The sequence below is a fragment of the Stutzerimonas azotifigens genome, from assembly GCF_013522725.1.
Classification (GTDB): domain Bacteria; phylum Pseudomonadota; class Gammaproteobacteria; order Pseudomonadales; family Pseudomonadaceae; genus Stutzerimonas; species Stutzerimonas azotifigens_A.
In genome coordinates, this window is record NZ_JAAMRF010000010.1 from 57,672 (window position 1) to 115,342 (window position 57,671).

Sequence of the window (57,671 nt, forward strand, 5' to 3'; positions counted from 1 at the left end):
TGCTCAAGAGCCAGCCCGTCGCGGCGGTCGAACTCCTCGACAGGCGCAGCCTGCGCTCGGTGCAGGACAAGCCAGGACTGCCCGCCTGGGTCGCGGGCCTATCGGAAACCGCCTGCGCGCTGTTGATCGAGTCGCGCGCCGCCTCGCAAACCTTGCTCGACGAACAACTGCAGCAGATCGAGGCGGCCCTTGTGGGCTTCCCGGTGGAGCAGCAAGTTCCGTTCAGCCAGGACCCGGTCGTCTACGGCCAGCTCTGGGCGATTCGCAAGGGCACCTTCCCCGCGGTCGGCGCGGTGCGTCCCACCGGCACCACGGTCATCATCGAAGACGTGACCTTTCCGGTCGAGCGCCTGGCCGAGGGCGTCAACCGCCTGCTGCAGCTGTTCGAAAAGCACCGCTACGACGAGGCAATCATCTTCGGTCATGCGCTGGAGGGGAACCTGCACTTCGTCTTCACCCAGGGTTTCGACGACCCGGCCCAGGTGCTGCGTTACGAGGCCTTCATGCAGGATGTCGCGCAGCTGGTGACCGTCGAATTCGGCGGCTCGCTGAAGGCCGAGCACGGCACCGGGCGCAACATGGCGCCCTTCGTCGAGCTTGAATGGGGCAGCGAAGCCTATCGATTGATGTGGCGGATCAAGCGGCTGCTCGACCCCAACGGCATCCTCAACCCGGACGTGGTGCTCAGCGAGGACCCACAAATCCACCTGAAACACCTCAAACCGATGCCCGCCGCCGACGAGATCGTCGACAAGTGCATCGAGTGCGGCTTCTGCGAGCCGGTCTGCCCATCCAATGGCCTGACCCTCACGCCTCGCCAGCGCATCGTCATGTGGCGCGACATCCAGGCACGCCACCGCCAGGGCCTGGACACCCGCGAACTGGAAGCCGATTACGCCTACCGCGGCCTCGACACCTGCGCGGCCACCGGCCTCTGCGCCCAGCGCTGCCCGGTCGGCATCAACACCGGCGAGCTGGTGCGCAAGCTGCGCAGCCGCGACGCGGACAAGACCGCGACCGCCAACTGGCTCGCCGGCCACTTCGCGACCGCGATGCAAGGCGCCCGCTTCATGCTCCACGTCGCCAACGGCGCCCACCTGATCCTGGGCACCCGGCGCCTGGCCGGCGCCTCGGCAAAACTGAGCCGAGCCAGCAAGGGCCGTGTGCCCCAATGGACGCCTGCGATGCCGCAGCCGCTCCAGCGCCTGCATCTTCCGAAGCCAAGCGCCGACGAACGCCCGCGCGTGGTCTACCTGGCCTCCTGCGTGTCCCGCGCAACCGGCCCGGCCGCGCGCGACCAGGAACAGATGCCCCTGATCGACAAGACCCGCGCGCTGCTGGAGAAAGCCGGGTACCAAGTGGTGTTCCCCGACGCCCTGGACGAGCTGTGCTGCGGACAGCCGTTCGCCTCGAAGGGGTATCTGGAGCAGGCCGAACGCAAGCGCCAGGAGGCCCTGGCCGCGCTGCTCGAAGCCAGCCGCGGCGGGCTAGACCCGATCTATTGCGACACCAGCCCCTGCACGCTGCGCCTGGTTCAGGAGCTGGCCGACGAGCGCCTCGATGTCTATGACCCGGTGCGCTTCATCCGCACACATCTGCTCGACCGGCTGGAGATCGAACCGCAGCAGGCGCCGATCGCAGTGCATGTCACCTGCAGCACCCAGCACCTGGGCGAAGGGCCGTCACTGATCGAGATTGCCCGGCGCTGCGCCACGACGGTGGTCATTCCCGAGGGCATCCACTGCTGTGGCTTTGCCGGCGACAAGGGCTTCACCACGCCGGAACTCAACGCCCATTCGCTGCGCAACCTGAAGGACGCCGTGCAGCACTGCGAAGAAGGCATCTCCACCAGCCGCACCTGCGAAATCGGCCTCAGCCAGCACGGCGGGATCGACTACCACGGGCTCGTCTATCTGGTGGACCGGGTCAGTCGTCCACGCGCCGTCCCCGGCGCGGCGGCACAACCTGAAACGGCCTGATCACAACCGTGCTTGGCGGCGCCGACGCCGCCAAGCCCAACGGCTCGTCCCCTCGATGAAACGCTTTAGCCCCGTCGCAGTCCCACGTTAGAGCCCGGAACACAAGGGCCCTTACCGCTCGGCAGCTCCTGCAAGCCGTATCGCGCCAGCCAGCCGGGATGACCATTATGTCTGGAGGACTCACGATGAAACGCTTCGCTATGCTCGCGACCGCTGCACTGCTCGCCAGCCCCGCCGCCTTCGCTGCGGACAAAGATCTGTGCCAGATCAACATGCAGGAAATCCAGGACAACATGACCACCAGTCAGGCCACGCTCGGCGAGCCGGCCCGCAGCCAGGTCGAGGAATACACCAACCAGGCGCGCCAGGCGCAACAAGCCGGCGACACCGAAAAATGCATCACTCTGACCACCCAGGCACTGCAGCGCCTCAAAGGCCCGGGCAGCTCCGAAAGCGGCACCGCCGGCTCCTCGTCGGGCACCAGCAACTGATGGATGCGGGGCCAGCCCTCTGGCCCCGCAACGATTGAAATCCGCGTAGCCACCCCATCTTGTCGCCTGAGGGTTCGACGCAGCCAACGCATTGGCGTAGACTACGCGTTCGACATCCCGCCGTGGATGTCTCGGGGCCGATTAGGATTCGACGCCGGTAACAAAGCTCTAGGTGCATGCCGAGTTGGTAACAGAACTCGTAAATCCACTGTTGCAAACTTATAGTTGCCAACGACGACAACTACGAAGGGTACGCGCTAGCCGCCTAACCTTCATCTGGTCGCTTCGGCGCCAGCGGTCACTAGGGGATGCCTGTAAACCCGAAATGACCGTCAGATAGAACAGGATCGCCGCCAAGTTCGCTGCAGACGTAACGGCTAAAACTCATGCAGCTCGCTCCAAGCACCCTGCCAATCGGGCGGCGCGGAGTTAACTCAGTAGGTTGGATAAGCATGTAGTACCGACAGTGGAGAGCTGGCGGACGGGGGTTCAAATCCCCCCGGCTCCACCAAATAAACATCTAAGGGCGTCCACGGACGTCCTTTTTTGTGCCTGAAATTCAGTAAATACGGGGCTTCCAGCGCCACCGGCATCCAAGGGTGTCCGTCAGCATCTATGTGTTCATGTATTCCAGGTGGTATTCCAAGCGTTCAGCTGGTAATTTTTGGAATACACAAACAGCATTGGAATATACATGGGCGCCCAAGCCACGCGGCTTTCAGACCTTAAAGTGAAGGCCGCCAAGCCTAAGGAAAAGGACTACACGCTGACTGATGGCAACGGCCTTCAGTTGCGAGTGAGAATCAATGGCTCTCGGCTATGGAATTTCAACTACATCCATCCGGTGACGAAAAAACGGATCAACATGGGGCTTGGCACCTTTCCCGAGGTGAGCCTGGCACAAGCGCGCAAACGAACCGTAGAAGCGAGAGAGCTTGTCGCGCAGGGGTTAGATCCGAAGGAAATGCGCGATGCTGATCGGCTGGCGAAGAAAGCAGCCACAGAACACACATTTAAGAACGTCGCGGCCGCATGGTTCGAGCTCAAAAAAGATTCAGTAACTTCGGCCTATGCCGAAGATATCTGGCGCTCGCTCACGCTTCACGTTTTCCCGGACCTAAGCGCCACTCCCATCTCCGCTATAACCGCACCGAAGGTTATAAACCTGCTCAGGCCGCTTGAGACAAAAGGTAGCCTGGAGACCGTTAAACGCCTGACGCAGCGGCTCAACGAAATCATGACCTACGGGGTCAACTCGGGCCTGATTCACGCGAACCCACTCAGTGGCATTCGCTCGGTTTTCAAGAAACCGAAAAAGAAGAACATGGCGGCACTTGCTCCCGATGAGCTGAAAGAGCTCATGGTGGCAATTGCCAATGCCAGCATAAAAAGAACTACGCGCTGTCTTATCGAATGGCAACTCAACACCATGACTCGCCCGGCAGAAGCTGCTACCACACGCTGGGCCGACATCGACTTCGAAAAGCGTATCTGGACGATCCCTGCTGAGCGCATGAAGAAACGCCGTACGCACATTATCCCGCTTACGGAGCAAGCGTTGGCGCTGCTGGAGGCAATCAAACCCTACAGCGGACACCGTGAATACGTGTTCCCTGCAGACCGGAACCCTCGCACCCACTGCAACAGCCAGACCGCCAACATGGCGCTGAAGCGAATGGGCTTCGAAGGGCGCCTCGTCAGCCACGGCATGCGTTCGATGGCGAGCACCATCCTTAACGAGCATGGCTGGGACCCTGAACTGATCGAAGTGGCACTTGCCCACGTCGACAAAGACGAGGTTCGCAGCGCCTATAACCGAGCAGACTACATAGAACGCAGACGCCCGATGATGACTTGGTGGAGTGAGCACATCCAAGAAGCTGCCACTGGCAACTTCTCAGTGTCAGGTATCAGGGAGAGCCGAGACAAAAAGCTCGTATCGATACGCTGATCAAGGGCTGATACCGGCCGCAAGCGATCTTCCGCCGTTAACCGCTTGCGCTGAGAAGAGGGTAATCGAAAACACTTATGGCATCGGTTAACAGTTTACGGAATCGCTTCAAATTCCCCGTCAGCGAACCAGCCGTTGTCTTTAATTCGCGCTAGCGCTGCTGCAGGGTCGGATGACCAGAGGACAAGGGCAAGCGAGTCCTGAGCACGGCTACAGGTAACGTACAAAAGACGTAACGTACGGTCGATGGTCGTTTCTTTGCCCTTCCCTACGTTATCTATGTCCGTCTTGCTGAGCTCCGTACCACCAAAAATCTTGTCGTAGGAAATCTGGTTGCCGCCAGCTAATTTGTCGTCCATCACAACCATGACATGGTGAAATTCAGAGCCCTTGACGACCTGATGGGTGGCCAGTATTGAATGCCCGGCAAGGTAGGTGCGGTACCTTTGTAACTGATTCCAAGGAGAGTCGAACAGTGCGCACCAGCCACGGCGCATCCGGTCTTGCCTTGACTCCTCTTCGCCTCTACCGGGTACTGGAGGTGGGGGCGTCTTGTCCGCGTATGCCGCCGAGAGACGATGATCAACCTCAAACAGCTTTGCTCTCAAGACCGGTTCAAGCACCTCCCCCACCGTCGAAATCGGATTTGCACAAGCTGCAGCGAAAACCCCAATGGCTAGAAGCATTTCGTCGACGCGTATTGCTCGCTCCGCCGTGCTCTCGGGCATGTCATCGAGACGGCCGTAGCGCCGAAAAACCTCTGTGACCTTGAACTCATCAACAGCGCCATCGGCACCAACGCACGCCTCTAGCTGGGCAAGTTCGTTCAATAGAACCTGTACTGCAGCTGGCCCCTTGTTTTCGCCGCTACCAGTAGGTGCGGCAGCATTCGGGTCGAGCAGGGCCATGGCGCCAAACGCATCGAGAAACGAGCCGCGCGTTGCGACAAGCTTGTGTTCCAATGCGAGCAACTGGTACTCGCCTTGGCTCCAGGCGGCTGACCCGCTCACCTCACGCATCTGATCTGCGCACCAGCGTTCACCGAGAACCTTATTTTCTGGAGAAAGCGACGTGTCGCCGACGTAGAGTCGGACAACCCCGCCCGTCTTCTCGGTTCTTGAATGTTGTTCCACGCCATTCGCAGGTTGAGTCCGACCTGCGAGCTCCGCTCCCCAAATGCTGTTGATGAGTGTGACAATTCGGAGCTGGCTGCGATGGTTCATCTGCAGTTCCGGCGTCGCCCAGCTCGGAGGAACCAGACTTGGAAGATCCGAATGTCCGTCGGTATAGATGCGCTGCCGGTGATCGCCGAGCAGTCCGAGAGTCAGGCCACTCCCTCTTGGCTCCGCAAGGCCCATCAAGGCATCTAACATGCCCTTCATTGTGTCTTGCGACTCGTCGATGAGCACCACAGGGTGGCGGTCTTTGAGGATAGTCTGAAGCGTGGGCCTGTTCTTGAGGAGCCAGGCCGTTACGTCGAGAACATGCTTGTGGGCAAGCGCACCGGGACCATACGTTTCTCGGTCCGGATGGTAAATGAACACATCCGTCCTCCTGAACCCTTCTATGTCCTGTTTGATTTCATCCAAGTCCCGCTGTTTTGCCGCCGTGATTCCTCTGGGCTTTGCTAGCGCTTCCGCCGTTTCCTTTTCGAGCTGAGCCTCCTTGAGTGCGATGAGAGCCGTGCGGATATCATCGTTGAATCCGCTGATGAGCTCCCAGCAAAAAGCGTGGATAGTGGAGACACATACCAAATCGTTGTCGCCGAGGCGCCCGCGAATGACCGCGACAGCGTTCTTCGTATACGTAACCACGCGTATTGAGCGCCCGTACATCCTCAAGTACCCCGCAAGTCGGCGGCCTTTCTCGTGCTCCACGACTCCTGTCATCCGACGTAGCACTTCTACGAGCGTACGTGTTTTACCAGAGCCAGCGCCGGCAAATAGAAAATAGCTGCGCGGAGGATCCTCCATGAGATACCCGCAGACTTCCTCGACAACCCCAGCATCTCGGTTGTTGTCGGCAACGTCAGGGATCTCGCTCATACCATCGAATCCTGATTTGGCTCAAGCTGCGCCTGCAGCCAGGCCAGCGCATCCGCGATGTACTTTGGGCATACGACGGGCTCATCCGACGAAACCATTTCAAAGATGCTCGCGGCGAAGTCCCCTTTATCGAACGAACTGTGCATGAGTGTGTGAAGTGCACCTAACAGCTCGGGAAAGCTTTCAGCCTCAGCCGCCCTTTTTGAGACAGAGCCAAGTGCCCCTGTCGGGGCTTCAATCTCCACGCCATTCTCATCGAACTTCTCATCCATCAGACCCTTGAACCAAGGCACGTTCGTGAGGACGAGCGAGTCTTCAAAACTGCTGGGCCAGCCGCCGTCAGCTTCGGCGACAGGCAACTGCCAGGCGAAACGCACTAGGCAATCTGCGGTCTCATTCCATACCAATTGAGCATCAGTCGGGCTCTTGAAATCATCGAGTTGCTGCAGCTTCGGATGCCAGCTGCGAAGAGTCGGGTTGCCGCAGTAAAGTCCAGCTTGCCCCGTGTTCGCAACCGCGACGAGCTTTTTCGTCGGCTCACCATTTTTCTTAGGCTTACCTTCCTTTTCTTCGGAGGGATCGATGTCGGTAATAATCACCGTTGGAATCCGGAGCTTCTCAACGAGTGGCTTGAGTCGGTGGGCATGGCTCCCCCCGATATCCAGAAATGACACGTAGCGGCTGTTTAGTGTTTTGAAATCGCGTTCAATGAAAAGCGGCACCAACATGCGCTCTGCAACGCCTTCAACGAAAATGGCGGCGTTGGCAAACAGCAAATCTGTGTGCTGAACGCGAAAATAGCGTTCAGCGAACTGACGGGTCTTTTTGTCATCACCAAAGACCTGCCCAAGATTGACCACTTCGGTTGTTGGCATGGGGTTAGCTGCGCTCTTCGCGATGCGGCGAACATATCGAAGCCGGTCAAAGTTCTCCGCATGAGCAAGATGGCTCGAATGGGTACTAATTAGTAGCTGGCTTTTGAGGGCTGACGCGTCTTTGTCAGTCGGGCTGATGAGCTTGTGCGCTTTGCCGGGGAAGATGCGCTGCACCTGAACATGGAGATGCGCCTCAGGCTCCTCAATCATCACTAGGTGAACGGGTGCAGGAGAGCCTGTTTCAGGTTTGAGCCGGGCGGCTTTGAAGGAAACCAGTTGGTAGCTGAGAGACTGAAGATTCTGGTAGCCGAGCCCGATGGAAAATTCGGGAAGGAGCTCTTCGAATGACTCCTTTTGCATGCTGTACTGGACAGCTGTTCCATGGTCGAGTAAATCAGCCGTCTGGATGCGCGTGCGGAAGCGAATTTCTTGTGGGTCATGCAGACCCGGATAGCCGAGTTCCCTCACTTCCTCAACCGAATCGGCGATGGCTTCGTGAATTTTCTTGTCTAAGTCTCTCTGCGCCTCAGCCACGGCCTTTATAAGATCAGCACGTTGACCATGCCCGGTGCTGGCAACATTCAAATGCTGTCGCGCAAATTTGAGAAGTTGGTTTGAAAACATGCCAACCCGATGCGGCCCCGAGGCAGACCGTGAATCAGCCTCTTCGCTTCCGAGCCCACGCTGAGCAGCGACAAAGTCAACGCGAATCAATCTCGACAGGTGCTTACGCTCAATTGGACAGGCATCTGCAGCGAGTGCCTGAGTGGCATACGCCGCGAAACCCGCAATAGGGTTGTTAGTTGCATCTAGCTTGTATGCGCGAACCTGCCCGAGCTTCGATGGCTCACGCAGCCAAAAATCCAGAAGGTCAATGGGCCACGCTAACGAGTCTGCCCCCATATCCTTTACCGGCGAGCGCGCAGAGTGATACGCCCAGGCCAGCTGCTTGAGCTCATCAACGCTGGTGGCTGGCTCCAATCGTAGACGAACCCCGACGGCACCTCCTTTCCAGCTGAACTTGGAAAGGAATGGCGCGACATAGTGATACATTCCGGCCTCTGCATCGAACCAGAGGTCTAACGTCGGCATGGCTGCAAGAAGTGTCTGGAGCTGCTCTTTCCACAGCTCTTCAGGCCCCACTATTGTTAATGGGTCTTCGGTCAGTGCTTCCCATGATTTGCCAAGAGCTCGCAGTTTTGGCCACTGAGATAGGCTGATGTCGAAGGCACCGAATGGGGATCCGTCCGCAACGAAGTGGCGCAGAGCGGCAAGGACCGAGGTCTTTCCACTGTTGTTCGCGCCGACCAGGATGGTCGTTTTCTTGTCGATATCCAACTGAACCTTACCCAGCCGACGAAACTGGCAGAGCTCCAGAAACCGAAGCGTGATGCCTTCGTATACGGGCGAAGCTGGGGCTGCTTCTGGCATTGATGCGATTCTCAACTGAAATGTAGGAATGCGACTTATATAAAAGTCTAGAGCGCCAATCCGATCCTACATGTTGTTGATTGCAATACGCCACATGGCCTTGCCGGGTCAACGACCTTAAACCAGCAACGTTCTTGCTGCTAATCGCTTGTACTGTCGATCGCTTTCGGCCCCACGCGACAAGGCCATTAAGGGTAGAGCCCTCTGCCAGCTGCAGCCCGTTACGACCTGACTAAGTAGCTCTCAGCACCGCCATTCGACTCGAAAAAAACTCGACCACACATTACTGCAATGACATCACCACTAGAAGGTTCATCCCATGTCATTGCAGTGCCCCAGCTGCCTCTCACAAAAAATCGCTTCCTTCCACCATGCTATGAAGATCACCGCTGCGGTAGGCACGGTGGGCGGTGCTGCTCGTGGTGTCAGCGCAGCGCTAGCAGGCGGTCAGGCTGGTGCGGCTATTGGTGCGATTGCCGGCCCTGTTGGCATCACCATCGGTTCAATTTCTGGAGCCATAATCGGCGGATTGATGGGCGGCGTTAGCGGTTGTGCGCTCGGTGCTCAGCTTGGTCACAAACTCGACCGCCACGTCTTGGCTAACAACCTCTGCCTGCTCTGCGGGCATCGATTCAACCTGCCGGCCTGATCGGCGGCCACCTCTCCGTACTCTCTATCCCTTCCGGCCGGTGCTGCGCTCTGCGCAGCGCTTTATGCCGACTTGCATCCAAAGGAAATCGTTCTCATGGCTCATCTCGTCGAACAAATGGCCTATGTCGGCGCTACCCCGTGGCACGGACTAGGCAACAACCTGCCACAGAAACAACCCATCGAAATCTGGCAACGTGAAGCCGGTATGGACTGGCAGATCCTGGAAAGCCCGGTCCATTTCAAATCCGATGCGGTTGGTCACCTCGGCGCTATTCATTCTTACCCCGAGCAGAAAGTGTTGTACCGCTCCGATACGAAGGCTCCCCTATCTGTCGTCTCCAATCGCTACCACACCGTGCAGCCGCGCGAAGTGCTGGAGTTCTACCGGGACCTGACCGAAGTTTCCGGCTACGAGCTGGAAACAGCAGGTGTGCTGAAAGGCGGCCGCAAGTTCTGGGCCTTGGCACGTACCGGGCAAAGCACGGCGATCAAGGGACACGACCAGGTTAACGGCTACCTGCTGCTGGCCACGTCGTGCGACGGCACTCTGGCCACAACTGCTACGCCGACCAGCGTTCGCGTGGTCTGCAATAACACCCTGACCATCGCCCTGAACGGTACAAGCCGAGCCATCAAGGTGCCGCACAAACACTCGCTTCGATTCCAACGCAGTGAAGAAGCAGCTGGGGATCGCCGTCTCGCAATGGGACGACTTCATGTACCGCATGCGCCATCTGGCTGAGCGCAAAGTGCAGTGGCATGAAGCAATGGGCTTCTTAATGAATGTCATGTGCGAAGTCAGCCCAACCGGCCAACTACCCGAACAACTGCCTAACGAGCGCGCCCTGCGCAAAGTCCAGGAGCTGTATGAAGGGCGTGGCCGAGGTAGCCAGCTTGAGTCGGCACGCGGCACCGCCTGGGGGTTGCTCAATGCCGTGACCGAGTATGTCGATCACGAACGTCGTGCACGCAGCACCGAGTATCGACTGGATTCCGCTTGGTTCGGCCAAGGGGCGCAGATCAAACAACGTGCCCTGGATGCAGCACTCCAGCTCGCCGCCTAAGCCTCTCTCCATCAATCGTATCGCCCGGTCAGCGTAGCGCTGATCGGGCTTTTTTACGCCTGCAAGGTGACGCCATGTCAACAACCTCATTGAACCGCAACACCAGCAAACCCCGCTCAGCCCTTCGCCTGATTAGTACCAAGGAGCTGCCCCGCGAGGAGTGGCTGGAAGTACGCAAACGGGGCATTGGTAGCTCGGATGCCGCAGCCGCCGTTGGCCTGAACCCTTACAAGTCGCAGCTGGAACTGTGGCTCGAGAAGACAGGACGTGATACTGGACTGCCGAAAACCGATCCCGACGACGAAGAAAGCGCGATGTACTGGGGCAACGTGCTCGAACCCATTGTGGCCTGGCATTACAGCAAGCGCACCGGCAATAAGGTTCGTCGCATCAACGCCGTACTGCAGCATCCCGACCCTGGCCAGCCTTGGATGCTGGCCAACATCGATCGCGAGATAATCGGTGCCGACGATGTGCAGATTCTCGAATGCAAGACAGCCGGCATAAACGGGGCACGCCTCTGGAAAGAAGGCGTACCCGAGTATGTGCAGTTGCAGGTGATGCACCAGCTCGCCGTGACTGGCAAGCAGGCGGCAGATGTGGCGGTTGTGCTTGGCGGTCAGCATCTAGAGATCCATCGCATCGAACGCGATGAGAAAATGATTGCTCGCCTTATAGAGCTTGAACGCGCGTTCTGGACGTACGTCGAGACGGACACGCCACCGCCCGCCGATGGAACAGCGTCCGCTGAAACTGCGCTGCGCTGCCTGTACCCAGAAGACGACGGTCAGACGGTGGATTTCAGGGACCATGCTGGGCTTTCAGCAGCGTTCGTCGAACTCAAAGCCCTTCGTCATTCCATTGATGAAAAGCATGCGCGCGAGGCAAAGCTCAAACAGATGCTTCAGCAAGCGATGGGCGAGGCCACGCGGGCAGAGTTCGCTAACGGCTACGTCAGCTGGAGAAAGGCCAAGGACAGCATCGGCTTCGATGTAGCCCGACTGCTCAGGGACAGGCCTCATCTGCGCGACAAGTATTCACTCATCAAGCCCGGTGCCCGGCGCTTCCTAATCGGCTGATTACTCCCATCGCTTCCCTCCCCATGGCCAGCCCATGCAGTTAGCGCTGCCTGGCTGGCCTTTTTTCGTTTTCAGGAGAACCGCCATGCTTAAAGGTCTGGCTATCACCCCGCCGTTACTAGGCCGGATTTCGATTGGCAAGGTCATCGAGAAGAACGGCAAGCGCATGCCCGAAAAAGATGATCAATTCACCATCACCTCCCAGGTACAGAGCCGCGATGGATGGCTTGTGCATCCTCTCAACGATGAGCTCCGCCAAAGCAAGGACGACAAGCTACGCAACATCCCGGTGCGGCTGATGTTCAACGAGCCGGAGCTGAATTTCCGTGCTGACTACACGTCGTTCGACCGACAGTCCGGACGCCCTATCTGCGTGGGCAACGGCGAGACCTGCAAACGAGTCACTCAGGACGGTATGCAGTCGCTGCCCTGCCCTTCGCCGGATGCCTGCTCGCTGGCCCATGGCGGAGCCTGCAAGCCTTATGGCGGACTGAACGTGGTGATCGGCGATGAGGATCTGCTGGGCAGCTTCGTGTTTCGCACCACCGGCTTCAACAGCATCCGCACCCTGGCCGCTCGCCTTCACTACTTTAAAGCCATTTCCGGCAATCGCCTGGCCTGCCTGCCACTGGAGCTGCGCCTGCGCGGCAAGTCGACCCGGCAGAGCCACGGCACCCCGATCTTCTACACCGATCTGACGGTGCGTAGCGGCATGGACATGACCGAGGCGCTGCGCTTGGCCAGCGAGCTCGATGAACAGCGACAAGCGGCAGGGTTCGATCAGACCGCTCTGGATGAGGCGGCTCGATGCGGCTTCAGAAACGGTGCGTTCGAGGATTGCGACGAAGACGCTGGCGCCATCGTCGAGGAGTTCTTCCCCGCTGAAAGCCGCGCTGATCAACCGTTCGCTAAATCTGCCCCGCAGCCATCGGGAAAACCCAGCCTGGCTGAAAAGTTGGAAGCACAACATCAATCCCTGAACGCCTGAGCCTGGTCCCAGGCCAAAGGAGCTGAGTATGAGACTGCACAAAATCAAGGCCGGCGAGACCGCTGGCACCTACCTGGTCGAATCACCGGTCACCGAAGCCGATATCCTGCTGATGGCCAAACAGCTGGCCAGCCAACGCCTGCGCCGGGGACAGCAACTGACGGCACCACGGGACGTATTCTGTCATCTGCAGGCGCTACTCGAAGGCTACGAACACGAGGTCTTTGCCCTGCTGATGCTGGATTGTAAGCACCGGGTCATTGCCTTTCACGAGCTGTTCCGGGGCACCTTGGACGGAGCAAGCGTCTACCCCCGGGAGATCGTTAAAGTCGCCCTGAAACACAACGCTGCAGCCGTGATCCTGGTGCACAACCACCCCTCCGGCGATCCCGAACCCAGCCAGGCGGACCGCACGCTGACCGACAAACTAAAGGAGGCGTTGAATCTGGTCGGAGTGCGGACGTTGGATCACATCATCGTGGGGCACGAAGACTGTGTGTCGCTAGCGGAACAGGGTTACCTGTAAGGAGGCGGTATGAAGCCGGTGCTACGCACCTTCGTTGCGGTATTCATGTTTGCCGGCATCTTCGCTGGCTGCCTGGCGATACTGCTGCTGGTGATTCTGATGGTGCGCTTTCCGCCACTGATTCTGATCGTGGTTTTGGCCTGCTGGATTTACCGCAAAATACGCATTCCGGATCATGTATGAGCAGCAAAAAGGGTAGCCGCAGCTACCCTTTTTTGCCTTGTTTGATTATGTTTGCGGGGATAAATCCAGCTCATTGGACAGCTCGTAACGCGTCAAAAGCTCAGTATCAGCCTGACAGGTATAGCTCGCTATCAGCCCTGACAAGGTAGTGTTTTTCGCGACCGCCGTATGCGGCACCAGCAGATAGGTCCAAGGCTTCCCCCCAACCTTCTGACTGTGGCAGACAGTGGCAATGTGCGCCCACAGCGCAGCGAGCTCTGCTTTTTGCAGCACCGATGCCTCCTTCATCTGATCGGCACGTTTTGTCTCAATGATCAAAAGACGATCATTGCTTTCGGCAACAAAGTCCGGCTGATAAGGAAGGCCGTCCGAGCTGTACAGCTTGAATTGATTGGGCCCTGGTTTCATCCACAGCTTAACGCTCGCGTCTCTTTCAAGCAGCTCACTCATCAGCCGCTCTGAGTCCGAGTCAAACTTCGCTAAGTGATAGCAAGATTTTTTGAACCCGCTGAATATATATTTTTTTATTTCATTCAGCTTCTCAGGCGCCTTACGGAAGTCAGAAGCGTACTTAGTACCCACATCCTCAAAATTTTGCGGGCGCAAATCTTGGAAGGCAGCATCAACCGTTACCCGATATTTTGTCTGCCCACGCCACATGTTTTTCTTCATCTCGACAAAAATGGCGGCCGCCATCTGCTTGGAGTGCCCCTGCAAAACACTGCGCAGTTCTTCGGGCTTTTCATATTTCGCGGCAAAATGCTTCACAACCTGCCCCGCCAGGTCATACAACACTTCAGCATGGGCTTCGTAATCGATCTCAGAAAGGTCGATCAGCTTTGAGACGATGAAGTCCTCAGGCCTTACCTGCTGCTCCGCATTGGCATCGCCGATGATGCTCTGCTGTTTCTCCGTTCGTAAAACCTGAATCAACAGCTCCTGCGCCAGGGGCTGATAATTCCAGTGCTTTAGGTCCAGCGTGAAGGACTTGAAGCCAAAGGACACGTCCTCGGTAGGCGTAATGGTCAGCGCGGGTATCGGAATAATTTTCTCGACGAACTGCTCGCAGATGGCCTTAACAATTTCCTGCGCCTTTTCAGTAGAAACAGGGAATAGTGCTTGCTGCGGCGCTTGAACGGCCTGTACTGCCTTTAAGACAAAATCTTGCACTTCTGGCTTTTTCAGGTCCGTCAGGCCGCCCACCTTTTTGGCCGCTTGCTGCACGACAACTTGTATCGCCGCCTCGGCCAGCTCTACCTCTTGCGCATTGTCCAACGTAAAGCTCGCTCGGGCCTCCTTGGCCTGCAATGGGACGCTAGGTGCGCCGCCCTCATACTTATGCTGCGGACTCGGCTCTGAAGATGGTTTAGCCAAACTCTGAACCAAATGCTGCAGAGTATTTTGTGCTGTCACCATCTGCGGCTTGATTGAGGGCACATCACCGCCGTCACCGATAAACACCTGCTTCAGTTTCTTGGTGACACCGTTTTCGGTTTTGGCCAACTCAATGAGTGCGTCGAAGCGGTCGTGAGAGATCACCGTCAACTGATCGACCTCCGCCACGCCAGTACGCTTGCCGTAAGGCAGACGCAAACCACGCCCCAAGGTCTGCTCGGTCAGAATGTCTGAAGCTGAAGCCCGCAACGGCACGATGGTGAAGAGGTTGGTGACGTCCCAACCTTCCTTCAATTTGTTGACGTGGATGACGATGTCCGTATCGCCGCTTTTCTCGATATTAAGCAGGCGCTGGGCATTCTCGTCGGTCTCTTCGCCCGAAGTCTTTGAGTGAATTTCAATCACCCGGCCCCGGTAGCGGCCCGCAAAAAAGTCATCGGACTCGACGAACTGCCTGACCTCAGAGGCATGGGCGGTGTCTTTGGTAACCACCAGCATAAAGGGCCGCACAATCGGTTTGTCGTGGTTTTTAGCGTAGATTTCGAGGGCAACCTTGACGTGCTCATGGTAGTTAATCCCGTCCTCGAGCATGATGTGCTCAAGCGTTTCTGCATCCACCGATTTGGGATTAAAGTTCGCCCGGGTGCCGATAGCAGGCTCTTTGACGTAGCCATCTTCCATCGCATCCGGCAGCTCGTAGCGGTACACCACATTTTTGAACGCTTGGGGCTTGCTGCCAGTGGTTTTCGGCGTCGCCGTCACCTCAAGACCCATAATCGGCTGCAACTCGGCAATGGCTTTGAATCCTGCACTACCGCGATAACGGTGCGCTTCATCCATGAGCAGTACCAGGTCATCAAGCTCAGACAGGTACGAGAAATAGCTGTCGCCAATGTACTCCTGCAGGCGTTTGATACGAGGGGCGGCCCCACCTCGTACCTCGGAATTGATCTTCGAAATGTTGAAGATATTGATGATCACACTTTCGCGGCCAAATAGATCCGCGCCGCGCACACCACGGCCTTCTTCATAGTTTTCAGCGTTAACAATCAAAGGCGCGTTATGAGCGAAAGCCTGTATCCCCTGGAACACATATTTAGGGCTGCGCGGATCAAAATCGAACAGCAACTTCTCATAAATCGTCAGGTTCGGCGCCAGAATGAAGAAGTTTCGGCTTTTTCCGATCATGTGCAGATAGCTGATGAACGCACCCATTAAGCGAGTCTTGCCGACGCCGGTGGCTACGGAGAAGCAAACCGATGGGAAGTCGCGCTCAAAGGCTTCAAAGTCCGCATCGGCAAACTTGCCGAATGCCTTACGCACTTGCTCCCGAGCAACATCAACATCAGTGCCCTTTTTCGGATCAATCAGCCCTACGATGGTGTCGAGACGCCGCAGCGCCTCTGCCTGAGGCTTGCGTAACGAGAGGCGCTGACTAATTTCGGCAACTACACGATCCTTGTTTGGCTCAGTCATCTCAGTTTTCCTCAGAACCATCGAATAGGCTGCTCTGCGCTACCGATGCTTTAATTTTTTTTGGTTGCTTCAGCGTGGTGTCTTCGTCTTCGGGCTCTTCGTCTTGCAGAGGCAAGGCGGCGATTTTTAGGGAGTAATCGTCTCTACCCCACTCGCAACGATCCAGAACCACACGGGGGATTTTCTTGAGGGTTAGGTTCATCAGGTTATCGCCTGCGGCCTCATAGGCCATGCAGCAAACCAGCAGACTGCGCTCTTCCCCCACCTCATCAGAAAGGACCTTGAGTTGATCAAAGGTTAAGCTGTTTGTGGTCACGTAGATAAAGGCGTTTTCAGTGGCCTTGCCGTGCATCCAGTAGAGTTCGGTGGATGGCGCGTAGGTGTAATTGAAATGCTTGCAGATGGCCTCCGCCAGCATCTCCGGCTGATAATCCTTGTTGATGACCAAATTGCCCCATTTATCTTTTTGCAAAAGCGAAGGTGCAAGTTTGAAGAAGCGGTAGCCACCACCACCTTTCCAATTCGCAAACTCGGTCACGCCGCTTTTATCGCTGCCATCGATGACCTTTTGCATGCGCGGCACGATATGGGTTTTAGCGTGGTTACCCAGCTCAACCATAATCCAGCGGCGCCCCATTTTTTGGGCAACAGCGCCTGTTGTGCCAGAGCCTGCAAAGGAGTCAATAATCAGATCCCCAGGCTGTGAAAACCGCTCCAGTATGATGCGTAATAACGCCTCAGGCTTTTTACCGCTTCGAAATTCAACCCCTCCTTCATGGCGACAGTTCCCGAATGCCCCAGCTAAGTCATAGAAGTTTTCGATCGGCATCGTGCTGTCTTTCTGATTTATTTTTGATAACGGAATGCCTTGGTAATACTTACCTTTAGTGGCACTAGCGCGCTTTGGGCCAGAGAAATAGCGATGAGAGAACTTGTCATCTCCGATACCCTCTACTTTATACAGCGCACCAAGACCGTCTTCTGATGCACGACCGGCTAGATAGTCTCGAAAGAATCTACCTGAAGAGTTTCCGTCCAATATGCTTCCAGTAGCCCAGATTTCCTTTAAACCGTCCTCCGAGGGCTCCCCCGACCTAATTCGGTATTCTTCTGGTGTAAAAATAGTGACGCTCTTTCCACCGAGGGCTGTTTGTTTTCCGGGGCCTATTTCATCAATGTAAAAGCAAAATTTTTCATCGCTTGTGGCTGCCCGTTGAAGAAAGGGTTTTGCACCATATGCTTTACGATAGACATGAATCATCTCTATTTGCTTGTGAAAATCCATGTCCTGCTTGAGGGTTTTTTGTGCGTAGCGAACCTGCACATAAATCGTGGTGAGATAATTGCTTCGTCCGAAAATCTCGTCGAGCATCACCTTCAGGTAATGCCCCTCACTGTCGTCAATGTGTACGCATAAGAAACCGTCATTCGCTAATAGATTGTGCAGACAGACAATCCTCTCTCGCATGAGGGACAGCCAGAGAGAGTGCTCAAGGCCATCGTCGTAATGCTCGAATGCATTCCCGGTGTTGTAAGGGGGATCTATGTAAATACACTTAACTTCACCTCGAACACCTGACTCAGTCTCCAGCGCCTTTAGTGCAAGTAGATTGTCCCCATGGATCAGCATATTGTCGAAATGATCCCCCTCACGCCGTGTTTCGGCGTGATAGGAAAACTCCGGTTCTTCAATCAGGATGCGCGGCTCTAAGCGCGGGCGATCGTCTTTGCCAATCCAGGTCAGTTCAAGTTTGGTTTTGCCGGCCATTAGATCAGGCTCCATCGAATCGTAAACAGGTGGTCCACCTGTGGCGTTAGGTTAAGTTGTTCGGCAGTGACGTCGAGCATAGCTTCACGCTCATTATCGATTTCACGCAGGCGTGTATAGAGTTGATGTTGCAGGTCATCCACCTTGCGCTTTAGGGCTTTCGCCTCGTGCTGTAGCTCCAGCTTGGCGGCCAGATTAGTTGTTGCACGGGCGAGCTTATTCTTTTCATTGGCCTGCTTAGTAAGCTCTTTAATTTGCTGGTCATAGGCCACACGGGCGTCATTACGCCACGCATCCAGACGATCTTCTTCTTCATTAAGAAACTCACCCAACCGCTCTTGGGCATGGCCGACAAGGGCTGTTTGCCGCGCCTCAGTAACACCCGCCAATTCAGCCTCAGGGGACTGCCCAATCGGTGCGCCAAGCTCTCGGGCAGGAATGTGTAGCAAGCGTTCGGCGGTACTCGGATCAAGCATGCTGCCGTCATCGTTGAAGGCTGCGCAGATCAGCTCATCCCAGGTACGAGCGGGGGTTTGTAATGTGAGTCGCGAGAGGCGCAGCCAGCCTGATTGCCCACGCAAGCTGGCCACATCCGCCAGGTTGCCCGCATAAGCGTTGTAGTCAAACTCAAGCGCGGCGACGGGAGTTGATCGCGCTTTAGCCTGCGCCACCAGTTGGTCGGCCAATCCTCCATCGCCCAAGCGGAAGAAGCGCCAGCCGTTATCTTCTGCCTCAGGCCATTCGGTAGACCAGGTGCTGTCTTGATAATCAAAGCGTTCGGCATGATCCGCGTGAAAACGGGCCTCGGGCAGTTCGGCGCGGGCAAGGGTCAGCAGAGCCCTACGGAAGTCGCCGAGGGCGGCATGAACGCCTTCCTTACGGCTCATCAGCCGTTCAATCACCTTTTCGTCCATCTCAGCCAAAATTTGGTTGCGTGCAGCCTGTTTGGCCGCATCAATCTCGACACTGAACTCTTCCTGCAGTCTATCGAAGGCCTCATTAATTTCGTCGTTCGAACGGCAGGTCTGGACGATCTCCAGAATGCGCCGTTCGATATCCACACCAGACTCAATGGCACCCAACACTTCATCAGATGAGCCAAACACACCCTCGAAAAGCTTGAACTTCTGCTCTAAGAGCTGGTGAATGCGCTCCTCTGCCTGGTTCTTGCGATTAAGGAAGTTGATAACCGTAACGTCGATCTTTTGCCCATAGCGATGGCAACGGCCAATGCGCTGTTCAACCCGCTGGGGATTCCAGGGCAGGTCATAGTTGATTAGCAGCGAGCAGAACTGCAGGTTGATACCTTCGGCACCGGACTCCGTGGAAATGAGGATGGAGCGGTCATGTTTGAAAGCATCGACAATGGCCGCTTTCATATCGGCAGTTTTAGAGCCGGAGACAACCTCAGTGCCTTTATTTTTGGTAAGCCAGGCTTTGTAGAGGGCTGCGCTGTCTTTATCAGTGTTTGAGCCGTTGAGTACTACCGTTTGACCAGCAAAGCCGTTTTGCTCCAAAAGATCACGCAAATAAGCCTGGGTACGCACGGACTCGGTAAATACCACGGCCTTGCGCTGACCGCCTTTGGTTTCCATCTCAGCCATAACGATGGGCAAGCACTCCAAGAGCGCTCGCCCTTTGGCGTTATCGTTAATTGAGGTGGCGATATCCCGGTAATGCGTCAGTTCGACGATCTCGGCCTGAAGCTTTTTCGGATCAATCTCATCAAGATCATCATCCGAATGGTCTTCGACAGCATCCGCTTCGGTTGCGGCGATAGGACCAGCATCGCGCCAATCCTCAGCGTCTTCAGCAAAGCCATCGAGATCATCTAGGGTGTCGTCATCAACCACTAGCTTGGCTTGCAGGCGGTTGACCATCTTGTCCAAGGTTTTGGCAATGGCAAATGTGGATGAACCCAGAATCTTGCGTAAGGACAAGGTAACCAGGTGACGGCCATTTTTACCCAGGGCGATGGTGCCGGGGTTTTGCAGGTACGCCGACACTGACTCGTACAGATCCAGCTCAAGTTTGCTGGGAGTAAAGTCAAAGGTTTTCGGCAAGCGGTTGGTGTAGTTGATCAATCCAGCCTTTTGGACCTGACGCCGCAAGGTGCGTTTGCAGATGGGCTCCAAACGATGCTGCAGTAAGGTCATAGCAGCAAGGTTACCCTTACCGCCGAACTCGGCCCTGAAGGCCTGCTCCGAACCAAAGTAAGCCTCATCAATGATGGTGACGAGGCCGTACAGCTCCATCAGGTTGTTCTGCAACGGCGTTGCCGTCAGCAAAAGCTTCTGACGACTCTGCAAGGCATCACGCAAGACGGCTGCTCGGGAGTTGTTAGCGGCCTTAAACACGTTACGCAGCTTGTGCGCCTCATCAAACACGACCAGATCCCACGCAACCTTTTGCAGCTGATGGGCAATACGAGCGGCATATTCGTAAGAGACGATGATGATGCCTTCCTTGCGTCCAATGGGATCTGGTTGCCCGCTGGCCGCCAAGTCTTTAAGGCGCTTGGCATCCAGGATGACCGAGGGCAGCGAGAATTTTTCACGCAGCTCCGTGGCCCATTGCTTGCGAAGAGAGGCCGGCACAATCAAGAGAAGGTTTCGGCGCTGCTCCCACCAACGCTGGCTGAGCACCAACGCCGCCTCGATGGTTTTGCCAAGCCCTACCTCATCTGCCAGCAGCACGCCTTTGGATAAGGGCGAACGCAAGGCAAACATAGCCGCATCAACCTGGTGTGGGTTCAGATCCACACGAGCTGAGGACAAGGACTGGGTCAGAGACTCGTCGGCACCGATGCCTTCACGCGTTAAGAAATGAGCAAAATACTTGGCTTGGTAAGGGCTGTAGATCATTGAGAAAACAAATCCTTTTTTTTGAGGCCTTCCTGCAATGGCAGGCTAAGAGAACCTAACGACCTTACCCCGACCATCAGAGGCAACGGAGCCAAGGGTGATTAATCAATGTCTGCGTGGAATTACTTGCTCACCCTGTTCGGTAACCCGGAGCCAACACCGCCGTTTCCACTCCGTAGAGCAGCAGCGGGTCTTTCAGCCAACGGCAGTATCCCGGATCACGCAGCCGATGATCAGGCGAGCAGTCGACACTCCATTTGCGAGCACATAGCCAGCAGTGGCACCGCGCAGGCGTAAACGCAATGTCCCACCGCTCATGCCGCAGTCCATCTCAGTGCATTTTACATACAGGGTGGCAATCATTTGATGATGGTTTTCGGGCTGACTAGCTCCCACCTAAACGTCGAGGTCGCCTTCACCAAGGAGATCATTGAAAAAAGCAGCACCGGATTCCGATAGCACTAAATTCCCCTTCCCATTTCGGTATGCAATGGCACGTGTTTCAAGCTTCTTGATGTGCTCCATCAGCACACCGCTTTTCATCCCACACGCCATCAGCACCTCTGCCTTATCCTCCCCCTTACCGATTTCTTCGATATGGATATTCGACAGACCTGCCGCATCTTTCAGTAGCACGTCCATTGTGAAGCCCAGCTCCAATGTTCCCCGAAACAGCACGAGTAGCAGGCCTTGGATGTTGCGCGCCAGGTCATCCTTGGCATCAGTACCATCGCTGGTGCGGATGAAGGCGAAGCCATCACGCATGACCAGCTCATACCCAATCAGGTCGTAGAGATTGCGGTAATGATCGAAATTATTTAGCACTTCCTCGAAGTACGGATTTGACTTCAAAACCCCGTCAACTGAGGCGGTACGGTTGATCATCTTCCCGTACATGAGCTGCCCATAGAGCTCTACCGACAGCTTTCGATTCATCACTTTTGCATGCGCAACCGGCAGCGAAGTTTCGTGGTCAAGCATGTTCAGTCTCCACTTGCAGCTTGTAGTACCTCAGGCTCTCGCTGTCAGTTGCGAGGTTGCCGATTTGGTAGTGCGGGATGAGGTAAATTCCTTCTCGCTTGCGCAGCCAGCCCACCGACATTAGGAGATCGGTCAACTCGTACCCTTTTAGACGGTCTTTCAAGTGTTCATGCATGGCGACGTGGGCGTCATCAGTGAGCCGTGGCTCCCATTCTTCGACCAGATTACCGATTGCCAACAAGCGAGCATCACGCCGACGCTTGAGCTCGCCCGACTCGTTGGTCTGCCCGCTGAGCTGGTGGATCTTTCCGCTGCTGATCTTGATGTTGGGCAGTGTTGTGCGCAGATGCTCTGCCAGAGTCAGGCGCTGGTTAGCGTCTGACCACTCAACTTTTGCTTCGAACACTCGCATTTTCAGCCCGGAGTAGGTGTTCAGACGGGCGAATACTGGGTGTGTGCTGGGCAGAATATTGTCTTTCAAGCTCCCATCATGCAGCTCACGCACGCCCCCATAGAGACGATTCCAAGCCTGCTCAATCTTGTCATAGGCCCGACGGTGCGCCTCACTCTGCTGGACATAGCGCATTAACGAACCGCTAATGATCGAAATGTCATGCCTGTATGAGCGAATCGACTCGACGGAGTAATAGACTGAGCTGGCCAGCTTATCGTGCCCATAGTGAGCCAGTTGATCACCGATGCAGGTCAGGGCCGTAAGGGCAGGTTTAGTCCCCTTTAGGTCAGTGTGTTCGCCCAGGAACTGCAAGGCTGGCAGGATGTTGCGCAGGTAAATGCTATTGATCTCGCCTAGGGCTTCCTGAGCCTTAGCTACCTCATCGATGACGTCATAACGCATCTGATCGACGATCTCACCGAGTCGCTGGAGCCTGCCCTGTAGCGCATCCACGCACTCCTTCATCTTGGCGGTTGCAGCGCGTATTTCCTTACGCAGCACACTTATCTGCTCCTGAAACCCAATGTCTTCGCGGCTCAGAGATGGCAGAGTGATGAAAACCTCGTAGAGCCGGTTGAACGAGGCCCGGATCAACTCATAATCGGCTCTGTTCAAATGCCGCAGACGTGTGCCATCGAAGTGTCGAAACATCTCGATCACGAACGGGGCAAAAACCATCACTCCACGGGCGCTGTCTACCTGAATCACCAGACCGACACGCTCAAGGTTTTCGATGCAAAGAGCGCTTTCCAGTTTGCGCCGTTCGGCCGGCACCTCGCGCACAACCCGCGTGCTCGGCAGCGGTGCTACAGAATCCAACAGGGCGCGTAACTTCTGCTGGTACATGACAATGCGAACTTCCTCTCCCTCACCGACTTTGTCCATGTGATCAATCAGATCAAGGAAAACCCCCTTGTTCTGGATCATGTTGATCAGCGCAACGTCCGTTTTGACGACCATCAGATCCTCTACGCCTCTACTTCGGCAGCAAGAGCCGGCTCAACTGCCTCACGGCACCAGGGCGATCAAGGACTCACTGACCCCGGTATAGAGAATCGTCCGGTTCGGGCTGTAGGACTGGTCAGTTGCGTTGAAGTAGTCGAGATTCATGTAGTTGCCCAACACTTTGCTGATCCCGGAGGTTAGGCCAGGCGTAGCCCCGAACACACAGAAGCCATCCGCGTCAGCAATGTCGCGGGCCGAACGCAGATTCTTGTCGTCGAGGTTGGACAGCTCATCGATAAACAGTGGCAAGCTGACCTTGGTGTCGGCTTGCAGCAACTCTTTAAGCAGGAAGGCCAGCAGACGGCAGTTAATCATCACTGAGGTGCCGGTTGATTGGGCTTCGACAGTGAACTCATCGCTGCCTTGCAGCTTCACACGGTAATCGACGCTGACGATCAGGCGAGCCATATTCAGGGTTGCATCCCGACGCTGATCAGACTCGACGAACTGAGTACAGAATTTACCAAGGCGGTCGTAGAGGACTTGTGGTGGTAGCTCGCCTCCGGTCAGATTCACAGAGTCTACGGTCTTAAGCAGCTCGTCGAATTGGGGATGTAGCTGGCAGTCGATTGCCACAGCCGTTAGGTTAGAGACCTTGATTGACGACAGGTGATTCTCGATCTCTTTGATAAAAGTACTAATCAGGGTGCGTGCGTGCCTGATCGACTGAATCTGGATCATGGTGTCATCGTTATGCTGAACCACTTGGTTGAAATGGTTGTTCTCTTCCATATCGAGACGACCATAGAGAACCCTGTACTTCTCATGCAAATTGCTAAGCGTTTCCAGGCTTACTGCACTGCGGTGGGCATGCTCGGCATCGTCGTCTAGAGCAACCGCAACTAACAGATCGGACACCAGCGACTTAATCTGGTTGAAGCTACGGCTGATAGCTTGACTGCGGGTTTCGATGGCATCCATCAACTCCTGAGTAACCACGACCTCCTGACGCTCTGCACGTTGGTAGCCGGTTTTCAAATACTCCAGACGCGAATGCAGAATGTCGTTGACCGTCCTGCTCCAGCGGAGCATGGATTGTTCACGTTCCTTAGCGGCTTCCAATGCTGTTCTGGCCTGGTCAACCAGACGGTTGGCTTCGTCGAGTTGCAGGTTGAGCTCAAGGCAGCGGGCCTCAAGAAGTTCGAACCGCTCGGTAGCCTCGCCATGTTCCCGCTCTAATCGCACGAACTCCTGCTCAATGAATTCATGACGTTTCAACAGGGCAATGTTGCGTTCATCCTTCTCGATCTGAGCCTGTTTAGCCGCAATGGTGCTTTCGATCTGCTCAACTGACATCTTCGTCTTATTGGCAAGATCACTGGCGCGGCGCTTTTGCTGAATAAGGCGTTTCTGAACAGACGCTAATTCTTCCTTACGGCTCTGTAGCAGCTTTCCGGCATCGTAATGTTTGACCGGGACTGGAGTTGGACTACTCAGGAACGTGAGCGAACCATCCTGCTCATTAAACAGCGCGGTGAAACGGCTGATCGTCTCGATGTTACCCTCGAGCAATGGCGGACACTCGCCGGTGAAGACCTCCTGGTTCAGCGAGTAGAGGATGTCAGCTGTGCGGGTGGGGATCTGATCCAGATCCAGAAGTGACGGCTTCGCCCCTTCGATGAGGATTTCAAGGTCTTTGACCTTCTGGCTGCCGTTATTGATTTCGCGTGTTAGCTGCTCGAACTCACGACGAAACTCGCCATCGTCCTTGAGGGCGTTTATGTCGGCTCGATCCTCCTCGACCTGCCCCGCCAGTGCGGCAGCAATCTCTTCCGGTGTCATAGAAGCGTAGCCATGCATCGCCGTTGAGAGGTCGATGGAGTCTTTTTTGATCCGGTCGTAGCTCTTCTTGATCTCGCCGATTGCGCCTTTCAGCTCCTTGAGCTGGGTGTTTTTACTAACCGCCTGCTCACGCTGGTTGTCAGCACTTTCTTTGACCGCACTGTAGCTTGCAAAGCACTGCATGCGCGCGTCTAGGTAGGCAGAGCCCTGCTCGTTGATGCTCTGCTCAACGTCACACAACAAGTTCATCAGATCCGAACTTTGGGCGTGGAGATCGGTGAAGTTCTGGGTGAAACGCTCCCAATACGGCTGTCCGTTGCGAATCACCTGGAGTCGGTTCTTTACCAAGCTGAGGGTTTCGTAGCGCGATAGAATTTCGATGAGGCTGACGTTCAGTTCGGCCTCAGTACGATCTTTTCTGCCCTCAATGATCGTAGCGATGGTGTCCGGCAGAGTACGTTTATCTTTGGCTGCAATGTCGAAAGCCAGGTGAATCAGGCGCTTCCAGGCATCAATCTCACGAGCTTGGCTGCCACCGCTCTTGAGCGGTAGCAGACAGAAGCGACCTGCATCTGGGCGTGTCGGCTGGTGCTTGTAGATTCGCTCCTTGATATTAGCCACATCCTTGATCACCACAGCGCCTAGCCTTTTCAGGGTCGGCTCAATCTGTGAAGTCGACAAACCTTCAATCGGTGCCCCCATGCCGCCATTGAGGCTGGACTCATGATTCCAGAACAGGTGCTCGATTTTCGAATATGGCACTGGCACAGCAGTACGCTCATAGCTGTATTGCTTGGTGCCCATGTTAAGAATGATGCAGAACGCCCCGTGCGGATTCTCCGCTTCAAGAACCATGAAGGAGTTTCGCTCGGGGAAATAGAAGCCAAAAGTCGCATCTCGGCCGTAGTGGCCTTTTGTGCTCTTAAAGCTGAACTTTTGCTCACAATTGTGGAGATTTTCTTCGGGCAACAAGAAGAACTTCAACGCATTGAGCATAGAGGTCTTGCCCTTGTTGTTATCGCCGAGCAAGGCCGTATGTTGGTCGATACGAACCTTCGTATAGCAGTAAGCCCCACTATTAATCAGCACGATCTGCTTCATTTTGAAGGCTTCGTGAAACATGGATTCGATGCTCATGGGCGCTCCTCAAGTACTACAGGTACCAAGTAGTTTTCTTGCTCAAGTACTCTGCTGCTATCACGCATAAACTGGATCAATTGATCTGTTTCAGATGACAACCCTTGATATTTAATGACCTCCTGCCGCTGCTGATCGGTCAAAGCGTACTTGGACTGAACCAAACGCTCTTTCACGTCAGGGGGGACAAGGAATACGGGAGGCTTTTCACGCAGTAAGGCTGTCAAAGAAGCGAACATCCGTAGGCCTCCCATGTCCACATCGAACAAGCAATACAGCTCATCGAACTGACTCAGTACGTTGGCATTCAGCCTGTTAGTCACCTGGTTGCCCGAACCGGAGATCAGCTCAATATCACTGGCTGTAACAGCCAAAATCCCAGCAATGAAAGGCAGCGTTTCATCGACTCGAAGGAAATTCTCCAGGTTCTCAACAATAACCCCCACCCTGCCCAGCACCCTCGGCAGCACCCATTCACCAGCCTCAGTTACCGCCACAGTCGGATGCCGATGCCGAGCAGAGCGAAATATCAGTAACGATTCGGATACACCAACACGATGGCTATTGCCGTCTATAGCAGCTCCGACTCGGCCTCCAACATCCGATGGCCTGAACCTCATCAAAAGCTCATCGAAGGCTGCCGTAAGAAGCACTTCGACGTGATAGCTATTTTTTTTAAGCTTCTTGGCCAAAAAAATGCGACTGATGTCTTCTCGCGCAACGCCTGCAGCCACAAGCTTTGCGATCAACGCATCAAAGTTGATGGGCTGCTGTGATTGAACTTTTGCCAGATAGCTATAAATGACAGACGACAAAATCGACTTCCTTGTGAAAATTGTTAGCCCTCAGGCATTTCAATAAATGAATCACCAAATCAGGACCCTCGCGGGGCTCCCTCGAAGAGAGCGATTCAATCGAATGAAAAACCTATGGATCAAGTGCGCCAAGGGAGAACCGCGCAGATCTCTCATTGAGCACAGCGCTCACGATATGTAAGCTTAAGCGACTCATCTAGAGTGTTTACCTGTACAGGTAAAGTTTTCGAGCAGGTGGAGAGCCAATGAAACGAAAACAGTCGATTGAATCCATCCGCTGGGATTTGGCCCTACGCTACCGCCTGATCGAAACAGTAGCATGGTGGGAAGGCCGCTTGACCACGGGCCATCTGATGCAGAGCTTTGGCATCAGCCGCCAGCAGGCGTCGAAAGACATCAACACCTATATCAATGACCACGCGCCGCAGAACCTCGAATATGACAAGCATTTGAAGGGGTATGTGCCGAGCAAGCAGTTCAAACCGTTATTCATCGACGACAGCGCCAGCGCTTATCTGCACCTGGTCAGCCAAAGCCACGACCGCGCCCCGCATGTGGAAGGGTTAGCTCTAGCCTACGCCCACACCGAAGTGCTGCAAGTACCGGATCGCTCGGTGCGCCCTGAAGTGTTGCGCCCTCTATTGAAGGCATGCAGGGCCGGGCTACGTCTGGAGTGTGAGTATGTGTCGTTCAATACGCCTCAGGTGGAAACTCGGCTGATCGCACCGCACACGCTGATCTACACCGGCATGCGCTGGCACCTGCGCGCCTACTGCGAGAAAAACCGCGATTACCGGGACTTTGTGCTGAGCCGCTTTCGCGGCGTACCCGAGCTGATGGATGACGAAACCGAATACACGCGCGAGCTAGATCCTGGCTGGAGCACTAAGGTACAGGTCATTATCGAACCTGACTCACGCTTGAAACCCGAGCAAAAAACCATCATCGAAACCGACTACACCATGCAGGATGGTCGCCTGGTGATCGAGACCCGAGGCGCGCTGGTGCAGTACGTCCTGCAGCGCTATCAGATCGATACGACCAAGGTGCATACCAAGGCCACGGCGCAGCAGATTGTGGTGGTGAACTTGGATGAGCTGCAGGGATGGCTTTATCACTGAGTCCTAGGCTTAACCAATATGAGGTCGCTTTCATCGACACCATCACGCAGGTACAGCTCTGGAGTGGAGTCCTCTGAAATGCCCTCAAGCATCAACGCTGTCTTAGCTTGCTTGAAAGCAGCCGGAATTGAGCAGCCAAAGCCAATAGCCGAATAAAACTGCGCTGAAAATACGCGGGCAGCTTCGTCGCCAATTGACTGATTCATGCCAATTGCTGCATCCACATATTGCGTACATGCGGCCGCCTGGTTGAACGAGTGACACGTATTAAAGAAAACCAACCGAACCGAGTCGTAAAGTTCAAAGGTGGCGACAATGCTCGCCATCGAAACCAGCTTAGCGTCGCCGTTTCGGTCTTGAAGAACGAGCTCATCCTGATCGCTGCCATGCCCACTAAAATGCACAATCGTGGGCTTAAGCTCGTTCATGTATTGCAGAATTTCTGCAGGACGCAGCGCCCATCTCGACTCAAGCTTAACCGCGTCACGATGATCCGAAAGTCGAATTTTCTGGTGAATCTCACGTACTTCTTCATCCAGCAATAGCCTGCGGTCAGAGGCTGTCGCTGGATCAGTCGCAAAGAAGGCAACCTTAATTTCCTCGGGCAGCGCAGCCAACTTATCAATGCGGGCAGCAGTTTCCCTGTGCAGAGAATCATGCGTTTTCAGGCTGGACTCTACCTCTCGGAATTGCCGTTTTTGCGCCTCCTGCATTTTTTGCTGCTCCATATTTCTTTTCTTCAGCACCTTCGCTTCTTCGCTCTCCACACGCAGCTCAGCTGTTGCCAGTTTTTTCTGCTCTGCGGCAATTTTCTTCTCCAGCTTGGCAACTTCAACCAAATGCTTCGCCTGCAAATCTGCATATCGGGTGGCTTCTTTAAGCTTGGAGGTAGCTGTAGATAACTGTTTGGTTTTGCTGGCGGCAGATCCAGCAGCAAGAGATTTTTTCCCCGCATCAGCCGCCTTCTGCGACTCCTTGGCCTTCAGGCTCGATAGCTTTGCTAGAGCGTCACGAACGCTGGCAACTTGACGACGATACATATCAACACTCATAGGTGCCCCATACAGTTTTCAAAAGCGGCGCAGCCGACAAACGAGACGAGTAGATGGCGAAAAAGAATGCCACCTTGTAAGCCAGCGCTTGGGTATAAACACAGTAAAGACAGATGCATGATTACGTCGTTTTAGAAAAGGCCCAGCGTAATGGCATGGCGGAATATCAGTCCGGCTGACCACCATAGGCAACGCTAGCCAAACCCAATATCAGGGTCAAAGCAGCTATCAGCACAATGGTCAGTCAGCGAACTCAGCATGATCATGGCGGATCTCCTCGGGTTGCGATGACCCAACCTTAGGCATCATTAACCTCGGAGGCGATACGTAAACTTTTAGCATGTAAACATTTAGAGCGTACGCCGACCTGCGCCGGCGGATGCGCCTTGCAGGATCTAAAAACTGACGACCACCAGTCATCGACAATTTCTCATGAGCAACGCCCTGATCCTTGGCGCACTGCACACCAGCAATGTCGCTGAAAGGCGCTTTCGAGTGCACGTCACACCCAGGACGAAGGGGGCGACAAGCGCACCCACCATCGCTACATTTGATGGTCGTACCGTGCCTTTTGCAGCATGAAGTAGACGTAGTCCAGCTTCTCTTCGGTCGGCTCCTCATCACGCAGCCAGCGCACCTGGATGCCCAAGTACTGAGCCCATTCAATGCCCTTCTTGAAGCCCCGGCGATCATCATTTTTTGCCGCGACCTCGACGTACTGGTTCACCAGCTTGTACTGGTTTTTACCTGCCCGGTACTTGGCCTTTTCAAAGGCCGCCTGGAAATGCGGCATAGCAGCCTCGAACTCCTCTTTACGGTAGTGGTAGACCCCGCGTAACCAGGGCACCATCCAGCACAGTTGCTCATCCAGGCCGTAAGACGACACCTGAGTAGCATAATCATCAATTTGATTCAGCTGGGTTGCTGGAGAACCCTTGAGATCAAAACCTTTAAACAGAAGCTCGGCAAAACCGTGTGGAGGGGAAAATGCTGAGTGCCGCTGAATCAGGTCCTGAATGGAGAGCACGGCAAAAAAGCCGTACTGACCTTTAAGCTCTTCAATGCCATCTTCGCCAAGAGCAGTTTCTTGGAGTTGCTGGAAAATGCCGGCAGCGCCCCGCAGCCTCGTATAGAAGAAATCCCAGTAGCGATCGCAGCCAGCAAACCAGATAACCTGGGCAATCTCACGGGACTCTTCTTGCCGAATCTGCTCCTCCAATACGGCCTTGAAATCGTTGACGTCATCGGCGATCCACAGGGCGTAATCACGGAATTGATTGCAGACATCGGCGAGGTACTGATGATCGTGGGCGCCAGTAATTTCCCGCGCTAGGTAGCTCGACACCCGAGCAACCATCAATGCCACGAGGACGCTGACCCGGAGCTCTTTAGGTATCTCTCGCCCGCTTTGAGCCAGTGCGGCAAAGGATTCTTCGAAATTTCTAAACAGAGCAGGCAACGCCGGAAGCCTCGGGCCCCGCGTCCACTTGATGGCGTTGTCGAGGTTCTGCTGATGTGTGCGGTTATCGCTTCGCGGATTCTTGCCTGGGTAGTGGAACTGCGTCTGCGAGAGATCACAGCGCGCATAGACCCAGCGCATGACCTTTTCCAAAGGCAAAACCAGGCTGCCATCTTCAGTGACTGTCGGCAGGTACCAGAATTTGTCTTCCGGTGTGTCGAGCGCCATATCTGCGATTCGGTGTTTCAGCAGGCTCTGATTCAGCGAAACGACCAGCAAAGGAATTGCCTTCGTCGAGATGAAGTACCGGAGGGTTTCAGCCTTGCTGAGATAGGTGCCCTCTTCGCGAACCAAGCGACTGTATGCCTCCAGCAGATCATCGAGCGGATCGCCTATGGCACTCATGATCTGAATGCTGGGCAAATACGCTGTCAGGATGCTGCTGAGCGTTTGAATCACCTGCCCAAAATTCGACAGCAGCCCGCCTTCTTCCTCGGCAAGCCTCGCCAACTGCTTTTGAATGGCCTTCTTCTGTGTCTCATCAATACCATCGCGGCTGGCTTCCTTGCTCTTACGCCGGGCGCCCTTGCGGGGGAGTACGCCGAATGCATCGTAGGCCAACTTGGCCAACTCGCCCTGGGTGGCAAAGCAAGTATCTCTACTCATCTGGAATCCTTATACCCCCGGCCAGTGATGACCGGGGGAACGCACTCCTAGCGCTGGTTGGGGTTGAGTTGTTTGCCGCGATTGCCATGAACGTGGGCATTAGTCGGGTTGGTGCCCGACGTGCCACGATTATTGTTCAGTGCATCCGAACGATGATTGTGCTGCTGACGCTGCTGGCTGGTGGTGCTGGGTTGCTTGGACATGATTGTCTCCTGCAGGGTGGTTAGGAAGTCGCATCGTAGCCACCCGACTTGACGCGGTATCTAGGCTTTTTGGAGACGAACTTTCACAAACTCTGCGCACCACAGGTATGGCAAGCTTTTGCCCGCTGTGCTCTAACAGATGCCCTGCCATAGCTCTTCGGACTCAACAACAGCGACAAATTGGCCAGCAGTAAACCCGTCAGGAAACAACGAATCCCGTCTTTCCCCGTCAAGCTGATCTATAGGTCTGAGGAGCTGCTTCTCATCACGCAAGATGACCTCCAGCGCCTCACGGGATACCACCCTGAACCCATCAATAGACTGCCCATCGAGCTCAATTGACGTGTCGACTATCCAGGCACGTATATCGGCACCGGGCTCATGACCGTGATAGCTCAACCTGGCGCGCAGCTCTTGATCCGCTATCAGCGCACTACGCACCGCTGCCTGTTTGCGCCGTAACTGCCAGGCAGCCTTGCGCAACGTGTTTGTGCGATGGAGCCAGACCTCATGCTTGGTCGAGCGGATATAGCCTGACTTGACCTCAAGGAGCAGTAGCACACCATCCTGATGACAGATCAGATCCACCTCGCCGGCATCGTCTTCTTCGTTCACTAGTGGCCGGTAACCCACCTCAACTGCAAAGCCACGCTGCCTGAGGCTCTCGGCCAGTGCGAGTTCTACGCGTTGGGTTTCAGTCTGCATGTCGACCCGGCGGGCGTTTACCCGCCGAAGGTTATTGATGGCAGCCGTCAGGTTGTTCTGCTGCGCACCAACCCAAGGAAACTGAAAGCTGTAGCGTCCAATCTTGTAATAGGATTGTTCGTACAGGCGTGGCGCGGGCATCCCTGGCTGCAGTTTCAATTGCTGAGATAGCACCTTGAAGTCGCTAGTCCAGAACTTGAGGATTGCCTTGGCCGAATCGGCGCAGCCTTTCGGGTGTTCGTCACAGACAGTCCAGCCAGTGATCCTGCGGATTTTTTCTGCCTCTTCGGACCAGGTCAGTGGGAACCTGTTTTCACCGGAAAGCATGCCATTCATGGCTAAGCGCCCCAGTGCCTGAGCAAGCACACCCGAATCACGCAAGTGACTCTGAAATGGCTGGATAAACTCCTTCTGAAAGAAAACCGAATTCAGCTCGCTCGCCAGCAGCAAGTGGTGAAGCTGAACCTGGGAACCATCACTGAGCGAGACCCGATCACCCAAGCCGTAGATCTGCTGTAACTGCAGCTTGCTGCGAACCGCCTTGATATAGGCCAACTGGTTCAGCTCATGATTCTCGACTGAGCCGATGATTTGTTCGGCCATGTCGGTGAGGGCGAAGGCATGCAGGGCACGGTTCATCCAGTAGTGCCAAAGCAAATCACTCTTACGCCCGGTGCGCTGCCATCGCTCTGTTCCCGTCTCCGACTGGTTGTAGATTACCGGCTCACCCGGTTTTAGCTGGTAAGAGCATTCTGGATCAAAGCAGAACCAGTCGATGGAGCCTTCATAGTCGACCCGCTCTTGGGTAACCCCAATCAGAAGGGCTAAAGATTCGAGATTTTGACGACATCTCACCACGTCAGAATGGCTGGAGCCAGGAAAGATCATCGGTGACAGGTGCCGTTTCAGCGATTGCCCGAGCCGTGACTCGCTGAGGCGGAAATCCTCTTCCGGGCAAGCCCGGAGCTTGTTCAAGATAATGCGGTTGTAAACCTTCCATTGTTGACCAGAAGGATCATCGCAACCGTCTTCGGTATATGCCTGATAGGCCAGAACGCTAAGGTAGGAAAACTGCTCCAGCAGCGTTAAACGCTCAAGCTGTTTTTCAGCTAGTGCGATCAGCTCATCAAAAGGCTTGAGCTGATCAAGCAAGCGATCACAGACACCGAAGAAAACTTGCCATTCACCCCCAACAAGCGCCGCACGCAGCGCAAGCCAGAGAGGCGATTCTGTACGCTCAAACAGCTTCGAGTAGCGAATCGCCCATTTGAGGGTTTCCGGGTTATGGCTGGCGAGGTGCAACAGTAGCTCGACGCTGACTGCAGTATCGAAATGCAACACCCGACTAAGGGCCAGGCTAGCGAGTTCGGATTGAGCAACCGCATCCGCATCAAGCCAAAACGATGCCGACGCCAGACCTTGCGCACGCTCAAGTGCTAATAGGTTCTTACCCGCCGGGCGCTGGTCGAGGAAATGATGCAAGCTTTCATCAAGAGCACGGCCCTTGCTGAGTTCTGGCTGATTCCGTTCGTATGCCGACTGATAATGCTGTCGGCAGCGCTCTCCTTTGTCCGTCATCCCGCAGCGCTCTCGTCAGCATTGAATTCCTGGCTGGAGCCTAAACCATCGGCAGGCCAGGATTCCATGGATATGACCCTGTTGCGCAGCAGACAGGCACTTACCCTCTGCTGGTGCCGAATCCTCGCTGACGATCCCCGTAGGACTTGGTAGCGACCTTGCACAGGTAGCTGGCTCGGTTGAACAGCTCGGGCAGCCTATCAATCCCATCTCGACGGATCTCACGATCGATTAGGTACTCCGCTTTCTCCGGGATGTGCACCAACCCGCTCATCAGGTCGACCGGTAGCCCCAGAGCACCTGCCCAAGACTCCTCAATGCGGCTGATCATGTTCACCCTATCCGACCCCAGACGCCCAACGGTGTAATAAGCCTCGCGGTTCAGCAGGATCAGCAGGTGATAATGCTGCCGGCCTCCCTCACCGATCTCTCTCGACCAGACGTACCGGACCTTGCAGCCACGGGAGTAACCACGCTCAGCCACCCGCTCCTGGTGGTACTGGATCTTCTTCGTAAACGATTCGAAGAACCGGCTGATGACCTGGTTCGTATAGGCGTAGTCGGGCAGCTCGACACCTTGAGGCAAACGGAGATCCACTCTGAAGGCCAAGATCCTCGGATACTCAGCCAAAGCCAGCTCGATGGTGTACTTGAGATCGGACAGGTACTCACGAATGAAAGGCCCCTTGTCACGCATCAAGCGGAAGCCCTCAAAGGTGTCGTCGTAGTGCAGATGTAGGTTGGTATTGGCAGGATGACGGAGCAGGTAGCGCTGGGTGGTATCGGTATCGTTGAGCATGGTTATGACCTCTCGTTGGTTGAGTTTCATAACCTGTGTCAGCTGTGTACTTTTTAACCGTTACCTTTCCTCGACAGATACGTTGGTTGATCTATCCGCATGCGTTGTACTGCTGGCCCTTCAAGTGGTAGCTCAGTGTCCGACTCCTTGTGCATGAGATATGGTCAGTGAAGGTTGTTGCCCTGTGAGGCGTGAACCCTTCGGGTAGTGATAGCTAGTAAAAGCATAATACCCGCACCGCACTTTCCTTCTCCGACCAACTCGGGCTATGCCACCTCATTCATCCGGCCAGAGCGGCCATTTTTGCCGAGTTCAGATTTCGGAAATAAATCAAGCCGAAGATCCCTGAGCAAGATATCGGAACTGAGCCTGTCGGGGCGGTAGGAGCGGCACCGCCACGACTTGCCATGAGGAGCCGAACAGCCACGGACTGCACAGCGGCATAAGCGCCATGACCAGCCAAGGCCGGTCATGGCGCTGCAGGTTTTAACTGGCCATGCTCATGTGGCCGGTTGAGCGCACGGGTGCGCCTTCAGCCAGATCCCGCTCCTCAATTCTTGCCAGGATCCAATCGTGCACCTCGCTGTCGACCCAGCCGACGCAGCGATCGCCCAGCGATACCGGTTTCGGGAAGGTGCCCTCCCCGATGTATTTGTAGATGGTCGACCGGGCTAAGCCGGTCGAATCGATGACTTCTTTTAGGCGGATGATCCTCATGAACGGGGCTCCTCGTATTTCGTTCAGAGGATCTGCAAGCGTCGTATAAAAGAACTGAACGACTGCAACAGCTGGGTTTGCTCACATCATGCCGGGCATCGGCACCGCGCCAGGTTGGTATCCCAGCTATCACATCTGAGGTGAGCGGCATTTCAGCACAGTGTTCGGAAGCTCCTCGTTAAATGCTCGAAGAGCGGCTTTGCACGTCGTTCAATCGTTTGGGGGAGTGTGGCGCATGCAGTTCTGCATCATGGCCTGTACGAAGCTCTCGGCCATGCGTTGCTCTACGGGCCACGCACCGGGTTGCCAGCGGTAATCGGTCGACATTCCAGATAAAGGCCCAAGACTGTTCGGCGGTATAGGCCAATCCGTTATCGCCCAGCCACTGCAGCGACGCCGGCAGCTCGCCACCGAAGCGTTTCCAGCGGTTTCGAGCATCACGTAGGACATCGTCGCCGCTATCACCATTTGGACTGACGCCTAACTGATGGCCTCGCGGGCACAGCAGTAAGGGCGAAAGGTCGCACGCAGTTTTCCGCCATTGCCACCAATTCGAAGCCATCCGACCACATGTGTTGCTGGCGTCCACCGCGACACGATCGGCTGTTGGCGCCAGCGCTCAGCAGCAGGTCGCGCATGAAACAGCAAACCGCTTCAGCTGGCGGATGACTGGACCTGCCGCTCAGATTGCCAAGCAACACAGCCCGGCAACCCTTATGAAGCGGGCATTAGCCAGAAAAACAAAGCATAGGATATTCATAGAATCTCTATAGAGACTATTCAGAATGAATATAGAAGGCTGGAGAATTACGCTAGAATCGCTAAAGAATCGCATAGAATATTTATCGATATGCCGATAATAATTCCCATCCATAGACATGATTGATAATGACTGTTAAAGACTCCAACGACCCACTTTCTCAGCTGCTACCTGGCTTACGGATAAGCATCCGCGAAGAAATTTGGATTTGGCTCGGCCTGTACCTATACGAGCGTTTTGACCTGGAGCGGCATACCTGCAACGGAGAAACGATGCGAGATGTCGTCGCTCAGGCCCTGATGGGAGCCCCCAAGATCAGAGCAGACATCCCTAATAAAAAGGATCGCTACTTGCTTCCTGCGAAGCAGCTGGAATGGATCATTGACACTCCGAGACAGATTCAGTGGCTAACCGCAAAAATTGACAATCTCACCGAACGCGTTCTTCCCATGAGCCTTCCTCACCTACAAGGGCGAGACCGCCTTGTAGCAGCCCTAGACATTTGGCGTATCGACCTCGAAGAGAAGCAGCGTGAAGTAGCAACGCTTCATGATCTCTGGCGTAGACACATAGCTAAGGACAATGAATTTGAATGGTTCACCGACACGAAAGAAGGCACGAAGCGATGCGAATGTGCTTGGGATTGGCTACAGAAGAAGCACCTAAAACTATTCTCAAGACGCCCCCCAATCAGCAACTATCAGGAGCTGCTGATGTTCTTCGACCAGGAGGATATAGGCCGAAACGAACGGACGGCCATGATCCGAGAGATCAAGAGGCGATGGAGCCGTAAGCAATTCGACGAGCGCGCCGCCGACAAGAAGCAGGTCAACGTCATGCTCTCGAAGACTGTGATCGCCCAACTCGATACGCTAGCTGAGACGCATGGCCTTAAACGCGCTCAAGTCATTGAGAGCCTGGTGAGGATGGAGGCTGACGCTGGCGTATACCTCGCCGATGCTTGAATACCGCTCCACCGGCAGAAACCACGAGACCAGCCAGAAGGTCCGCCACGGGATCCTGAGTTCAAATCCAGCCACCCGGTATTCCAAAAGGTATTCCAGACCAATATCAAACCGGATTTTTATCTTATATTTCAAAACGATAAGCGATCGTTTCAGATTACCCCGGCGCACAGAGCCCCGGATGACGGGGCTTTTTGCTGTCTGCGCTAGCCGTTTTCGTTCCGATCGCGCCGTGTCGACTCGCTCACGGTCAGCGAATTTACCGACGCCCCCTACTCTGGCTTTGACACTCCCCTCCATCAGTCGCTCCTGCCACCTTCACTGAACGACGCACTAGGCTTGCCAAGCTAGCCGCGCACGCAGCATGGCCGCAGGCCCTTCGGCTACCAACTAGGGGCGGCGATCCATTTCGGATCCATCTCCGACGAACTGCTTAAAGCTTTGCAATTCATTGGCAGATAACCACACCCAGTTACGCGGCATAAGCCCAACGATCCAAGCGCTTTGATCCACTGGATCACTGATGCGCTCAATGAACCGAGACACGGCTGCAACCCAACTGGGCGGAGCCGTTCAACTTGGCAGCGCCGGCGCGCGAGCGAGGCTCCAACGCAAACTGAGTGTCGGCAACGAACGACGCTTGCCGAATAGCTGAATCTGGTGATGAGGAAAACCAGCTGTTGCGCGGGCGGCGGAGGCCCGGACAGCTCTACGCATCAAACGAGGCTGAAGCAACAGCCATCGGCGAATCCTAGTAGCCGCCGATCCCCAAAATTTTTCGGACCAGCGACCACAATATGACCATAAAGTTCCCGTCGATTCGGTCGCTATTAAACTCAACATCATTCCATCACGGACCGAGCAGCGTGCCCAACTCAGCCCCCACCCTTATGTCGGCAAATTTGATGCCGGCATCACTGACGATCGCAGCCGGAATCGGCTGCATTCTCGTTGCGGGCAAATCAGCTCCCTCAGCGTGGATTATTTCCGGGCTGTTTGCTGCTACGGGTGCTGGCATCAGCCTGTGGAAGCGCCAAGCAATGAAGCGAAGCCACCATGCTAGTCACCGAAACGAGGACCCAGACACTACCCGATTGACCGAGCCGACCGTCGAACCGTTTTGCGCCAGCGTAGCTCCCGTCTGGGCTGATCAGATCCAGGCGGCGCGCAGCCATAGCGAGGAGGCAATCAACGCACTGTCGGAGCGATTTGCGCTGCTGGCAGGACGGATTCACGCAAGTGTCGGCGGCAATAACCGCGAGGGAGCCAGCAGCTCACTTGTCGGCCTGCTCGAAGACAGCGAGCGCGATCTGGAAACTATCGTCGATGCGCTGCGCCAGGCCCTGGCTAGCAAGGAATTGCTGCTTGCAGAAGTCACTCAACTGTCCGAATTAACCGTGCAACTTCAGGCTATGGCGCTTGATGTGGCCAACGTCGCCAAGCAGACCAATCTTCTCGCCTTGAATGCCGCCATCGAAGCAGCACGTGCCGGTGAAGCGGGACGCGGCTTTGCCGTAGTGGCGGACGAGGTTCGAAAGCTTTCAACCCTTTCGGGTGAAACCGGCCACAAGATCGGTGAAACCGTGGAAACGGTGAACTTCGCTATAGAGAGAACACTGAGCGTCTCACGGGAATACACCGAAAAGGATGCGGCTACCCTAGAGCGCTCGACCCAAGTCATCCGCCAGGTCATCGACCAGTTTCAGCGCAGCGCTGCCGGCATCGTTTCGCATAACGAACGTATGCGCCAGGAGAGCGAGGCCGTTGGCGGTGAAATCGCCGATGTCCTCGTTTCGCTGCAGTTTCAGGATCGCGTTAGCCAGATGCTGGGGCACGTTCGTGCCGACATCGAAAGGTTCGAAGCGCTCATGTCCGCCCGCGCGGCGCAACGGGACCTGGGCCAGACGCCCGATCCGGTTGACAGCCAGCAATGGCTGAACGACCTCGCCCGAACCTACACCATGCCTGAACAACATGACATTCACAGTGGAAAGCGGCCGACCGCTTCAACTGATTCCGACATCACTTTCTTCTGAGGTTTCCATGAGCAAGACCGTCCTCATCGTCGACGACTCGGCATCCATCCGCCAGGTCGTCGGTATCACCCTGAAAGGTGCTGGCTATACGGTGATTGAAGCCTGCGATGGCAAAGATGCCCTGAGCAAACTCACTGGCCAGAAGGTTCATCTGATGATCAGCGACGTAAACATGCCGAACATGGACGGCATTGCGTTCGTAAAGGCCGTAAAGCAGATGCCAGCCTACAAATTCACCCCGGTGATCATGCTGACCACCGAAGCTGGTGAAGCAAAGAAGCAGGAAGGCCAGGCGGCCGGCGCCAAGGCGTGGGTAGTGAAGCCGTTCCAGCCAGCACAGATGCTCAACGCTGTTTCCAAACTGATCCTGCCGTAAGTACCCGAGGCAACGATGAGCGAAGTAGACATGCAGCCAATCGCGCCGCTGGAAGGCCCGCTGACCATTTATACCGCTGCTGACAGCAAGGCCGCGCTGCTTCAGCTCATTCAACCGGAGTTGGCAGTAGAAATTGATCTTCGGTTGGTCGACGAAATCGACTGCGCCGGGTTGCAGTTGCTGATTCTCGCTAAGCGAGAAGCCAGACGACTCAACGGGCAGATCGTATTAACCAACCCTAGCCCTGCCGTCGCTGCCGCGCTCGAACTGAGCGGACTGGCCTCCGAACTTGGCTGCAGCTCCCGAGAGCCAAACATCGGAGAGGCGTCATGATCAATTTGGACGAAATCCTCACGGTGTTCATCGCCGAGAGCCGGGAACTGTTAGTGCAAATGGAGCAAAGCCTGCTCCTCATCGAGCAGTCACCTACGGATCAAGACACCATAAATGCGATCTTTCGTGCGGCACATACCATCAAAGGTTCTGCAGGATTGTTCGGCCTCGATGTCATCGTCGGATTCACCCATGTCGCCGAAAGCGTCCTCGATTGCATCCGGGCTGGAGAGCTTGAATTTGACGGGGAGCTCGCAGCCCTATTCCTTGAGGTGGGAGATCACCTGGGGCGTTTGATCGATCACCTGGACAGGCACCAGAACCTCGATGAACTGCCTGTCTCGTCGCTGGAAGCAGGGCAGGCCCTGGTCGCCAGACTCACCGTGTTCCTGCCTGACGGTACCCCCTGCGAAAGCGCAGCCAACGTGTCGGCTGACGTTGCGGTAGGCAACGTTTCACTGTGCGGCGGCGCCCAAGCCGGCGGATCCCACTGGCACCTGTCCCTGCGTTTTGGTGCGGATACGCTGCGCAATGGCATGGATCCCCTTTCCATTTTTCGCTACCTGCAGACCTTCGGCCGGCTCGTTGCGGTAGTGCCGGTATTGGATCATCTGCCAGCAGCTGAGGAGATGGACCCCGAGACCTGCTATCTAGGCTTCGAGGTCGCATTTGCCAGTGACGCGGACCAACCTACCATCGAGGGTGCGTTCGAATTCGTCCGCGATGACAGCCTGGTCCGCATACTGGCTCCCCATTGCGGTACCCAGGAGTACCTGGCGCTGATAAAGGAACTGCCAGAAGACGATGATTGGCTCACCGAGGCTTTCATCCGTTGCGGGACGCTGACCTCAGCCGAACCGGAGCAACCATCGCGGCCACAGAGCCAGCCACTCCCCGACGCGGAGGAATCTGTTACCGGCACCGGACTCGCGGAACTCGCTTCCCCGCCCACGGTGGCAGCCGCCGCGCCACTTCAAGCGAAGCCTGTGCAGGCCAAAGAAGCGCGTACACACGAAGGCAACCTGATCCGGGTGGACGCAGGCAAGCTCGACCAGCTTATCAATCTCATCGGCGAACTAATCATTGCGGGCGCCGGTGCGCGCATGCACGCCCAGCAGACGGGCAGCAGCGAGATGGTCGAGTCGACCGAGGTTCTGTCGCGTCTGGTCGAAGAAGTCCGCGATTCGGCACTGACCTTGCGCATGGTCCAGATCGGCGCGACGTTCAACCGGTTTCAACGGGTCGTCAGGGATGTATCGAAAGAGCTGGGCAAGGACATCCAGCTAACTATCAGCGGTGGTGAAACAGAACTCGACAAAACCGTTGTCGAGCGGATCGGGGACCCGCTGACGCATCTCGTGCGTAACGCGATGGACCACGGCATCGAGCCTGCGCCTGTACGCCGCGCCAATGGCAAGCCCGAGCAAGGCCGGGTAACGCTCAATGCCTACCATGAGGCGAGCAGCATCGTCATCGAAGTGTCCGATGATGGCGGTGGCCTGAACGCTGAAAAAATTCTTTCCAAGGCGATACAGCGCGGCCTGGTGGCCGAAGGCCAGACGTTACCCGAGCGGGATATCCTCAATCTCATCTTTGAGCCTGGGTTCTCTACGGCTGAGCAGGTCAGCAACCTGTCGGGCCGCGGCGTCGGAATGGATGTGGTCAAGCGAAACATCACAGCGCTGCGCGGCACGATCGAACTTGAAAGCGAACTAGGCGTTGGCACCTGCATCCGCATCCGGTTGCCGCTGACGCTTGCCATCATTGATGGCTTCCTCATCGGCGTAGGCCAGGCTGGCTACGTCGTTCCCCTGGACATGGTCGAGGAATGCATCGAGCTGGACAGTTGCGCCGGCACCGATCGGGAATATCTGGATCTGCGCGGCGACGTACTGCCTTTCATTCGCCTTCGAGACCTATTCGAGCACGAAGGCACTCCCCCCCGTCGCGAAAACGTGGTGGTGGTCAGTTATGCAGGCATCCGTGCCGGTTTGGTCGTGGACCAGCTGATGGGTGAGTTTCAGACAGTGATCAAGCCGCTCGGCAAGTTGTTCGAAGGCGCCTCCGGCATGGGTGGATTCACCATTCTTGGGAGCGGTGCGGTGGCCTTGATCCTCGATATTCCTGGCCTGCTTAACCAGTTAGCACAACGTCGCCCGCGCGACCGTGTTTACGCAACTCAACCTGCCTGAATCTCGGAGCATTGAAGTGAGCCATCTTGCATCCAATGCCGAGCAGGCAAGCGCCGCTCAGCAACTACCCGAGCAGTACCTGACGTTCGAGCTTGCCGGGGAGACGTACGCAATCGACAGCCTGTGCGTGCGCGAAATCATCGAATACCCGCTCCTGACCCGCGTCCCGTCGGCCGGCAGAGCCATCAAAGGGGTGATCAACCTCAGAGGCTCGGTAGTACCCGTCATCGATCTTGCCGTGCGCTTCGGCCGCGGGCAGACCGCAATCAACCGACGCACGTGCGTCATCATCCTGGAGGTCCGTGACGAGGACGAAGCGCTGGTGCTCGGCATCATCGTCGACGCGGTGAGCGAAGTGCTCGAGGTTGCGGCATCGGATCTCCGCCAGGCGCCCGCCTTCGGTAGCCACATACGCGCTGACTTTATCCATGCGATGGCCCGAGTCGACGATCGCTTCGTCGTGCTTCTGTCCATCGAGCAAGTGCTGTCGGCACATGAACTAGGGGCAACGAGCCTCTCTAGCAATCCCAACTGATTGCCCTTTCGCCCAGGAGTATTGAGCGATGTTTAAAGATATGCGTGTCGCCAGCAAGCTGGCACTTGGATTCGGCATCGTGATCGCGATGCTCGTTGCGGTGATTCTGGTCGCTATCGTCAATATGGCGAAAATCGACTCCGCCTCCACCGAAATAGTTGGCGACCGATACCCGAAAGTTCGCAGTGCAATGGAAATGCAGCGCAACACCCTGAATGTCGGTCGACTGATGCGCAATCTGTTGCTGGCCGACGACCAGGCTCAACAACAGAAGAGCCTGGAAGGCATCCAGGCGGCACGCGTGTCAAACAATGAAATTCTCGACGCGCTCGACGCAACTGTAAGGGCGCCCCGCGGCCGTGAGCTTATAGGTGCCATTAACGCGGACCGACAAGCCATGGCCCAGATATATGACGAATTTTTTCGGTTGGTCCGTTTCGATGTTGATCAGGCCAAGAACTATCTCTTCAGTGATTTCGTGCCGGCCAACGACGCGCTGATCAAACATCTGGATGAGTTCGCAATTTTCCAAGCAGGCTTGATGACTGAAAGTAGCGATCAAGCGACCAAAGAGTTCGAACTTGCCCGAATGATCATGATTGCGTCTGGCATCGCCGCTCTGCTTATCGCCGTGTTGCTGGGTTATCTCATTACGCGCGGCCTGCTCCGCCAGTTGGGCGGTGAGCCTGCTTATGCTGCCGACGTGGTAACCCGTGTGGCCGCAGGCGACCTGACCGTTGAAGTAACTACCAAGGCCGGCGACACCACCAGCATGCTCGCAGCGATCAAGGCCATGACGGAAAAGCTCTCGCAGATCATCAGCGAGGTCCGCAGCAATGCCGATGCGCTCTCCAGCGCCTCGGAGGAAATATCCGCAACGGCGCAGAGCATGAGCCAAGCCGCCTCGGAGCAGGCTGCCTCGGTTGAGGAAACCTCCGCGTCGATGGAGCAAATGTCCGCGTCTATCGCCCAGAACACCGAGAACGCCAAGGTGACCGACGGCATGGCCGGCAAAGCCTCTCGCGAGGCCAGCGACGGTGGTCAGGCGGTCAAGGAAACCGTCCAGGCGATGAAAACGATCGCTGAGAAAATCGGCATCGTTGACGACATTGCCTACCAGACCAACCTGTTGGCGCTCAACGCTGCCATCGAAGCGGCCCGCGCCGGGGAACATGGCAAAGGGTTCGCCGTAGTAGCAGCCGAAGTCCGCAAGCTGGCCGAGCGCAGCCAGGTGGCCGCACAGGAAATCGGCGAGGTTGCCAAGACCAGCGTCTCTCTCGCCGAGCGCGCAGGCAGCCTACTGGACGAAATCGTCCCCTCGATCGCCAAGACTTCCGATCTCGTGCAGGAAATCGCGGCGGCCTCCGAAGAGCAAACGTCGGGTGTTGGCCAGATCAGCACGGCAATGAATCAGCTGAGCGAAATCACTCAGCAGTCGGCATCCTCTTCGGAGGAACTGGCTGCTACCGCCGAGGAAATGAGCAGCCAGGCTGAGCAGCTGCAGCAGCTGATGGATTTCTTCAGCGTAGGGGGCAGCGTAACCCGCGCCGCACGCAGCAACACGATGAAACCCTCCAAGCGTGCTGATGCTCGCAATCAGGCGCTTGCGAGGGTCGAGAAGGATCTCACCGACGCCATGGGCAGCGAAGGCCTACCGGCCGGCTTCGTCCGCTTCCAGGGGTAAGCCATGCAGAACCCCATCGAAAAAAGCGGTCAGACGGCTCCAGTGGTACCGGGGCAGTACCTTACCTTTACCCTGGGTGGCGAGCTTTTTGCGGTCGGGACGCTGAGCGTTCGAGAAATCATTGAGTACGGGCAACTGACGCCCGTACCCATGATGCCGCCGAGCATACTGGGTGTAATCAACCTGCGCGGCTCGGTGGTTCCGGTCATCGATCTGCGCCTGCGCTTCGGAGAGAGCGCAACGCAGATCAGCCGGCGCACCTGCATCATCATTCTCGAAGTCGCCCAGGGGCAGTTGACTCAGGTAGTTGGCATCGTCGTCGACGCCGTCAATGCCGTACTCGAAATAACCGCGCAAGACGTCGAACCGGCACCGCGCTTCGGCGCTCGCGTGCGCAGCGACTTCATACTCGGCATGGGCAAGGTCGACGGAAAACTCGTGATCCTGCTGGACATCGGCAGAGTGCTTTCTGCCGAAGACATTGCCTTGTTGGCAAGCGCTGAACGCCCCAACAGCCCTGACCTTCCCCAACCATAACCGCCATGCAATCCATTACCTTGTCCGACGGTGAATTTCGGAAGTTTCAGGAATTGATCTTCCGAACCGCCGGCATCAGCCTGTCCGAAGGAAAGAAGCCTCTCGTTGCCGGCCGCTTGAACAAGCGATTGCGGCATCATCAATTACCTAGCTACTCGGCCTATCTGGAGCTACTGGCGCAAGACGACCAAGAGCACCAGATGGCAATCGATCTGCTAACGACCAACGAGACGTACTTCTTTCGTGAGCCCAAGCATTTCGATTTTCTCCGAGACCAGCTGCAAGGGGACCTGGGGAGCGTCCGGTCGCCCGCGCCACTGCGCATCTGGTGCGGCGCCTGCTCGAGCGGCGCGGAACCCTACACCATCGCCATGATCCTCGCCGAGACAATGGGCAACCGACCGTGGGAAATCCTCGCATCGGACATTAGCACCCGCATCTTGCAGCAGGCGCGCTCGGCGACTTATCCGATGGAGGAAGCAGAAACCATTCCGAGGCATCTATTGCATCGGTATGGCCTGAAGGGAACCGGCATTCATGACGGGACGTTCATGATCGACCCGGCTTTGAGCAGGCGCGTTCGGTTCCAGCAGATCAACCTCAACGGTCCATTGCCTGACGTGGGCATGTTCGACGTAATCTTCCTGCGCAACGTGATGATTTACTTCAACGAGGCGACCAAACGACAGGTCGTCCAGCGCCTACTGGCTCATCTTCAGCCAGGCGGGTATTTCGTGATCAGTCATTCCGAAAGCCTGAATGGCATCAGCGAAGCGGTCAAACCGGTCCGCCCCTCGGTTTATCGCAAGCCCCATGCCTAAACCATCAGGTGTAATCGAGATATTCCTCCAGCCCGGAGAGCTTTATTTCGGTGATCGATCGACCCGGATTCGGACCCTACTGGGCTCCTGCGTGTCGCTGGTGCTCTGGCACCCAGAGAAAGAACTGGGTGGGATGTCACACTTCATGCTGCCGACCCGACGTCAAGAATGTAGCAAAGGGCTCGATGGCCGCTATGGCGACGAGGCGATCGCCTTGCTCTTGGAAGAAATCAAGCGCTCCAAGACCCGTCCGCAAGATTACAGCCTCCGCTTGTTCGGCGGCGGCAATATGTTTCCAAGCCTGGGTCGCGACAGCGACAGGCACATCGGAGAACGTAACATCCAGGCGGCCAGAAGCCTAATCCGGGACCATGGTCTGCAGTGCCATGGTGAAGATGTCGGGGGCACCGGCCATAGAAACCTAATATTTGATATCTGGAGCGGGCGGGTTGCTATCAAGCGCTCGCAACCCGCCTCGGGATCCTCAAGAGTGTGAAGGCATGAAGCGCATCAAAGTCCTGGTGGTCGACGACTCAGCCGTCGTCAGGCAAGTTTTGAGCAGCACGCTGGAAACGGATCCGTCGATCGAGGTGATCGGTACCGCAGCCGACCCGGTGTTTGCCTCAGAAAAGATGAGCAAGCAGTGGCCGGACGTCATCGTCCTGGACGTTGAAATGCCGCGCATGGACGGCATCACCTTTTTGAAGAAACTGATGGCCGAGCGCCCTACTCCCGTTGTCATCTGCTCGACGCTGACTGAAAAAGGCGCGGCGACGACCATGCAAGCACTCGCTGCTGGCGCGGTCAGCATCGTCACGAAACCTCAGCTGAACCTGCGCCAGTTTCTGCTCGAAAGCGCAGACGATCTAGTAGCGGCGATCAAGGGTGCGGCCCGGGCGAACCTTAAGCGTGTCGTTGCACAAAAGCAGCCACAGCCACGCCTGACAGCTGACGCGGTTCTGCCCGCCGGCCTGGCAATGGCTCGCACCACGGATCACGTCGTCGCGATCGGGACATCTACTGGCGGCACCCAAGCCTTGGAACAGGTGTTGACGGCCCTGCCCAGGGTCTGCCCCGGCCTCGTTATTGTCCAGCACATGCCCGAGCGATTCACAGCAGCCTTCGCAGATCGCTTGAACAGCCTGTGTCAGATAGAAGTGAAGGAGGCCTGCAACGGTGACCGGGTGATTCCGGGTCGAGCCTTGATCGCACCTGGCGGCCGGCACATGCTCGTCAAGCGCAACGGAGCGCAGTACATCGTGGATGTGGTTGACGGGCCGCCCGTCAGCCGGCACCGGCCATCGGTAGATGTATTGTTTCGCTCGGTGGCACGCGCGGCGGGGAGCAACGCCTTGGGCATTATCATGACAGGCATGGGGGACGACGGCGCACGCGGTCTCAAGGAAATGCGTGACAGCGGTGCCCGCACGATCGGTCAGAACGAGGCGAGTTGCGTCGTATACGGGATGCCCAAGGAAGCGGCAAAACTCGGCGCGGTCGAGAAGGAGATACCGCTCCAACTCATTTCCCAAGTCATTATGGAATCCAGACAAGCTCGGTAAAGTCTGGCAACGCACCTGCACAGCTGCCCCTTCATGGGTCCGCTCGTCAAACGCAAGAGGCGTCCCAGGACATTTCTTGCGTCAGGTTCAAAGCATCTCCGACTTAGGCACCCAACAGCCGCATCCTTGCCAAGGCAGCCAGAAACCGAGCTCGTCGGGAGCAGCCTCTCCACTGAAACTATGCCGCTCGGCCAGTTGCCAAAATGGGCTAGCGGGAGCGCCATCGGCATTGCCTCTGTTCCCTGCGAATCCGTAGTGCAACATCGCCTCCAAGGGAAACCCAATGCCCCATCCGAAACTCATTCACCACGGCGCCCGCGAAGGCGTCACCGGGTCGTGCCATCAACTGTGGATGGACGAGGCCTGCAGCTTGCTGATCGATTGCGGCCAATTTCAGGGGGAGGACGAGGAGCTGCACGGCGACGAATTGGGCCTTGATTTTTCCATCGAAGGCATCAAGGCGTTGATCGTGACCCATGTTCACATCGACCACGTCGGGCGCATTCCGAATCTGCTGGCAGCGGGTTTCAGCGGGCCGATCCTCTGCAGCGAGCCTTCCGCCCGGCTGTTGCCCATTGTGCTGGAGGACGCGTTCCGCCTCTCCATCAGTCGCAATCAGGAACAGTTGGAGCACTACCTCCAGATCGTGGAGCAGCGGATCATCGCCCTGCCCTACGACCACTGGTTCAGCCTGCATGAAACCGATACGGATACCTGCAAGGTGCGCCTGCAGCCGGCAGGGCATGTGCTGGGTTCGGCTTATGTCGAATTGGAGCTGAGCGGGCCTCAGTCAGCTGGCTATCGCGTCGTGTTCAGCGGCGACCTGGGTGCGCCCCATTCGCCGATTCTGCCGGACCTCGTACCGCCCGAGCGCGCGGACCTGCTGGTCCTGGAAAGCACCTACGGCGACCGCCGCCACGAAGACCGCGCACACCGCCGCGAGCGCCTGCAGGCGGCCATCGAGCGAGCGCTGGCTGATCAGGGCACGGTGCTGATTCCCTCGTTCAGCATTGGCCGAACACAAGAACTGTTGTACGAGCTGGAGGAGATCCTTCACGAGAAGACCGAATCGGTCGACGCGAGCGGCACGCCCGGCGAGCCCGGAAAGCAGAGCAAGGAAAACGCTCCCGATATCGACTGGCCCCAGCTTCCCATCATTCTCGATTCGCCCCTGGCCAGCCGATTCACCAAAACCTACAAAGAGCTGCAAGGCTACTGGGACGAAGACGCCCGGCACCGCCTGGAGGAAGGGCGCAAGCCGCTGTCGTTCAAGCAGCTGATCACGGTGGACAACCACGACGAGCACATGCGCATCGTCGAGCACCTCACCGACACCGCGCGCCCCGCCATCGTCATTGCCGGCAATGGCATGTGCTCGGGCGGGCGAATCGTCAACTACCTGAAGGCCATGCTGGGCGACCCGCGACATAACGTCGTGTTCGTCGGTTATCAGGGCAAGGGTACGCCAGGACGAGACATCCAGACCCATGGACCGGAAGGCGGGTTTGTCGACCTGGACGGGCAGCGCATCGACATTCGTGCGGGCATCGATAGCGTAGGCGGCTATTCCGCCCACGCCGACCAGGCCGATCTGGTCGGTTTCGTCACCCGGATGAAGGAATGGCCGAAAGAAATCCGCCTCATCCATGGCGAAGACCAGGCCAAGCAGCGCCTGGCTACAGTACTGAAGGCGCGGTATCGGGAAGCGGGAAAGGAAGGTCAGGTAACCATCCCTTAGGCTTACCCATCGAAGCCGGCTTGGACGGCCCGCACAGGGTCCGCTTGTGCGTCCTGCTTAAGATCGAAACGGCTTTACGGCGCTGTGCCCGGGACGCTCGGCGCAGGTGAGCGCTTCGCAACCAGGCGCCTCCGGGCACACCGCCCCTCTTCTACCGACATGTCGTCAAGGCCGCCAGCGATCCGGCGCGCCGATGCCGCTGATATGGCGCATGCCCCACGCGCAACCCAAGGCGAATGATTGCAGCCTTTGGCCGCTTTCCCGAACGCGTCCCATGTAAGACAAGCGAAGCGGCGGCCTGCGCGGTCTGAGAGGCGATTACCCCGCCCCAGACAGCCGCGACGAGGGCGCCCATACGGAACGGCCCGGTGCCAGACGGGTCGAATTAACTGACTGCGCCCTCGGTTGTCGCCTGTCGAACGCATGCGTTCATGCATGCTTGGCGACGCATTCGGCGATGGATCGAGCGGCTTTTAGCCCGACCCGCCTGCACGGCAATTACGGGCGTGTTCCTGCGCAGGGGCCTCGTCCAGACATGGGCAGGCACAGGCGTTGGAACCAAGCACGCAGCGGAGCCTGCGATAAGGAGAACGGATGACCGATTCCAATGATCTTCCCCTTCACCAGGACGACGAACCCCCACGCATTTCCACCGGCAGCCATGGCCTGGACGACATTCTTGGCGGCGGGCTGGACCCCAACCGCATGTACCTCTACGAAGGCAGCCCAGGCTCGGGCAAGACCACTATTGCCATGCAGTTTTTGCTCGAAGGCGTGCGCCAGGGCGAGCGCGTCCTGTACGTGACTTTGTCGGAAACGAAAGACGAGTTGGAGCTGGTCGCCAAACGGCACGGCTGGTCGCTCGAGGGCGTCGATGTCTTCGAGCTGGTCACGCCCGAAGCCAGCCTCGATCCGGAACTGGAACTGACGGTATTGCACCCGGCGGAGATGGAACTGAGCGAAACCACTCAGCAAGTGTTCGACCGCGTCACCGAAACCAACCCGACGCGGGTGATCTTCGACAGCCTCTCGGAGATGCGTCTGCTGGCGCAGAGCCCGTTGCGCTACCGGAGGCAGGTATTGGCGCTCAAGCATTTCTTCACTAAGCGCCGCTGCACCGTGATTCTGCTTGATGACCAGACCTCGGAAATGGGCGACCTGCAGCTTCACTCGATTTCCCACGGCGTGGTGATGCTCGAGCAGCTCGCCATCGACTATGGCGCCGAGCGCAGGCGCCTGCGCGTTATCAAGATGCGGGGTATCCAGTTCCGCGGCGGCTATCACGACTTTGTCATCCGCAAAGGCGGGCTGCAGATTTTCCCCCGCCTGATCGCGTCCGAACATCACTCCCGGTTCATTGCCGATGCGGCTTCCTGCGGCAATGCAGAGCTGGACAGGATGCTCGGCGGAGGGCTGGAACGCGGTACCAACGCGCTCCTGGTCGGCGCAGCCGGTGTCGGCAAATCGTCGCTGGCATTGAGTTATGCCTATGCAGCGTGCCAGCGCGGCGAGCAGGTCGCCTTCTTCGTCTTCGACGAGAACGTCGGCACCTTGCTGACCCGCGGTCGGGCGCTGGGACTGGACATCGAGCCATGGATCGAACAGGGCCTGCTACACCTGCAACAGGTCGACCCTGCCGAGCTGTCGCCCGGCGAGTTCACCGCCGCGGTACGGCACAGTGTCGAAGCGAAAGGTGCGGAAATCGTCGTGCTGGACAGCCTCAACGGCTATATGCATGCGATGCCGGACGGCAAATTCCTGATCCTGCAGATGCATGAATTGCTGAGTTACCTGGGCCAGAAAGGCGTCATCACGATCATGATCCTGGCCCAGCATGGGCTCGTCGGCCCGATGGATACGCCGATCGATATCAGCTACCTCAGCGATGCGGTTATCATGCTGCGTTATTTCGAGCACGCTGGCATCATCCGCAGGGCCTTGTCGGTGGTGAAAAAGCGCAGCGGGCGGCATGAAAATACCATCCGCGAGTATCGCCTCAGCGCGACCGGCATCAAGGTCGGGCCGCCATTGACCGACTTCAATGGCATCCTATCGGGCACACCGGAATACGCCGGTGATGCGACTCAGCTACTGATAGACGAGCATGACCACGCACACTAAGCGAGACAGCCCGGTTGTAGCCGTCTATGCCCCCATCGGCCGGGACGGTCCCGCCTCGGCCGATCTGCTCAGCCGCAACGGGATGAACGCTGTTGTCTGCCATAGCGTTGCGCAAGCTCTACAGCGCGCCGAAACGGACGCCGACGCCATCTTCATCGCAGAAGAAGGACTGTTTGGCCACGATCTCGAAAGCCTGTCTACCTGGGTCAACCAGCAGCCGGCCTGGTCAGATTTCCCGTTCGTGGTGCTCACCAGCAAACACCAGCAACCAGCGGTCGCCGCGTGGCGCCAGCGCATGGTCGCCGCGCTGCGCAACGTCTCCCTGCTGGAGCGCCCGGTACAGGGCATCACGCTGACCAGCGCGCTGAAAACGGCACTGCGCGGGCGTCACCGCCAGTACGAGGTCAGGGCGCTGCTGGAAGCGCGCGAGCGAGCGTCGCATGAACTCGAAGCGCTGGTCGTCGAGCGTACCAGTGAGCTAGAAAAGGCCAACCTCGAACTGCGCACCCAGATGGACGAGCGCGCGCATATCGAGGAAACCCTGCGCCAGACGCAAAAGATCGAGGCCATCGGCCAGCTCACCGGTGGCATCGCCCACGACTTCAACAACCTGCTGATGGTGATCTCCGGCGGGCTCGACATGCTCGATCGCCGCGCCGACCCGGAGCGCCGCAAACGCCTGATGGACGGCATGCGGCAAGCGGCCCAGCGCGGCTCGGCCCTGACCCGCCAGCTGCTCGCCTTCTCCAGACGGCAATCCCTGGCACCCGAAGCGGTCGACCTCGCCCGTCGCATCAGCCAAATGCGCGAACTGCTCGACCGCAGCCTGCGTGGCGATGTGCAGGTCAGGCAGCAATTCGCGCCAGACCTGTGGCCCGTCCAGGTGGATCCGGGCGAGCTGGAACTGGTGATTCTCAATCTGGCCGTCAACGCACGCGACGCCATGCCGGAAGGCGGCTCCATCGTGTTGCAGGCCTGCAATGCACCCGATGAACAGGTGCTTGGCCGCCGGGGAGACTTCGTCCGTCTGGCGGTGACCGACACCGGCACTGGCATCCCCGCCGAAGTTCGCAGCCGAGTATTCGACCCTTTCTTCACCACCAAGGAAATCGGCAAGGGCTCAGGGCTTGGGCTTGCGCAGGTTCACGGCTTCGCTCGGCAATCGGGCGGTACCGTTTGGATCGAGAGCGAATACGGGCGCGGCACCAGCGTGATATTGCTGCTGCCGCGCGCAGAACACGCTCCCGATCAGATAGATGAAGTTGAACCCGCTAACGATCGCGCCTTAGACGCCTCTGCCGGTAGCGTGCTGTTGGTGGACGACGACGTGGAGGTAGCGGCGTTGGTCGGCGAGATGCTCGAGCATCTTGGCTATCGGGTCACCCATGCCACCAGTGCGACCGCTGCGCTCGGAACACTGACGAATGAATGCAAAGTCGACATCGTTTTCTCAGACATCATGATGCCCGGCGGCATGAACGGCGTTGAACTGGCGAAGGAAATTCGCGCTCGCGAACTGGGCGTTCCCGTACTGCTCACCAGTGGCTACGCCGAGGTCGCGCAACAATCGGCCGCTGCCGAGGGTGTGCAGATACTGGCCAAGCCCTACCGCCTCGAGGAGCTGGCAACTGCGCTGCGCGAGGCCATCGAAGGTGCAGGCGCGGTTGTCGGTTGATTCACTGCGCCGTTCGGCGATGCGTTTCAAGTGCTCGTTCACCGGCGCATGTCGTCTACGAAGAAATAGAGCACCGGGTGCCCCGACCAGCCCGATCACTTCCCTGAATTATCCGGAATCGCGAACATCGCGCTGTTCAGCTGTCGCCCCGGAGACCCAGGCTTGGCGAGGCGCCAAAGTGCTTTTTTGTACCCGCGCAGGGCGCAGAAAGCGCATTTCTCCAGTCAGCCGTTAGCGAGTCCGGAACGCCCCGTTCCAACAATACGAACACGATTACGGGGCCGACGCTTCACGAATCCCTCGCGCGCGCCGCTATAGCTGTGAGCCCGGAACGCTACTGGCCCGCGGCCGAATGGACGATGGAGAACTCCAAATGTTGTTAAGACGACTGAAAGTAGGCCCTCGAGCGGTGCTCGGGTTTTCTACCGTGGCTTTACTGGTGATCGTGCTCGGACTTTTCGCGCAAGGCCAGATGAAGGGTATTCGCGGCGCCACGGTCGAGGTGATGGAAAACACCCTGCCCAGTTTCGCTTCGCTGGGTGCGATCAGTGATCGGATGCTGCGGCTCAGGATCATTTCGTTCCGTATTCTGGTGGACCGTGAAGAGGCGCAGCTGCGCAGCACCGTCGCACGCGGCGATGAGCTGGTGCAGGAGCTGAGCACGGCGGTGGAGGGCTACTCGAAGCTGATCTCCAGCGATGCCGAACGGGCTCAGTTCGCCCAGTTCAAAGAAGCCCTGACCGCCTACGTGGGCATCCACAAGCGTCTGGTCCAGCTGTCCAACGCTGGCGACATGGAGGGTGTGCGGACACTGCTCGGCGGCGACTACAACCTGCTGTCGATCAAGCTCGGCGCACAGCTTGCCGAGCTGGTGAAGATCAACAACGCCGCTGCCGAAGCCGTCGCCACCCAATCGCAGGAGCAGTACGACCGCGCCAATTTTGGTGTCATGGTTTCGATCCTGCTCGCCGTGGCGCTGACCATTCTGCTCGCCATCCTGTTCACTCGCAGCATCGTCGCGCCGCTCGGCGAAGCGGTGAAGGCGGCCGAAGCGATCGCCAACGGCGATTTGGCGCGCACCATCCACGTCAGCGGCAACGACGAGCCAGGCCGCCTACTCGGTGCGTTGCAGAGCATGCAGCAGAGCCTCAGGGGCACCCTGCAGGGCATCGTGGATTCCTCGACCCGACTCGCCTCGGCCGCCGAAGAGCTCAACGCGGTGACCGAGAACTCGAGTCAAATGCTGCAGCAGCAGAACCACGAGATCGAGCAGGCCGCCACCGCCGTGAACGAAATGACCGCGGCCGTGGACGAAGTGGCCAGCAACGCCACCGCCACCTCCGAGGCCTCTCGTGCAGCCGACCAGACCGCCGGGCGTGGGCGTCAGCAAGTGGAAGAAACCATCGCTTCGATCGGCAATGTGGCGGAGAACGCCGGCAGCACCGTCGAACAGGTCACCCAGCTGGCCGATAGCGTGCGCAGCATCAGCACCGTGCTCGACGTGATCCGCTCCATCGCCGAGCAAACCAATCTGCTGGCACTGAACGCTGCCATCGAAGCGGCCCGGGCCGGAGATGCCGGACGAGGATTCGCCGTGGTGGCCGACGAGGTTCGCGCCCTGGCACACCGGACGCAGCAGTCAACTCACGAGATCGAGCAGATGATCGCCAGTACCCAGCAGGGCGCCGAGCAGGCGATGTCCGCCATGCAGACCGGTAATCAGCAGGCCCAGGAAACCCTGCACATCGCCCATGCGGCGGGCGAAGCCCTGCAGCAGATCACCGCAGCCTTCAGCCAGATCACCGAGCGCAACCTGGTCATCGCCAGCGCCTCGGAAGAACAGGCGCAGGTGGCGCGCGAGGTCGATCGCAATCTGGTGAACATACGCGATCTCGCGCTGCAGACCTCCGCGGGCGCGCACCAGACTAACGCGGCCAGCCAGGAACTGGCGCGGCTGGCGGTCGACCTGAATGGACTGGTCTCGCGCTTCAAGCTCGCCTGACGGGACGAGACATCTCCCTAGGCAACGGTAAAACAAACGCCCCGACCCATGTCGGGGCGTTTGCGTTTGGACAGCAAAGGACTGATCGCGCGTGAGGATGTAAGGCTGCGCCGCCAAATTCGTTTCCCGCTCGATCCGACCACTTGCCGCAACGAGACACGGTCATCACCGATTCTGATAAAAGCGCAGTGATTGCTCAGAACGCGTCGGCCGCACGCGTCCGAGCCGTATCGCCAGATCGCAGCCCGTCAAATGAAAAGTCGCCTGGGGCGTTTGAAAGGAAGCTGCCCTTTTCACTGTGGCGGTCTCGCCGCGAGCCTCAGGCAGGCAGGTGCGCCAGCGGCAGCGGGCCTTGAGCCTTCACCGTCTGGATCGCGAAGTTGCTGCGGATATCGCGTACGCCGGGCAGCTTCAAAAGCACCTCGGTCAGGAAGCGCTCGTAGTCCCGCAGATCCTGCACGACGACGTGCAGCAGGAAGTCCGACTCACCGGACACCAGGTAGGCAGAGAGTACCTCTGGCAATGCCGACACGGCCTGGCGGAAGCGTTCCGCCTCCTCTTCGTGATGCCGCTCCACCTTGATCCCGACGAACACCGTCAACCCCAGGCCAACGGCGTCAGGGTCGAGGGTCGCCTGGTAACCCAGGATTACCCCCGCCTCTTCGAGCATTTTCACTCGGCGCAGACAGGGCGACGCCGATAGGCCAATGCGGTCGGCGAGGTCGACATTGGTCAGCCGCCCGTCCCGTTGCAGCGCCGCGAGAATGCGGCGGTCGTGGGCGTCGAGCCCGGTTTTCGGCTTCACTGGCATACAATACCTGCTACATGACGATAATCAGCATCTTCTGCCAACAAGATGCTTGTCCGTAGCGCATTACGCAAGCACCTGCCCCGACCTCTCGCCCTAACATGAAGCTTCCTTAGAGAGGCTGAAAGATGGAAAACCTGGGAATGTTCGTGCTGGCGCTGGCGGCGGTACTGGTATTGCCGGGGCCTGACATGCTGCTGCTCCTGCAGACCAGCGCGCGCATGGGCCGCACGAAGGCCCTGGCCACGGCGGCTGGTCTGGCATCCGCGCGCAGCTGTCATGTCACCTTCGCGGCGATGGGGCTGGCGTCGCTGTTCAGGACAGTGCCCTGGACGTTCGACGGGGTGCGGCTGCTGGGGGCTGCCTACTTGCTCTGGCTGGGGCTGAGTATGTTCCGGGCCGAGGCGCGGGCGACCTCCGTCGATCGCGTTGCCATGGGCGGCTCGCTGTCGCTCGGTGCTGCGTTTCGACAGGGCGTGCTGACGAACCTGCTCAATCCCAAGGCGTTGGTGTTCTGTTCGTTGCTGCTGCCCCAGTTCATCGATACCGGCGGCGGACCGGTCGCAAGCCAGTTCGTAATACTGGGTGTCACCCTGGTACTGGTGGGATTGCTGTTCGATGTCGGCTACGCGATGGCGGGTGCCCTGATCGGCCGCTGGCTCGCACAAAGCCCTGCACTTCAGCGCATGCAGCACTGTCTCTTCGGGACCCTGCTGATCGGCTACGCCTTGCGCCTCGCACTGGTATCCCAGTGATCGGTTGGCGGAGGACGCTCGTCCTACAAACGCTCGGTAGCCAGCTTGTAGGGTGGACTTCAGCTCGCTGGCGGTGAGGACTGATCGTAACTGGCGTCGCGCTTGATTCAGTAAATAAATCGGCCCGCTTATTTCCAGTTTATTAGCAGTGCGATGCCTGAAATAAAAAGGTCCGTTTTATATACAAAAGAGAGATATCGACCTTCCATCGACTTCATCCTCGCCGCTATACCAGCTGCCTATAGTGTCTCCAACGAAACCAAATTCGGCCTGGAGAACAGCATGATCGAACGCCGTCCTTTCGACAGCCTCGGTGGAGCCGACCACGGCTGGCTTCTTGCCAAGCATCATTTCTCGTTCGCTGAGTATCGCGACCCTGCGCGTATGCATTGGGGTGCGCTGCGGGTGTGGAACGACGACACCATCGCTTCAGGCGAGGGCTTCCCGCCCCATTCGCACGCCAACATGGAAATCATCACCTACGTACGCGAAGGGGCGATCACCCATGAGGACAATCTGGGCAACAAAGGCCGCACCGTGGCCGGTGATGTGCAGGTGATGAGTGCGGGCACCGGCGTTCGCCATTCCGAGTACAACCGCGAGCAGGGCGTCACGCGAATATTCCAGATCTGGATCTTCCCGAACCGCGAAGGCGAACCGCCCTCGTGGGGCTCCAAGCCTTTTCCCAAAGGCGACCGCTCCGGCAGGTTCATGGCCCTCGCCAGCGGCATCGAGGGCGACGAGGACGCCCTGCCGATCCGCACCAATGCGCGAGTGCTGGGCGCGACGCTCAACGCTGGCGAGACGGTCGAGTACCGCTTTTCCGACGCCAGCCGCTACGGCTACCTGGTGCCAGCCCGCGGCGAAGTCGAGATCAATGGCGTGAGGCTGGATACCGGCGATGGCGCCGCGATCCACGACGAGCAAGTGATTCGCATAACAGCCAGCAATGAGGCCGAACTGGTGCTGGTAGATACCGCAGGCTGAGTCGCAGTACCCCTGGCGAGGGGCTTGCGGTCATCGCTGCAGCGAGCCGGAACGGTAGCTCTCAGCCATCGAAACCGGCCGAACGCCGCACAGGCAGCAACGCATATCGCCGCCTTTGAAACTGTGCATCCTCAAGGAGAGCCATCATGTCCAAGTATCTTGAAGTGCTGACCCCGCAGAACAGCCAGATGATTTTCATCGACCAGCAGCCGCAGATGGCCTTCGGTGTGCAGTCGATCGATCGCCAGACCCTGAAGAACAATGTCGTGGGGCTGGCCAAGGCCGCCAAGGTGTTCGACATTCCCACGATCATCACCACCGTCGAGACCGAGAGCTTCTCCGGCAACACTTACCCCGAGCTGCTGGCCGTCTTCCCTGAGCACAAGATCCTCGAACGCACCTCGATGAATTCCTGGGACGACCAGAACGTGCGCGACGCACTGGCCGCCAACGGCCGCAAGAAGGTGGTCGTTTCCGGCCTGTGGACCGAGGTCTGCAACACCACCTTCGCGCTGTGCGCCGCACTGGAAGGTGACTACGAGAT

The 57,671-nt window shown here is 57.2% G+C and carries 43 protein-coding genes, 1 other RNA gene and 2 pseudogenes (2 of these 46 cut by a window edge); 29 read left to right on the top strand and 17 right to left on the bottom strand.

The window, feature by feature from the left end; all coding sequences use genetic code 11:
- The 4 genes from G7026_RS18225 to G7026_RS18240 all read left to right on the top strand — a co-directional run.
- Positions 1 to 1,979: the 3' portion of an FAD-binding and (Fe-S)-binding domain-containing protein gene (locus tag G7026_RS18225; protein WP_181072335.1), read on the top strand. The gene continues 862 nt to the left of window position 1, outside the view; the window shows 1,979 of its 2,841 coding nt (coding positions 863-2,841); its start codon lies beyond the left edge, outside the window; the stop codon is at positions 1,977 to 1,979.
- Between the two features lie 185 nt (positions 1,980 to 2,164).
- Positions 2,165 to 2,470, top strand: a complete 306-nt coding sequence (locus G7026_RS18230) for a hypothetical protein (protein WP_178077055.1) — start codon at positions 2,165 to 2,167, stop codon at positions 2,468 to 2,470.
- A 133-nt stretch (positions 2,471 to 2,603) separates the two neighbouring features.
- Positions 2,604 to 2,981, top strand: a transfer-messenger RNA (tmRNA) gene (gene ssrA / locus G7026_RS18235).
- Positions 2,982 to 3,164: 183 nt separating this feature from the next.
- Entirely contained in the window at positions 3,165 to 4,421 is a 1,257-nt protein-coding gene (locus G7026_RS18240) for an integrase domain-containing protein (RefSeq protein ID WP_181072336.1), read from the top strand.
- 95 nt (positions 4,422 to 4,516) lie between these two features.
- On the opposite strand, the gene G7026_RS18245 is transcribed toward G7026_RS18240, so the two are convergent.
- A complete protein-coding gene (locus G7026_RS18245; RefSeq protein ID WP_181072337.1) occupies positions 4,517 to 6,466 on the bottom strand; it encodes a UvrD-helicase domain-containing protein in 1,950 nt (649 codons plus the stop codon).
- Positions 6,463 to 8,772, bottom strand: coding sequence for an AAA family ATPase (locus G7026_RS18250; RefSeq protein ID WP_181072338.1), 2,310 nt, complete (start codon positions 8,770 to 8,772; stop codon positions 6,463 to 6,465). Before G7026_RS18250 ends, G7026_RS18245 begins: the two co-directional genes overlap by 4 nt.
- A gap of 319 nt (positions 8,773 to 9,091) precedes the next feature.
- On the opposite strand from G7026_RS18250, the gene G7026_RS18255 reads away from it, so the two are divergent.
- The 6 genes and pseudogenes from G7026_RS18255 to G7026_RS18280 all read left to right on the top strand — a co-directional run bounded on the left by G7026_RS18255 (position 9,092) and on the right by G7026_RS18280 (position 13,263).
- On the top strand, positions 9,092 to 9,421 hold the full coding sequence (locus G7026_RS18255; RefSeq protein ID WP_181072339.1) for a hypothetical protein: 330 nt from the start codon (positions 9,092 to 9,094) through the stop codon (positions 9,419 to 9,421).
- A gap of 96 nt (positions 9,422 to 9,517) precedes the next feature.
- A pseudogene (locus G7026_RS18260) lies at positions 9,518 to 10,487 on the top strand (DUF932 domain-containing protein).
- 74 nt (positions 10,488 to 10,561) lie between these two features.
- On the top strand, positions 10,562 to 11,566 hold the full coding sequence (locus G7026_RS18265; RefSeq protein ID WP_181072340.1) for a YqaJ viral recombinase family nuclease: 1,005 nt from the start codon (positions 10,562 to 10,564) through the stop codon (positions 11,564 to 11,566).
- 85 nt (positions 11,567 to 11,651) lie between these two features.
- The gene (locus G7026_RS18270) at positions 11,652 to 12,554 is read left to right on the top strand and encodes a recombination directionality factor (protein ID WP_181072341.1); all 903 of its coding nucleotides are present in this window, start codon (positions 11,652 to 11,654) and stop codon (positions 12,552 to 12,554) included.
- Between the two features lie 28 nt (positions 12,555 to 12,582).
- Positions 12,583 to 13,080: a RadC family protein gene (gene radC / locus G7026_RS18275; RefSeq protein WP_181072342.1), complete on the top strand. Its 498-nt coding sequence runs from the start codon at positions 12,583 to 12,585 to the stop codon at positions 13,078 to 13,080.
- 9 nt (positions 13,081 to 13,089) lie between these two features.
- A complete protein-coding gene (locus tag G7026_RS18280; protein ID WP_181072343.1) occupies positions 13,090 to 13,263 on the top strand; it encodes a hypothetical protein in 174 nt (57 codons plus the stop codon).
- A gap of 45 nt (positions 13,264 to 13,308) precedes the next feature.
- On the opposite strand, the gene G7026_RS18285 is transcribed toward G7026_RS18280, so the two are convergent.
- From G7026_RS18285 to G7026_RS18315, 8 genes and pseudogenes are all read right to left on the bottom strand, one after another.
- Positions 13,309 to 16,134, bottom strand: a complete 2,826-nt coding sequence (locus tag G7026_RS18285) for a DEAD/DEAH box helicase (RefSeq protein ID WP_181072344.1) — start codon at positions 16,132 to 16,134, stop codon at positions 13,309 to 13,311.
- Position 16,135: 1 nt separating this feature from the next.
- Positions 16,136 to 17,902 carry a site-specific DNA-methyltransferase gene (locus G7026_RS18290; RefSeq protein WP_181072345.1) on the bottom strand — a complete coding sequence of 589 codons (1,767 nt, stop codon included), beginning with the start codon at positions 17,900 to 17,902 and terminating at the stop codon, positions 16,136 to 16,138.
- The gene (locus G7026_RS18295) at positions 17,902 to 20,766 is read right to left on the bottom strand and encodes an SNF2-related protein (protein ID WP_181072346.1); all 2,865 of its coding nucleotides are present in this window, start codon (positions 20,764 to 20,766) and stop codon (positions 17,902 to 17,904) included. Before G7026_RS18295 ends, G7026_RS18290 begins: the two co-directional genes overlap by 1 nt.
- Positions 20,767 to 20,896: 130 nt before the next feature.
- Positions 20,897 to 21,102, bottom strand: a pseudogene (locus tag G7026_RS22675) (WYL domain-containing protein); the annotation flags it as partial.
- 60 nt (positions 21,103 to 21,162) lie between these two features.
- The gene (locus G7026_RS18300) at positions 21,163 to 21,747 is read right to left on the bottom strand and encodes a condensin complex protein MksE (RefSeq protein WP_181072347.1); all 585 of its coding nucleotides are present in this window, start codon (positions 21,745 to 21,747) and stop codon (positions 21,163 to 21,165) included.
- Positions 21,740 to 23,161, bottom strand: coding sequence for a hypothetical protein (locus tag G7026_RS18305; RefSeq protein WP_181072348.1), 1,422 nt, complete (start codon positions 23,159 to 23,161; stop codon positions 21,740 to 21,742). Before G7026_RS18305 ends, G7026_RS18300 begins: the two co-directional genes overlap by 8 nt.
- Positions 23,162 to 23,209: 48 nt before the next feature.
- Complete coding sequence (locus tag G7026_RS18310) at positions 23,210 to 26,125, bottom strand: AAA family ATPase (RefSeq protein WP_181072349.1); 2,916 nt, start codon at positions 26,123 to 26,125, stop codon at positions 23,210 to 23,212.
- Positions 26,122 to 26,940, bottom strand: a complete 819-nt coding sequence (locus G7026_RS18315; protein WP_181072350.1) for a hypothetical protein — start codon at positions 26,938 to 26,940, stop codon at positions 26,122 to 26,124. Before G7026_RS18315 ends, G7026_RS18310 begins: the two co-directional genes overlap by 4 nt.
- A 245-nt stretch (positions 26,941 to 27,185) precedes the next feature.
- On the opposite strand from G7026_RS18315, the gene G7026_RS18320 reads away from it, so the two are divergent.
- On the top strand, positions 27,186 to 28,061 hold the full coding sequence (locus tag G7026_RS18320) for a helix-turn-helix transcriptional regulator (protein ID WP_181072351.1): 876 nt from the start codon (positions 27,186 to 27,188) through the stop codon (positions 28,059 to 28,061).
- On the opposite strand, the gene G7026_RS18325 is transcribed toward G7026_RS18320, so the two are convergent.
- The 6 genes from G7026_RS18325 to G7026_RS18350 all read right to left on the bottom strand — a co-directional run bounded on the left by G7026_RS18325 (position 28,055) and on the right by G7026_RS18350 (position 35,240).
- Positions 28,055 to 29,113 carry a CHAT domain-containing protein gene (locus tag G7026_RS18325; protein WP_181072352.1) on the bottom strand — a complete coding sequence of 353 codons (1,059 nt, stop codon included), beginning with the start codon at positions 29,111 to 29,113 and terminating at the stop codon, positions 28,055 to 28,057. The genes G7026_RS18320 and G7026_RS18325 overlap by 7 nt on opposite strands.
- A gap of 544 nt (positions 29,114 to 29,657) precedes the next feature.
- Positions 29,658 to 31,238, bottom strand: a complete 1,581-nt coding sequence (locus tag G7026_RS18330) for a hypothetical protein (RefSeq protein ID WP_181072353.1) — start codon at positions 31,236 to 31,238, stop codon at positions 29,658 to 29,660.
- A gap of 47 nt (positions 31,239 to 31,285) precedes the next feature.
- Positions 31,286 to 31,441 carry a hypothetical protein gene (locus tag G7026_RS18335; RefSeq protein ID WP_086239748.1) on the bottom strand — a complete coding sequence of 52 codons (156 nt, stop codon included), beginning with the start codon at positions 31,439 to 31,441 and terminating at the stop codon, positions 31,286 to 31,288.
- Between the two features lie 132 nt (positions 31,442 to 31,573).
- Positions 31,574 to 33,724 (bottom strand): NERD domain-containing protein, encoded by a 2,151-nt coding sequence (locus G7026_RS18340; protein WP_219858498.1) that lies wholly within the window; start codon positions 33,722 to 33,724, stop codon positions 31,574 to 31,576.
- A 100-nt stretch (positions 33,725 to 33,824) separates the two neighbouring features.
- Positions 33,825 to 34,523 (bottom strand): inovirus Gp2 family protein, encoded by a 699-nt coding sequence (locus G7026_RS18345; RefSeq protein ID WP_181072354.1) that lies wholly within the window; start codon positions 34,521 to 34,523, stop codon positions 33,825 to 33,827.
- A 486-nt stretch (positions 34,524 to 35,009) separates the two neighbouring features.
- Positions 35,010 to 35,240, bottom strand: coding sequence for a helix-turn-helix transcriptional regulator (locus G7026_RS18350; protein WP_181072355.1), 231 nt, complete (start codon positions 35,238 to 35,240; stop codon positions 35,010 to 35,012).
- An 888-nt stretch (positions 35,241 to 36,128) separates the two neighbouring features.
- On the opposite strand from G7026_RS18350, the gene G7026_RS18355 reads away from it, so the two are divergent.
- The 15 genes from G7026_RS18355 (at position 36,129) to G7026_RS18425 (ending at position 54,577) form a co-directional block, all read left to right on the top strand.
- Positions 36,129 to 36,965 (top strand): hypothetical protein, encoded by an 837-nt coding sequence (locus G7026_RS18355; RefSeq protein ID WP_181072356.1) that lies wholly within the window; start codon positions 36,129 to 36,131, stop codon positions 36,963 to 36,965.
- A gap of 905 nt (positions 36,966 to 37,870) precedes the next feature.
- Complete coding sequence (locus tag G7026_RS18360; RefSeq protein WP_308811814.1) at positions 37,871 to 39,001, top strand: methyl-accepting chemotaxis protein; 1,131 nt, start codon at positions 37,871 to 37,873, stop codon at positions 38,999 to 39,001.
- Positions 39,002 to 39,008: 7 nt separating this feature from the next.
- Positions 39,009 to 39,377 carry a response regulator gene (locus G7026_RS18365; protein WP_178079806.1) on the top strand — a complete coding sequence of 123 codons (369 nt, stop codon included), beginning with the start codon at positions 39,009 to 39,011 and terminating at the stop codon, positions 39,375 to 39,377.
- Positions 39,378 to 39,392: 15 nt separating this feature from the next.
- Positions 39,393 to 39,710 carry an STAS domain-containing protein gene (locus G7026_RS18370; RefSeq protein WP_181072358.1) on the top strand — a complete coding sequence of 106 codons (318 nt, stop codon included), beginning with the start codon at positions 39,393 to 39,395 and terminating at the stop codon, positions 39,708 to 39,710.
- On the top strand, positions 39,710 to 41,902 hold the full coding sequence (locus tag G7026_RS18375; protein ID WP_181072482.1) for a chemotaxis protein CheA: 2,193 nt from the start codon (positions 39,710 to 39,712) through the stop codon (positions 41,900 to 41,902). Before G7026_RS18370 ends, G7026_RS18375 begins: the two co-directional genes overlap by 1 nt.
- Before the next feature lie 16 nt (positions 41,903 to 41,918).
- Positions 41,919 to 42,437 carry a chemotaxis protein CheW gene (locus tag G7026_RS18380; RefSeq protein WP_181072359.1) on the top strand — a complete coding sequence of 173 codons (519 nt, stop codon included), beginning with the start codon at positions 41,919 to 41,921 and terminating at the stop codon, positions 42,435 to 42,437.
- A 28-nt stretch (positions 42,438 to 42,465) separates the two neighbouring features.
- Positions 42,466 to 44,121: a methyl-accepting chemotaxis protein gene (locus G7026_RS18385; protein ID WP_181072360.1), complete on the top strand. Its 1,656-nt coding sequence runs from the start codon at positions 42,466 to 42,468 to the stop codon at positions 44,119 to 44,121.
- Between the two features lie 3 nt (positions 44,122 to 44,124).
- Positions 44,125 to 44,658, top strand: coding sequence for a chemotaxis protein CheW (locus G7026_RS18390; protein ID WP_181072361.1), 534 nt, complete (start codon positions 44,125 to 44,127; stop codon positions 44,656 to 44,658).
- A gap of 5 nt (positions 44,659 to 44,663) precedes the next feature.
- Positions 44,664 to 45,479, top strand: a complete 816-nt coding sequence (locus G7026_RS18395) for a CheR family methyltransferase (protein WP_181072362.1) — start codon at positions 44,664 to 44,666, stop codon at positions 45,477 to 45,479.
- A complete protein-coding gene (locus G7026_RS18400; RefSeq protein WP_181072363.1) occupies positions 45,472 to 45,975 on the top strand; it encodes a chemotaxis protein CheD in 504 nt (167 codons plus the stop codon). The genes G7026_RS18395 and G7026_RS18400 overlap by 8 nt, the downstream gene beginning before the upstream one ends.
- A gap of 4 nt (positions 45,976 to 45,979) precedes the next feature.
- Complete coding sequence (locus tag G7026_RS18405) at positions 45,980 to 47,041, top strand: protein-glutamate methylesterase/protein-glutamine glutaminase (protein ID WP_181072364.1); 1,062 nt, start codon at positions 45,980 to 45,982, stop codon at positions 47,039 to 47,041.
- Positions 47,042 to 47,324: 283 nt separating this feature from the next.
- Positions 47,325 to 48,779, top strand: a complete 1,455-nt coding sequence (locus G7026_RS18410; RefSeq protein WP_181072365.1) for an MBL fold metallo-hydrolase — start codon at positions 47,325 to 47,327, stop codon at positions 48,777 to 48,779.
- Between the two features lie 594 nt (positions 48,780 to 49,373).
- Entirely contained in the window at positions 49,374 to 50,900 is a 1,527-nt protein-coding gene (locus G7026_RS18415) for an ATPase domain-containing protein (protein ID WP_181072366.1), read from the top strand.
- On the top strand, positions 50,884 to 52,575 hold the full coding sequence (locus tag G7026_RS18420) for a response regulator (RefSeq protein ID WP_181072367.1): 1,692 nt from the start codon (positions 50,884 to 50,886) through the stop codon (positions 52,573 to 52,575). Before G7026_RS18415 ends, G7026_RS18420 begins: the two co-directional genes overlap by 17 nt.
- 373 nt (positions 52,576 to 52,948) lie before the next feature.
- The gene (locus tag G7026_RS18425) at positions 52,949 to 54,577 is read left to right on the top strand and encodes a methyl-accepting chemotaxis protein (protein ID WP_181072368.1); all 1,629 of its coding nucleotides are present in this window, start codon (positions 52,949 to 52,951) and stop codon (positions 54,575 to 54,577) included.
- A 319-nt stretch (positions 54,578 to 54,896) separates the two neighbouring features.
- Here G7026_RS18425 and G7026_RS18430 read toward each other — a convergent pair whose 3' ends face one another.
- Complete coding sequence (locus G7026_RS18430) at positions 54,897 to 55,382, bottom strand: Lrp/AsnC family transcriptional regulator (RefSeq protein WP_308811815.1); 486 nt, start codon at positions 55,380 to 55,382, stop codon at positions 54,897 to 54,899.
- 131 nt (positions 55,383 to 55,513) lie between these two features.
- Here G7026_RS18430 and G7026_RS18435 point away from each other — a divergent pair, with 131 nt between their 5' ends.
- The 3 genes from G7026_RS18435 to G7026_RS18445 all read left to right on the top strand — a co-directional run.
- Positions 55,514 to 56,140 (top strand): LysE family translocator, encoded by a 627-nt coding sequence (locus G7026_RS18435; protein ID WP_181072370.1) that lies wholly within the window; start codon positions 55,514 to 55,516, stop codon positions 56,138 to 56,140.
- Positions 56,141 to 56,422: 282 nt separating this feature from the next.
- On the top strand, positions 56,423 to 57,127 hold the full coding sequence (locus G7026_RS18440; protein WP_181072371.1) for a pirin family protein: 705 nt from the start codon (positions 56,423 to 56,425) through the stop codon (positions 57,125 to 57,127).
- Positions 57,128 to 57,273: 146 nt separating this feature from the next.
- Positions 57,274 to 57,671, top strand: partial view of a hydrolase gene (locus G7026_RS18445; protein ID WP_181072372.1) — the 5' portion only. It continues 283 nt past the right edge of the window; the window shows 398 of its 681 coding nt (coding positions 1-398); its start codon is at positions 57,274 to 57,276; its stop codon lies off the right edge, out of view.

What these genes read in the sequence shown, in the direction of transcription:
- G7026_RS18385 (WP_181072360.1), top strand. Translation starts at nt 42,466, where the DNA reads ATGTTTAAAGATATGCGTGTCGCCAGCAAGCTGGCACTTGGATTCGGC.
- G7026_RS18305 (WP_181072348.1), bottom strand. Translation starts at nt 23,161, where the DNA reads ATGGTCGTCAAAACGGACGTTGCGCTGATCAACATGATCCAGAACAAG.
- G7026_RS18245 (WP_181072337.1), bottom strand. Translation starts at nt 6,466, where the DNA reads ATGAGCGAGATCCCTGACGTTGCCGACAACAACCGAGATGCTGGGGTT.
- G7026_RS18230 (WP_178077055.1), top strand. Translation starts at nt 2,165, where the DNA reads ATGAAACGCTTCGCTATGCTCGCGACCGCTGCACTGCTCGCCAGCCCC.
- G7026_RS18310 (WP_181072349.1), bottom strand. Translation starts at nt 26,125, where the DNA reads ATGAGCATCGAATCCATGTTTCACGAAGCCTTCAAAATGAAGCAGATC.
- G7026_RS18340 (WP_219858498.1), bottom strand. Translation starts at nt 33,724, where the DNA reads ATGACGGACAAAGGAGAGCGCTGCCGACAGCATTATCAGTCGGCATAC.
- G7026_RS18300 (WP_181072347.1), bottom strand. Translation starts at nt 21,747, where the DNA reads ATGCTTGACCACGAAACTTCGCTGCCGGTTGCGCATGCAAAAGTGATG.
- G7026_RS18355 (WP_181072356.1), top strand. Translation starts at nt 36,129, where the DNA reads ATGACTGTTAAAGACTCCAACGACCCACTTTCTCAGCTGCTACCTGGC.
- G7026_RS18360 (WP_308811814.1), top strand. Translation starts at nt 37,871, where the DNA reads ATGCCGGCATCACTGACGATCGCAGCCGGAATCGGCTGCATTCTCGTT.
- G7026_RS18295 (WP_181072346.1), bottom strand. Translation starts at nt 20,766, where the DNA reads ATGATCTACAGCCCTTACCAAGCCAAGTATTTTGCTCATTTCTTAACG.
- G7026_RS18335 (WP_086239748.1), bottom strand. Translation starts at nt 31,441, where the DNA reads ATGTCCAAGCAACCCAGCACCACCAGCCAGCAGCGTCAGCAGCACAAT.
- G7026_RS18325 (WP_181072352.1), bottom strand. Translation starts at nt 29,113, where the DNA reads ATGAGTGTTGATATGTATCGTCGTCAAGTTGCCAGCGTTCGTGACGCT.
- G7026_RS18415 (WP_181072366.1), top strand. Translation starts at nt 49,374, where the DNA reads ATGACCGATTCCAATGATCTTCCCCTTCACCAGGACGACGAACCCCCA.
- G7026_RS18285 (WP_181072344.1), bottom strand. Translation starts at nt 16,134, where the DNA reads ATGACTGAGCCAAACAAGGATCGTGTAGTTGCCGAAATTAGTCAGCGC.
- G7026_RS18410 (WP_181072365.1), top strand. Translation starts at nt 47,325, where the DNA reads ATGCCCCATCCGAAACTCATTCACCACGGCGCCCGCGAAGGCGTCACC.
- G7026_RS18330 (WP_181072353.1), bottom strand. Translation starts at nt 31,238, where the DNA reads ATGAGTAGAGATACTTGCTTTGCCACCCAGGGCGAGTTGGCCAAGTTG.
- G7026_RS18395 (WP_181072362.1), top strand. Translation starts at nt 44,664, where the DNA reads ATGCAATCCATTACCTTGTCCGACGGTGAATTTCGGAAGTTTCAGGAA.
- G7026_RS18370 (WP_181072358.1), top strand. Translation starts at nt 39,393, where the DNA reads ATGAGCGAAGTAGACATGCAGCCAATCGCGCCGCTGGAAGGCCCGCTG.
- G7026_RS18280 (WP_181072343.1), top strand. Translation starts at nt 13,090, where the DNA reads ATGAAGCCGGTGCTACGCACCTTCGTTGCGGTATTCATGTTTGCCGGC.
- G7026_RS18420 (WP_181072367.1), top strand. Translation starts at nt 50,884, where the DNA reads ATGACCACGCACACTAAGCGAGACAGCCCGGTTGTAGCCGTCTATGCC.
- G7026_RS18345 (WP_181072354.1), bottom strand. Translation starts at nt 34,523, where the DNA reads ATGCTCAACGATACCGATACCACCCAGCGCTACCTGCTCCGTCATCCT.
- G7026_RS18255 (WP_181072339.1), top strand. Translation starts at nt 9,092, where the DNA reads ATGTCATTGCAGTGCCCCAGCTGCCTCTCACAAAAAATCGCTTCCTTC.
- G7026_RS18320 (WP_181072351.1), top strand. Translation starts at nt 27,186, where the DNA reads ATGAAACGAAAACAGTCGATTGAATCCATCCGCTGGGATTTGGCCCTA.
- G7026_RS18365 (WP_178079806.1), top strand. Translation starts at nt 39,009, where the DNA reads ATGAGCAAGACCGTCCTCATCGTCGACGACTCGGCATCCATCCGCCAG.
- G7026_RS18440 (WP_181072371.1), top strand. Translation starts at nt 56,423, where the DNA reads ATGATCGAACGCCGTCCTTTCGACAGCCTCGGTGGAGCCGACCACGGC.
- G7026_RS18270 (WP_181072341.1), top strand. Translation starts at nt 11,652, where the DNA reads ATGCTTAAAGGTCTGGCTATCACCCCGCCGTTACTAGGCCGGATTTCG.
- radC (WP_181072342.1), top strand. Translation starts at nt 12,583, where the DNA reads ATGAGACTGCACAAAATCAAGGCCGGCGAGACCGCTGGCACCTACCTG.
- G7026_RS18390 (WP_181072361.1), top strand. Translation starts at nt 44,125, where the DNA reads ATGCAGAACCCCATCGAAAAAAGCGGTCAGACGGCTCCAGTGGTACCG.
- G7026_RS18265 (WP_181072340.1), top strand. Translation starts at nt 10,562, where the DNA reads ATGTCAACAACCTCATTGAACCGCAACACCAGCAAACCCCGCTCAGCC.
- G7026_RS18400 (WP_181072363.1), top strand. Translation starts at nt 45,472, where the DNA reads ATGCCTAAACCATCAGGTGTAATCGAGATATTCCTCCAGCCCGGAGAG.
- G7026_RS18350 (WP_181072355.1), bottom strand. Translation starts at nt 35,240, where the DNA reads ATGAGGATCATCCGCCTAAAAGAAGTCATCGATTCGACCGGCTTAGCC.
- G7026_RS18290 (WP_181072345.1), bottom strand. Translation starts at nt 17,902, where the DNA reads ATGGCCGGCAAAACCAAACTTGAACTGACCTGGATTGGCAAAGACGAT.
- G7026_RS18425 (WP_181072368.1), top strand. Translation starts at nt 52,949, where the DNA reads ATGTTGTTAAGACGACTGAAAGTAGGCCCTCGAGCGGTGCTCGGGTTT.
- G7026_RS18435 (WP_181072370.1), top strand. Translation starts at nt 55,514, where the DNA reads ATGGAAAACCTGGGAATGTTCGTGCTGGCGCTGGCGGCGGTACTGGTA.
- G7026_RS18405 (WP_181072364.1), top strand. Translation starts at nt 45,980, where the DNA reads ATGAAGCGCATCAAAGTCCTGGTGGTCGACGACTCAGCCGTCGTCAGG.
- G7026_RS18240 (WP_181072336.1), top strand. Translation starts at nt 3,165, where the DNA reads ATGGGCGCCCAAGCCACGCGGCTTTCAGACCTTAAAGTGAAGGCCGCC.
- G7026_RS18250 (WP_181072338.1), bottom strand. Translation starts at nt 8,772, where the DNA reads ATGCCAGAAGCAGCCCCAGCTTCGCCCGTATACGAAGGCATCACGCTT.